We start from the raw sequence: 55221 nt of genomic DNA, 5'->3' as shown, positions 1-55221 counted from the left end.
AGGGCGATCGGCGCGTGGCTTGTCGGTCTTGGGTGGGCGGCCGCGCAGGGACAGTTGAGCCGCGACCTGAGCACCGTCCGGCCCGTGGCCGTAACGTCCGTTGCCTTCGTCATTCTGCAGGCGCTCGCACTGCTGCGGTACGGCTCCGCCCTGACCTGGTCAAGCGCCCCGGCGATCGGTTTCGTAACCGTGCTGCTTGCCATTGGAGTAGCGGGCGGATGGGCGCTCGCACTAACCCGTGACCGGGCAGCCCGAGCTAGGTAGAACAGCTGCGCATCACCCCTGGCGAGCCCAGGGGCGACGTGAACCGGGGACGACGAGGGGAGTCGCAGAGACAGCGCGGGACGCTTCAACCGGCAGCGGTTACGCGGACTCCGCCCACTGCCCCTGTCCAGGGCGTATCGCCCGGGCCGGGCAGCACCAGATGAGTGAAGACGTACGCCTCCTGAAGTTCAACGACTCGCGAAGAAGCGCCAGTGCAGTCCAGTGCAATCTCGGTAGGACGGAAGGGAGCGCCCGGATGCTCTTGTCCAACGGCGACCTTCGCTCCGGGAGCACCAACGCAGGCTGCGGTGACGGTGTACTGGCCGGCTGCGGGCACCTTCTCGGTTTTGCCAAAGCCCCGGACGGGGCCGTCCAGTGGCCCCACTTCGAAAAGGAGGGCCCGGCCCGGAGACGCCCGCAGGAGACGGTACAGCTCAGCGTAGTTCTTGGCCTCCTGCTCCAGGATCTGTGGGTCGCTGTAGGGCTTCGGTGCCCCTGTTGCCGGCGCCGAATCAGCTTGTGTCCGCACGGGCCCGGAGGTGGCGGCTGTTGTCTGTACGGGATCAGGGTAGTCATAGACACACGCTGATGTACCTGCGAGCAGGATCAGCGGCCACAGGGCAAACGCCCGCCGGTGCCCTGTGTTCTTCCTCGCCACACTTCCATAGTGGGCAAGCCTTCTGTTCAGTACAACCACCACCCGGCTAATTCGACCGCCGGGGCTTACTTCGACGTGAAGTCAGGGGTCTTTGGACACCGCTTATCTCTTGCAAGCGTGCCCCCTGCCGTCCATCCTTTCTGTAACCGTCATTGAAGCCTTGGTGAGGTGGCCGATGCTGCAGCTTGCCCCTGGCGTACGCCAGTTATCCGGATTCCCGCGCAACCAGATCAACATCTATCTGTTGGGGGACGTGCTTGTGGATGCAGGAACTGTCGCCGCGCGGAACCGCGTCCTTCGACAGGTCAAGGGCCTGGGCCTGCAGGCAAACCTCATTACCCATGCCCACCCGGACCACTTCGGCTCATCACGGGCCATCCGAGCCCGCCTCGGCATACCAATCTGGGCAGGCGCCGCGGACCGAGGGGCGATCCAAACGGGGACCACGGCGGCCGGAGAAGGTCGAGGATCCCGTTTCATGTCCAAAATTCCGCTGGCGCCGGCATGCCCGGTGGACAGGGAACTCAAGGAGGGGGACAGGGTGGCAGGGTTCACGGTCCTTGAAGTGCCGGGACACTCGCCGGGCCACATCGCCTTGTGGCGTGAATCCGACCGGGTACTGCTGTGTGGGGACGTCTTCTTCAACATCCGCCGGCTGTCCAGGCCTCCGAACTTCGTTACGTGGAAGCCTGAACTCAACCGGCAGTCCATGAAACGGCTGGCGGATCTGCGCCCAAGACTCGTTCTGTTCGGCCACGGCGCGCCAGCCGTTTACGGACCAGGGGAACGGATGCCTGTGTGATGACGACAACGCCGATTGCGGATTGCGCGGACTCTTTTCCCCGTTGCTGGCCTAGAAACTGGTCACCAGCTCGCCGAGCACCTCTTCGAGTCTTTGTGGATCTGTCGCGTCATAGTAGTGGGCCCCGCTTGCCCTGGCGATCTCCAGCAAAGTGGGGACATCCGCGTCAGGCCCGTAAGCGAGCGTAAAGACGAGCACCGGCGTCGAGTGGTTCTGGTGGCTTAACTGTTCTGCGAGCCCGCTGAGGTCTCCCGGATGCGTCGTATCGTTTTTGCCGTCGCTCAAGAGCACGATGGTGTTGATGTAGGTGTCCTTGTATTCCCTGGCCTGGTCGCCGGCGAAGCGGCTCACCGCCTCAAAGAGAGGCGTGGCATCGACGGCCTGGAGCTCGTTGAGCTTTGCGATGAGGTGGTCCTTGTTCGTCTTGAACGGGGCAACCGGGCTTACGACGCCGGGCGTCAAAGGGCCGTCCCCCACTTGGGAGAAAGCGGCAAGGCCAATTTCATCCTCACCCACAAAATGGTCCAGTGCTTTCAGAACGGCATCCTTCGCCCGCTGCAGCTTGGTCAGGCCGGGCTCCTGCACCATTGACTCCGAAATATCGAGCAGGAACAAGGCCCTGGCCCGCTTTCGGACCTCGGGGAAACTGCCCTGAAGGCCAGAAAGCACCTCCGACCTTGGCAGCGGCAGTGGCTGAAGCGTCTCCGCGTATCGGCCCACTCCGGCCACCCCGGCATCCAGCTTGCCCTGAATTGTGCGGTACCCGGACGCCTTGACAACCTGCTGGCCCTGCTCAGTCACCGCGAACGCAAGGAAATCCTGGGCCGCCAAGCGCTGCTGGCTATCCACCCATTCACCGTCAAGAATGACAGCCGGGTTGTCAGCCACGTGCACCCCGTCGGAGGGATAGATGGCACGGAGGGGCTCCCGGGGTGGGGGACCGGTTTGCTGGGCCTTTCCGTCCTCGCTGAATACTCCCCGGTTGTAATCCCAAACGGATTTTTCGTCCACAATCACTGCGGAGAGGAACTCTGCGACCTTCCCGGCGTCATCAGCCTCCCTCGCATGCCACAGGAAATGCTCGGGGGTGGCCATGTAGTGGCTGGTGCCCAATTCCACGGCGCGCACCTTTTCCTTCAAGGAAGGAGTATCCAGGTCCATGTCGTCCAAGCCCCCGACACTGCCCCCTGCGGCGCCGTAGGAAGCTGCCAAGGCCATCAAGCCCGACGTCGAGACCAGCGGACTCGCTTTGCCGAACTTGAATTTCCCCCAGTCGCCGTGGCCGAGGCGTTCCCAGACATCTTGATCCTCGGCCATCCGAAAGACTTCCGACCACGACGGCGCTTTGCTGTCCCAACCAAGGGTTTTAGCCATCGTCTCCGGCATGGCCACCACCACAGCACTCCTGGCAAGGCTCACCGCCTCCGACGGGACGGGGCTTCCGGCCGCGTCCAGGGCTGCGAGTTGCAGCCACGCGGAGGAGTCCGGCAGCCACACGGAGGGCTTGTCACCGGCCGGAACGCCGGGAAACAGGGCCGCTGCCTTGCCGGCGGCTACCCCCGACTTTTCCTCGGTAACTGCCGGCGTCACGCACTTGCCGTCCACGCTGCGGGGTTTCGCGGTGTACTCCGCCGCCAGGGCCCGGACCATCCCGGCGTTTTCCAGTGAAGTAAGGATCTTCAAGGGAATGCACGGAGCTGCGCCGGCGACGGCGGCGGGACTGTCCTGTGCCAGCGGTTCTCCTGCTGCTGGTGGGCTGCCATTACCGCCGGAAGTCCCACCTTCGCCTGAAGAGGCGGGGAAGATCAATGCCCGCAGCACAAATGCGCCGCCAACGATGAGAAGTGCCACCGTGGCCGCAGCAGCCATCCAGATCCAGCGCGGATAAGTCGGGTCAGATGCTGCGTGCCGGCGGCCCATGCTGTTTCCTTTGTAATCCGCCGGGTTTTCCCGGTGTGAGTCCAAATATTGAAACTGGCCCGCGGCAGTCACACCGCGGGTGCGCGTAGCCCCCGCCCGGATGCCCCCCACAACTGGATACGCACTTTGAGGATAACCCCGACGGGCGCAAAGGAAGTGCTTGTTTCCAAACCCGTGAGGTCGCGCACCTTATTATGAGCTTGTCATATTAATAGCGTAAAGTTGAGTCAGGCGTAGGGGCCCTCCTCGGCGCCGGGCAACCTCCCCACGTATTTGCAGCCGCCCGTAGGCCTAACTCCCGGTGACCACCGTCCCTTATGGGAAACAGCCTGCACCTACTGCGGCCGGCGACGCCGGCAAGCCCCCAATAACCAGGAGACACCATGACTCTGCAGTCCGAACTGACCGTAAACCAGGAATTCCAGGCGACCATCAGGAACAGTGTGCCCCGGGGAGGAAGCTACGTCAGCCTTCCCACCGACCGCGAAGCCTCACCCCGCCTTGAGGGAAGCTACGTCTCCCGTCCCGGCGCCCTTTCAGGCAGCGCCAACAGAGCCCAGGGCACCTACGTGACGCTCCACTCGGCTCCCTTGGGAAAGACGGAAACCAGCTACACCCGAATCGGCTAGTCCGGCAAAGCACCGGAAAGATTCCCGGCGCTGGCAGGAATCTCCTTGTTGAGAAGTTTCACTTCGCAGGCCCACAATCAAAGGGCCCTCATTTAGTACCGAAGTGAACAGGAGAGGGGGTGGTGGGCATGCCTGCCATCCACGCCACCTCTGGCCAACACTCACGTCTTCGGACGGGAGCCGCCCTGATGACGCTTGCCGGGTTGGCCTTCGTGGCATACGCCGCGGTTTTTCTGGTACTCAACTTCACAGGCGCTTTCCTGGAGTTGGGCATCGGCCCGGATCAGGTGGACAAGGGGAAAGCTGATGTTGAAGCGTTCAGCCCGCAGCTGTCCCACTACATCAGCCACTTGCACATAGCTCTGAGCGGCTTCATAGCCGCAACCGGGCTGGCCCTTGCAGGCCTGTCCTGGTACGGAGTCCGCCGGGGAGAACGATGGGCCCTCACCACAGCCCTTATCGTCTCGGCCGTGGGACTCGCAGTGGCAGTCCCGGCCCACTACCCCTGGGGCTTTGCCACCCTTGGGCACCTGGGCCCGGTGTATCTCGCCGTCCTCCTTTTGGTGGTGGGGGCAGGGGCAGCCTATAAGGGGATGCGAAGCTCACGAGAACCAGCGGACGCCTAAACGTCTTCCTGCCTGCTGTAGGAGGATCCCGAGGCGGTGCGTTGCAGAAGTCCGAAGTCCACCAGATAGCGGCGCAGCAGCACGACGTCGTCCGTATAGCTGAGCAGCCGCTCATTGACCTGCTTCTCAGTCAGGCTCTCGCCCGGCTCCACGGTTTCGCTGGCAATCCAGGCCAAAAGCTCCCGGCGCTCCGACAGGTTGGCCGGATACCTCTCGATCCTGCCCAGCCGCATGAAGCGTGCCAACCCGGTCTGCGCCTGCCGCCGCGGCTGCTGAGCCAAAAGGTCCCGGAAGATCGACTCAGGCGCAACCAGTTCGCCGTCGGCATTCCGCTCAACCAGCCCGGATTCAACGAGCGCTGCGAGCGCCCTGTTTCGCCGTTGGTCCTTAAGGCCGGCAAGCACCTCGGGGAGCTTAGCGCCGAGCACAATTTGCGCGTGGGCAGTCCGGGCGTCTGGGTTGGCAAGAGTAGCCACCACCCGCCGCCAGTGCGGTCCGCCGTATCTTGCCCCCTTCGTCACCGCATTTTCCTCAGCTCAGGTCCTTCAAAATGGAGCGCGCTTCAAGAATCCGCCGCGCATCCTCCTGGGCTGCCAAGGCAAGCGCACTCACCACCTCGCCCCTCATGTGGCCGGAGGCGGCAATGATTTCGCGGAGTTCTGACACTGTGCGCGGCGACACCACGGCGCGGTGGATCATGGCATGGCAATTGGGGCACAGCGGTACGAGGTCAGCCACCGGGTCAAGCTGGTACCCGCCCTCGAGCAACGCCGGGGGCGCTATGTGGTGCACGTCGATGAAACCGGTGCCAAGGTCGCCGTAGGCAGCCTCGAAGGAGAAACCGCACGCCGCGCAGGCTGTTCCGTGGAATGCCAGGCACATCCGGCGTGCGTCAGGGTCCTGCTCGTAGCGGCTCACCTCCACAGTGTTCACAGCGTCTGGCGGGTAAGTTCCGGGAACCAGCTGAGGGGGCTCTTTTACCGCTGGCCCGTAGTCCCGCCACAACCGGCGAAGGTCACGGTCCGCTCCGGGCGGAACGGCGAGGACTGCCTGAGGCATGGCGTCCCTCCACAAGTCTTCGGGGAGGGCTGCAGTGAGGACCTCAGGCCGTATTTGCTCACCAAACGGGAGGAGTGCATCGAAAGCGACCGTGACGTACCAGTCTGTCGCGGCAGGCTCATCCAACTGCCTGGCCTCGGACGCTTCGGACATAACGACGCCATGCCCTATGAGGCCGGTGCCGGCGTCGCTGCTGCCCTGCAGCAGGAGCCAGGCCTCGGCTCCCACGGGAATGTCCGAGTGGCAGCCAACGCTCCAGCATTCCAGGACCTTTCCGGACCGCGCGACCTTCTCGACGACGGCACGGTAGTTCCAACGGTTCCGCTTACTGGGGTCCCACCCCAGAATTACTGCAGCCACCAGTCACCTGTTCCAGACACGCCCGGGTTGCGGCCCCATGGATTATCCGCGGAACCTAGATGGGTTCCTTGGCGAGCGCCTTGGTCTTGGCCGGCGTTTCGCGTCCGAGGCGTTCATCGAGGGTGACGCGCAGCCTGGCTGCTGCCACCTGAACGCGATGCTCGGCAGGGGTGGTTTTCCGTTGCGCCGGTTTGGCGGAAGTGCCGGTTCGGGGAGTATGGACGAAGCGGTGTTCAGATGATGCAGCGCTCATGGTCCAGCCTCCTTGATCTTGCCCTCATCAGTTGTTCCATTCTCGCTTATGTTGCCACCTGAGTCCACGAACATGAACTCCTGGTCCAGGCGGTCCTCCTGCCCGTTGTCATCGCTGGTGTCCTCACCTGCGACGTTTTTCCAGGCGATGTCGAATAACTCGAGTTCCTCGGTACGTGCCAGGTCGCTGCGTGCCAGGACTTCCAGGGTTGCCAGCCCCAAAGCCTTTGTACCTTCGTCCTCGTCCAGTGCCCGGTCCAGCGCCCACTGCGTTCGGCGCCACCATTCAGCACGGCTGTCCGCTTCTGTCTTCTGCTGCAGCGCCTGGGCATCCGCTTCCCGCTTTTGGTCCAACGAGGTCTTGTCTGCTGCCGTGCGTTGCTTGAGTGTGCGCCAGTTGATGTAGAAGGCGAGCAGGGCTGCGACGAGGACAGCCAACGGACCTAAACCGGCGAGGATAACCCACCAGTCGGCTGGCCCCGAGTGGACCACGACATCAAGCGGGCTGGGGGACGGGGCGGGAGTCACCCGGTCAGCCTATGCTGCCGCGGGGGTCGCGCCGGGGAGGAGCGCGGCCGGAAGACCCCTCGTTGGCCGCCGAGGCAGCCTTTCGCAGGCTCCTGCTAGTTGCCGGATACCTGCGACAGGACTTCGGCTGCACCTTGTGCAACCGTGACGACATCGAGGCCGCTGTCCCGCACAGCTTTCATGTCTGCGTCCAGAACTGCAGTGTCCGTGGTGTAGACGCTGCCGCCTATGTTCCCGCCCACCCCGTGATAGGACAGGATCAGCCAGGCGTTGTTCGCTTTGGCGGAGTCGATCCAGCCCTGCACGGTTTCCGTGGTCGTCGTCGCCTCAACGAACTTCACCCTCAGGTTGTAGGGGTTGTAGTTGGTGCGGGTGTTGAAGCCGGAGTCTTCCGTCCCGTCGTCATCAAAGGCGCGGTGATTGGTATACAGGTGGCGGATTGCTGCCAGGGTCGAGTCGAGTCGCTGTATTCGGCATAGGGGAAGCGAAACTGGTGGCCGCTGACGGGCGAACATCTGCCGCAACGCGGCCTCCCGTGGCACTGCTTGTCGATACCGGCAATCCCCCTAATCTTCCTGTTGAAGCCCCTGTTTCCGGCCCGGAATACCCATGAGGTGTCAGCGCCGGGAGACGAGCACAGGACCCTGCGCGTGGTGAAGTACCGCGTGGGCGATGGAACCGATGGTTTCCCTGACGAGCCCGCGGCCTTGTGTACCAACAACCACGATTGAGGCGCCCCGGGAGGCATCGAGGATGGCATGGGGGATGGAGGTGTCAGTGAGCAGCACTTCCTGGATGTCTGCCGCGGGGGCGAGGGTGCGTGCGGCCTGGGCGGCGGACCGCAGGGCTGCCTCGGGGGCGGCTCCTGCTTCCGTGCCGGCGTGGAAGCGCTGGTAGCCGCCGGGGATGTGCCGGACATGAACGACGGCGAGTCTCGCCCTGGTTGCCGACGCCACGGTGCAGGCATCTTCCAGCGCAACCGGTGAACCTGCTTCATCAACAGCAACCACTACCGGACCATCCGGGCGGAGGTCTGGGCGGATGACAGCGACGGGACAGGAGGCCGTGGCAGCCAGCTCCAGGCTGACTGACCCTACGATCAGGCCCAGGAAGCCGCCGAGGCCCCGGCTTCCCACCACCACCATTTCCTGGCGCGCGGATATACCGGCGAGTTCCTGGGCGGGAAGGCCATGCAGCAGGGTGCAGTCAACCGCCAGCCCCGGCTCGGCAGCGTTGGCAAGGCTGAGTCCTTCCTCGAGGATGGCCTCGGCGGAGCGTTCCAGCCCGCTGTCTGAGACACCGGGAACAGGACCGAGGTGCCTGGTCAGCAGTGGCCATATGGAGCAATGCACCACATGCAGCACCCGGCCCCGAAGGCGTGCCTGCCGCGCTGCCCAGCGGACAGCGTCTGCGGCGGGGGTCGAACCGTCGTAGCCGGCAACTATGGCCCGTGCCTCCTGCATGGCTCCTTCGTGCTCCTAATGGTTGCTGCCTTTGGTTTGCAGGGCTTCCCCCAGTATCCACCCGCTGTCCTTCCCAGCGACAGCAAGTGCCTGACTTCGTGGCTGTTATCGCCGCCAGGCAGGCTGTTTCTTCTTCCTCGCCCGGCGGCAGGAGAGTACGCTTATATGACCGTTTAGAAGCATGCGGCCACCATCGCTCGCTGGGTGTGGATGCCCCGGCAGTCCGGAGCCTGCCCCGTGGCCGTTCACATTCTTCCTGGCACTCCCGCCGTCAAGTTCACTTTCCCCGCCCGGCGACTCCTGCAGGGCCGTCCAAGGCGTCTTTTCTGCCGGCAACCTCCGCCGGCAAATTCACCCCCAACAATTGAGAGGAGTTTCAATGGATCCTGGAGCAGCATTGGCGCTGATTGCGGGATACATTGCAGCCGCATTTGGTGTTTTTCTTCTGTACTCGCCGGTGCTCCTGCTTGCGGTGGGTCTGTTGCTGGCCGCAGGCGTCCTGCAGCTGCTGGCCTGGCCCTTCCTCATTCTGGTCCGGAAACTGCGCCGCAAGCCCGAACCGCCACAGGACGCATCGTGGCTCCTGCACTGATCCGGAATCTGCCGGGGGATAGGGGCGTCGAGGGGCCGGCTGCGCCCTGACCCCAACAGCAGCACGAGCACCGGGAGCGCCATGCCAGCGGAAACCAACCAGAGGGTCATGGATTTTTTCGACCGCTATGCCTCCGCCCTGCTTGCCCGCGACGAAGTGGCGATGGGCCGGCTCTACGCCGTTCCCTCGCTGATCGTTTTTCCCGGGCACTTGCTCGCCGTCACGGAGCAGCGGCAGACAGAGGAGTTTTTCGCCTCCTCGTGGATGCAGTACGAGGGTGTCAATGACGTCGACAAGCAGGTGGAGGTGCTGGCCGAGACGCCAGGCAGTGCCTGGGCCGCTGTCACCTGGTCCTACCAGGGCCACGCCCGCGAACGGTTCTGCTACCAGCTGGTGGACGGCGCCGGGGGCTATCAGGTGGCAGTGCTGACCCTGATGGCACTCGACCAGGAGCAGCCCGGGAGTCAGGCGCAGTAGGGGCCGCAGCTGGCGGCCGCCAGGCTGATACCGGGGCGGACAGTTCACACTGCCGTCCGTTCGTCAGTATGCTTACTATTACCCGTACGCTGCTGAACAGAGAGGCATCACCATGACGGAACAGAACCTGCCTGACGACGAACTTGAAATTGTCGAAGAGAACGACGTGCTCCTCGACGAGACCCCGGGCGCGGCCTCATCCTTTGAACTGGATCCCTTGACCAACGGTGAACCTGACAGCTACCCCGGCGCTGCGGAAAACAACCCGGACCGCTGGCAGGAGGACCCGCTGCTTCAGGATGAGGTTTCCGGCGAGGAGGAAGATTTCCTCAGCGACCAGACCCTGCGGGATGACATGAAAGCAACCCGCGACGGGGCTGGGGACGAATTGCCGGCGAGCACGCCCACCCTTGGCGAGGCGGTGGCCGACGTCGACTTCGGCGAGGACCCCACCGGCCGGGAAGCCGATGCCAGCGACGATCAGGAAAACTTCGGCGGCTCGCCCCTGAGCGAGTTCGATCCCGACGACCTGGAGCGCTGAAACCCGCGGCAGGGCCGGCAAAAGAAACCACGCCCGCTCTGGCCGAAAAACGAAACTGCGCTAAAATAATAAGCAGGCTGATGAATATCGGTTGGCCGGGTCAAGACTGAAGGAGTACCACATGAACTTGGGAAGCATGATCAGGAATGCCGCTGGACGGTTCGCCGGCAGGTCCGGCACCACCGGGACAGTCCGCGGCACCGGAATGAACACAACAGGGCGGACGCCCAACACCACCGGTGCCATGGGCGGCAGGGCCGGAACCGGCGGCATGGCCGGCAAAATCATGGGCATGCTCAAGCGGCGCTGACCCATCACAACGAACCACGAAGCAGGTCCCGGATGATTCCGGAACCTGCTTTTTGGTCTCCCAGCAGACATGCGTGAGCTCATTGTCCTGGGCACCGCCTCCCAGGTACCCACCAGAACCCGCAACCACAACGGCTACCTGCTTCGGTGGGACGGCCAGGGGCTGCTCTTCGACCCCGGCGAGGGAACCCAGCGCCAAATGATCCACGCAGGCGTATCCGCAACACACATCACCCGGATCTGCCTGACGCATGTGCACGGCGACCACTGCTACGGCTTGCCCGGGGTGCTGTCCCGCATGGCGCTGGACGGCGTGGCCCACCCCGTCCATCTCCATTACCCGGCGTCCGGAGAGGACGTGGTCCGGGCGCTCGTGTCCATCAGTTCGCCCGGAATAGACCTAAGGCTTCATCCGCACGGCGGCAACGGGACGGTGGCCGAAGGGCTTGAAGTCCGGGCGCTGAACCACCGCATTGAAACGTACGGCTACCGGCTCCTCGAACCGGACAGCCGCAGCCTGCTCCCGGACCGCCTGGCAGCGGCAGGGATCCACGGGCCGGACATCGGGCGGCTGCAGCGAGAGGGCACGCTGGCGGGGGTCCATCTCGCCGACGTCAGTGTCCCACGGCCCGGCCAGCGCTTCGCCTTCGTCATGGACACCGCTCCCTGTGCGGGGGCTGAGGAGCTGGCCGACGGCGTGGACCTCCTCGTGGCCGAGTCCACCTTCAGCGACGACGACGCCGCGCTCGCCGGCAGGTATCTGCACCTGACTGCGGGGCAGGCGGGGAAGCTTGCAGCCGACGCCGGTGTTGACGCGCTTGTGCTCACGCACTTTTCGGCAAGGTACGACGACGTCAGCGAGTTGGTGGCGCAGGCGGACTTGCGCGCCGCGGGCACAACGGTGATGGCGGCCGAGGACCTGGACCATTTCGCCTTTCCAAAGCGCCGGCGGTGGCATCCCAACCCCGTGCCGGGCAGCGGGGACGGCGTGGGGCTGCTGATTGCCAAACACTTGCAGGGGGTAGAGAGTGAACTATCCGGCATACCGCCCGGGCGCAGCCGCCCAACCTCTCGTGGAGGTCGACAATGAGCAAAACTTCCGAAGAAGTCTTCGACGCTACTCCTGAAGGAAAGGAACCCGAACTCAAACGGGTCCTCGGCCCCAAACTCCTCCTGCTCTTCATCGTGGGCGACATCCTCGGCGCCGGTGTTTACGCCGTCACGGGGACCATGGCCGGAACGGTGGGCGGCATCGTGTGGCTGCCCTTCCTGCTGGCCTTTGTGGTGGCCACACTGACCGCCTTCTCCTATCTGGAACTGGTCACGCAGTACCCCCAGGCCGCCGGGGCTGCCCTCTATACGCACAAAGCATTCGGGATCCACTTCGTAACCTTCCTGGTGGCCTTCGCCGTGGTTTGTTCGGGCATCACCAGCGCCTCCACCTCCGCCAACGTCCTGGCCCAAAACCTCTTCGGCGGGTTCGAGATCAACGGCTGGATGGGACTACCCGGGCAAGGTGTCATCACCGCCGTCGCCATGGCCTTTATGCTGCTCCTGGCCATCATCAACCTGCGCGGCGTGGGGGAAAGCGTCAAGTTCAACGTTGTCCTCACCCTGGTGGAAATGATCGCGCTGTGCATTGTGATCGGCGTCGGCTTCTTCGTGATGTCCCAGGGCACCGGAAACCCCGGCGAGATCCTTGTCTTCAGCGACTACCAGGACAAGGGATTGTTCCTGGCCGTTACGGCCGCCACCTCCATCGCGTTCTTCGCCATGGTGGGCTTCGAGGACTCCGTGAACATGGTGGAGGAAACCAGGAATCCGGAAAAAATCTTCCCGCGCACTATGCTGACCGGGCTGGGAATAGCTGTACTCCTTTACATGCTGGTGGCTGTCTCGGTGGTCAGCGTACTGACGCCAACCGAGCTTGAGAACATTCGGGAAGCCGAAGGAGCCGCGCTTCTTGAGGTGGTCCACAAGGGTTCGCCCGACTTCCCGATAGACAGGATCTTTCCGTTCCTGGCGGTCTTCGCCGTAGCCAACACAGCACTGATCAACATGCTGATGGCCAGCCGCCTCATCTACGGAATGGCACGCCAGCACGTCCTGCCGCGTACCCTCGGAAAGGTCCTGCCGGGCCGCCGTACCCCGTGGGCCGGCATCGTCTTCTCCACCGTCCTGGCGCTGGGACTCATCCTGTACGTCACCAGCGATCCGGAAAGCAACATCGTGGCCAACCTGTCCGGGACCACTGCCTTCCTGCTGCTCTGCGTCTTCACGGTAGTAAACGTTGCCTGCCTTGTACTGCGCCGCAAGCGGGACCCCAACCGCAAGGTGTTCTTCACCTCGCCCGGGCAGTTGCCGCTGGTGGCGGCCCTGCTGTGCGCTTTCCTTGCCGGCCCATGGGTGGGCAGGAACGTCATCCAGTACCAAATTGCCGGCGGTCTGATGGCCATCGGCGTTGTGCTCTGGTTTGTCACATGGCTGATAAACCGGAGAACGAACCACGAGGAAAGGCTTAACACATGACAGCTGCTGCAGAAACAACTGTCGCTTTGGACGGACGCTTTGCCCGGGAACTGCCCGAGCTGGCGGTTCCCTGGCAGGCAGAGGAAGCACCTGATCCAAAGCTGCTGGTTCTCAATGATGCGCTGGCAGGGGATCTGGGACTCGATCCGGAATACCTTCGGTCCGCGGAGGGCGTACGCCTCCTCCTCGGAAACCACGTTCCGGAAGGATCGACGCCGGTGGCCCAGGCCTACGCCGGCCACCAGTTCGGCGGCTACTCGCCCCTGCTCGGCGACGGCCGCGCACTCCTGCTAGGTGAGCTGACGGGCCCGGACGGCCGGCTGCGGGACATCCACCTGAAAGGGTCGGGCCGCACTCCCTTCGCCCGTGCCGGGGACGGGCGGGCCGTCGTCGGACCCATGCTGCGCGAGTACCTCATCAGTGAGGCGATGCACGCACTCGGCATCCCCTCAACGCGCTCCCTTGCCGTCGTGGCCACTGGCCGGCCGGTGCGCAGGGAGACCATGCTTCCAGGGGCGGTACTGACACGGGTGGCCAGCAGCCATCTGCGCGTGGGGAGCTTCCAGTACGCACGGGCCACCGAAAACATGGACCTCCTGCGCCGCCTGGCGGACCATGCGATCAGCCGGCACCACCCCCAGGCCGCAAACGCCGAAAACCCGTACCTGGCGCTCTTCGAAGCAGTGGTGTCCACCCAGGCGGAACTGGTGGCCCAGTGGATGCTGGTGGGATTCGTCCACGGCGTGATGAACACGGACAACATGACCATCTCCGGGGAAACCATCGATTATGGGCCCTGCGCTTTCATGGACGCCTTCAACCCGGCCGCGGTGTACAGCTCCATCGATGTGGGCGGGCGCTACGCCTACGCCAACCAGCCGGTTATCGCGGAATGGAATCTGGCCCGCCTGGCCGAGGCCATGCTGCCACTCTTCCATGAAGACCAGGAACAGGCCGTTGCCCCGGCGGTGGAAGCACTTGGCAAGTTCCGCCGGCAATACAGTGACGCCTGGTTCGCCGGCATGAAAACCAAACTCGGCCTGGCGGAAGCCCCGGCCGGAAGCGCGGAGGCCGAAGAGGCCTCGGAGCTGGTGGACGGGCTGGTGGCCCTGCTGAAGGACGGACCGATCGACTACACGTCCTTTTTCCGCAACCTCTCGCACGCGGCCAGGGGCAACGACCGCCCCGCCCGCGGAATGGTTCTTGACCTGGCGGCCTTCGATGCCTGGGCCGGGCGGTGGCGCGCCTTGCAACCGGACGGGGACCTGATGGACACGGTCAATCCCGCCTACATCCCGCGCAACCATTTGGTGGAGGAAGCGCTCGCCGCAGCAACGGGGGGAGACCTTGATCCCTTTACCCGGCTCCTGGACGTGGTCAGTGCCCCGTTCAGTGAGAGGCCCGGGCTGGAACGCTATGCCGAAGGAGCGCCGGAGGACTTCGGCAGCTACCAGACCTTCTGCGGGACCTGAAAATCTCCACCTGGTGCCGGAACCAGGGGAGACCCGATGAAACAAAACAGGGGCGGCAGCCAGGATTAATCCCGTCTGCCGCCCCTGTTCGGGTGGTGTGACTACGCTACGCGGACGAAGGAAGCGCCGCCGAGCCAGCTGATGGAGTGGACCTCGGTCTTGAAGCCGTCCACGCCGCCGCTGACAACCTGGCCGTTGCCGGCGAAGACGCCAACGTGGCCTGCGGTGATAACCAGGTCACCGGGAGCCGGGGTGGCAACGGTGGTGCCGTACTGGTAGAACTGGCCGGGAGCGAGGTCGCCAACGCTCTTGCCAACTGCGCGGAGTGCCTTCTCCACCATGGCGGTGCAGTCCTGCTGGACGCCCAGCTGGCCGTAGGCGTTGGCCAGAATGGCTGCGCCGGTGCCCGTGCCGGTGGCTGCGGGAGCTGCCGGGGCAGGTGCAGCCGGAGCAGGTACGGCAGCCGTGGAGGCGTAGGACAGGTTCATGCCGGTGTTGGCAGGAGCGGCAGCCTTGGCGGGAGCCGGGGCGGCGGCCGGAGCAACTGCAACGGAGCCGGCACCGGGGATCTGGATCTGGTCGCCGGGGTAGATGATGGCGGTGATCGCCAGGCCGTTGGCAGCCAGGACGTCGTTCAGGGCTACGCCGTGGGCTGCCGCGATGGCACCGAGGGTATCGCCGGAAACAACAGTGTGGACGTTGGCTGCGGCTGCTGCCGGGGCGGCCACTGCAGCAGCCGGTGCTGCGTAAGCCTGGGTGTTAGTGGTCTCGGTGGTGTCCGGACCGGTTACGCCTGCGTGGGCCGGGGCGCCGACACCGAAGGCAATGCCGGATGCTGCTGCAACGGCGAGCGCCGGGCGGCCAAGGGACTTGACTGACACAGCCAAACCCTGGAGCGCGATTGAGCGGGCCGGAGTCGCGCGGTGACGGGCGGTGATGGAATTTTTTGACACGGTTGATCGCCTCTCCCATGCCTGCGGGGTGAGCTGTCGGGTTCGGGTTGGAGATACCCGGCCGGGAGCACATCCGGAAAAAGCGGAGGTGCTATCGACTTAACCCCAAGGCCTCATATGAGGCCGCGGAAACTTGGTTCCCCCGTCCCTGCCAGCTGAAGAGCGTTGGTTCCCGGGTCAGTGGCAGGGCTCGGCATACTGAGGGGAATGTCCCGTCTGGGAGGGACACCTGAAGACCCTAACCCGTGCGGGGCCCCATTGTCACGTTTGGGTAACATACGAGGTGCTTCTACCGCATTCCGCAAACGACTGGAGGGTTGCAGCACCCCAGCCTGACCTTGCGAGATAGGCGCGCCGGAGATGTGGCTCGTGTTCTTTGTCACAGACCTATAACCTCGGCGTGAAACAGGCCGCCCTGGGATTCCGCGGCAGGAGGATATCGGGCTGGAAGGAAGGCTCCGGAATTCGGCCAGGCAACCGGGGCCCAGCGTGGCAGGCACGGCCTGGAACTGCTCCGGTGACGGGGAACAGGCACTGACCCCGCGTAGGCTTTTGCCATGCCTGACTACGAAAGGTTCCGGATCCTGCTGGAGGAGGAGCGGGAGCGCAAAATTGCTCTCCTCCCGGCCCTCCGCGAGGACATCGCCTCGGCAAACTCGGCCCGGCAGGACTCGAATGTGGATGACGAGCATGACCCCGAAGGCGCCACCATCGCCTTCGAGCTGTCCCAGGCTTCGGCCCTGCTGCAGCAGAGCAGTGCCGGGCTCCACCAGGTAGACGCAGCCCTGGCCAGGATCGCCGCCGGCACCTACGGCACCTGCGCCGTCTGCGGTGAAGCCATTGCCGAGGGCAGGCTGGAGGCAAGGCCGTGGACGCCGTTCTGCATCCGGCACGCCGCGGCAGGCCGCCGATGACCAGCGGCAGGGAGCAGGTGGCGGCTGCCGCCGCATTTATTGACCGCACCCTGCAGAATGAGGGCTCCTGGTACCGGGCGGACGACGTCGAGGCCCGGCTCGGCGGTCGGTTGGCCTCCTACGGTTCTTCAGTGGGCGCTGTCCGGGGAACGGTCCGCGACGCCCTGCGCAAGTTCAAGGATTTTGATCACGACGGCGTTATGCAGCTCGCGTCCGCGCTGTGGGGCCAGCCACGGCCCGGCTCAAGGGCCGTATATGAACGCCGCCTCGCCGCCGTCGTCCTGCTGCAGTCCAAAGTGTCACTCCTGCGCCACACGGACCTGACCCGGGTTGAGGGCTTCCTGCGGACTGCCGCGACCCAAGAACTGGCCGGCCCCCTGCTGGCCGATGTTGTGGCGCCGTTTTTGGCACGGCTTGACGGACACGGGCGGCAACGTGCCAATGTCGTCCTCGCCCGCTGGCGGACGGACCCGGACAGCCAGTTGCGCCGCGCAGCGGACTATCTTGAACAGCATTCAGAACCCGAAGCCCCACCACAAGGAGACACCCATGAACGGACCCTTTGACCTTGAACGATTCGTCCACGCCCAGGACAGCGGCGGAACGTACGACCAGGCACTGGCGGAACTGCAGATGGGCAGTAAGTCCGGCCACTGGATGTGGTTCATCTTTCCCCAGCTCGCCGGCCTGGGACAGAGCGACATGTCCCGCCGGTACGCCATCAGCTCCCTCGCTGAAGCCCGGGAGTACCTGGACCATGAGGTGCTGGGCCCGCGGCTGCTCGACTGCGCCCTGGCCCTTACCAACCATGCAGGCCGCACCGCAGAGGACATCCTGGGCGGCATCGATGCCCGGAAGCTGCACTCGTCCATGACGCTGTTCCTGCGCGCGGCACCCGGCGAAACCGTCTTCAAGACCGTCCTGGCCAAGTTTTTTGACGGACAGCCGGACGCCGCGACTGATGAGCTGCTGGCGGGCCAGGACGCGACCTAGAATTTCGAACAAAAGAGCCGACGGCGGTGCCTGCGCTTCCTGCGCAGGGCATCGCCGTCGAACATACCCGGCAGCGCCGGGCTACGGCGAGGGGCTGCCGCCGTTGACGTTCAGCGTTTCCCCGACGACGTAGCTTGACTCCGGCGAGGCCAGGAAGACATACGCCGGGGCGAGCTCGGCCGGCTGGCCTGCACGGCCCAGGGGAGTGGACTGCCCGAACTCCGGCAGTTCCTCCTTGGGCTGGCCGCTGCTGACCTGCAGCGGAGTCCAGATGGGCCCGGGGGCTACGGCATTGACGCGGATGCCCTTGGGCGCGAGCTGCTGGGCCAGTCCCTTGGTGAAGTTGTTGATGCTGGCCTTGGTGGTGGCATAGTCCAACAGCGTGGGTGATGGGTTGTAAGCCTGGATGGAGGTGGTGTTGATGATGGTGGAGCCCGGCGGCATGTGTGGGAGGGCAGCCTTGGTCAGCCAGAACATGGCGTACACGTTCGTCTTCAGGGTGTGGTCGAACTGCTCGTCCGTGATGTCGGTCAGCTCCTCCTGGGCCACCTGCTTCCCGGCGTTGTTCACCAGGATGTCCACTCCGCCCAGCACGGCCACGGCGGTGTCCACCACTTCACGGCAAAGCACCGGGTCCTTCAGGTCGCCGGGCACCTTGACGGCCTTGCGGCCGGCGGCTTCGATGAATCCTGCGATGCGGGCGGCGTCCTCTTCCTCCTCCGGGAGGTAGGACAGGACGACGTCGGCCCCTTCCCGGGCGAAGGCGATGGCTGTGGCTGCACCGATACCGGAGTCCGCGCCAGTCACGATTGCCTTCCTGCCTTCGAGCCGGCCGGTACCGCGGTAGGTTTTCTCACCGAGGTCCGCTTTGGGTTCCAGCTCTGCGTCCAGGCCGGGTTCGGGCTGGTCCTGCTTCGGCGGGGAAATTGTCTCGTAGGCGGTGACCGGATTGCGGAAGGTGTACTGGTCTGTCATGGTGGTCCTCCTGTTGGATCGGAGTGGAACACGAGAAAGCTAAGCATGCTTACCGTTCCAGCCTAGGCAATCAGCCCGTCCCTGCCAACCCGCTCCGTGTTCCTGGCCCAGCCCCCGTTCAGTCCCGCTGAACCTCGACGAGCCTGACCTCCGTGATGCCGCCGGAGTCCACCGCCGCCGTCATGTAGGTGCAGGCAGGCTGGCGGCGCCGGTCTGTAGGTGAGCCGGGATTGAGCAGCCGCAGGCCTCCAGGGGCTGTGGTGTCCCACGGGATGTGGCTGTGCCCGAAGACCAGCACGTCAGCATCCGGGTAGAGCGCCCCGCACCGTGCCTCCCGGCCTTTCGCCGGGCCGGTCTCGTGCACCATGGCGAAGCGGACTCCGTAAAGCGTTGCGGTTGCCGTTTCGGGCAGCCTGGCGCGGAGGCCGGCGCCGTCGTTGTTGCCGTACACGCCGATCAGCCGCCGGCTTCGCCGCTCAAGCTCGTCCAGCAGGTCCACCGTCACCCAGTCGCCCGCGTGGAAAACCACGTCAGCATTCCCGACGGCGGCCCACACCTGCGCGGGGAGCGCCCTGGCGCGTTTGGGCACGTGGGTATCGGCGAGCAGGAGAAGATTCAGCGGCATGGGGAAATCCTGCCATGCTGCCGGTTCGGATTGGCCCTTTCCGGCCCTGTTCCCCGGAGGCAGACAGTCGTAATCTGGGGCTGGAGGTGATAGCCATGGAGGCAGCACAGGGCGACAGGATCATCGTTCACGGAAGGACCGTCGGTGCAACGGACCGGCACGGGGTGATCCTCGAAGTCCGCGGCCAGGGCGGAACCCCGCCATACCTGGTCCGCTTTGACGACGGCCACGAAACCGTCATGTATCCCGGCGGTGATTTCGCCGTCGAACGCGGAAACGGGCAGTAGCGCCGCAGTGTGATGCGCCGCTCCACCTGTCAGACTGGAGCGATGGATCACTTCCCGGCTTCAACACAGTCCTCCACGCCGCCTGTCCGCACCGGCCCCCGCGACCCCGGCGATGCCTGGGTGGAAGGGGAACGGGGCCGGTACTGGGGCAGATTCGGCGCCGCCGGGGTGCTTGCCTACGACCCTGCCAAAGGCGTGCTCCTGCAGCACCGCGCCATCTGGAGCCACAATGGCGGCACCTGGGGACTGCCGGGCGGGGCGCTGCACGAAGGCGAGGACGCCGTAGCGGGCGCCCTGCGTGAGGCGTTTGAGGAAGCAGCGGTGCCGCCGGAGAGCGTCGAGGTGCTCTTTACGTCGTTGCTGGATCTGGGCTACTGGTCCTACACCACCGTGGTGGTGCTGGTGACGGAGCCGTTTGATCCGGTGATCAGCGATCCGGAGAGCATCGAACTGCTGTGGATTCCGTTTGCTGATGTGGAACACCAGGAGCTGCATCCCGGTTTCGCGGCGGCATGGCCGGGCCTCCGGGAACGGCTCGCCTCCGGAACCTAGCCCGGACGCCCGGTCAGTAGTCCGGACCGTATTCGGCGGTCACCAGGATGGGCAGGTGGTCCGAGTTCCCGCGCGGGAGGGTCTCCACGCTGGTGATGTCCAGCCCCAATGAGGTGGCAAAGTCGAAATGGCCCTTGAATACCTTGTAGCGGGTGTACGTGCGCCGGTTGCTCAGCGACAATGCGTAGCCTGAATTTTTCATGTGGACATGCAGGTTCTTGGTGAAGAACGGGTAATTGAAGTCGCCCACCATCAGTGTCATCAAACCTTTGCCCATGGTCAGGAGTTCGGCGTGGGCCGCGTGGATCTGCTTCCGCCGCAGCGAGTTGGAGGCCGTCAGGGGCGCGGCATGGAAGGAACCGATCACCAGTTCATGCTGCGTTTCGTTGTCCATCACCCGGGTGCCGATAAGGCGTTCATGCGCCGGGGCCAGCACCCTGTCATGCATGGACTTCTTCAGCGCAAAGGACTGCGTGTCCAGGGCGGTGAACCGGCTGGTGCGGTAGTAGATGGCGAGCCCGAGCCGGTTCGCCTTGGTGGCGTCCGCGAGGTGAAGCGGGCCCAGGGTCTCCGGAAGGTCGCTGGAATCCACCTCCTGGAGGCAGAGCGCGTCAATATCGTGGTTCCGGGCCAGGGCAAGGAGCTCTCCGCTCGCCTTGTGCTCGCGGAGGTTGTAACTGATGACGCGCATGGAACACCTCTTCCGAGGGTTGCTGACAGGACCAGTTCCTGAGTCTACCCAGAGGACAGGTCCCGGGCTCCAAACATTTCACCGCGTCGGCCAGCGTCTCCAGGAGCGGTTCCGGGGCTAAACGATAGAGTTATTGCCACTTCACTGACATCTCCTGGAAGGGCCAACGTTGTCCGCTGATCTGCCTGAACTGGCCGAGGGAAATTTCTACTACCAATCCCTGGGCGGTGGCCGCTTCCGGTCCACCATCCACGCCCAGGGCGCCTGGAACGTCCACGAGCAGCACATGGCGCCTGCGTCCGGGCTGATGGCTGACAGCCTTGAACGGCACCAGCCGCGCACGGACATGCGGATGGCCCGGCTCAGCTACGAGATTCTGGGCCTGATTCCCGGCGGCAAATTCCGCATTGACACCACCACCCTGCGGCCTGGACGGACCATTGAACTGCTGCAGGCCGAGCTGGTGGCCGCAGGCCGGACGGTCATCCGGGCCACGGCCTGGCGGATGATCACCAGCGACACCTCCGACGTGGCCGCAGTGGAAGACGCCGGCATACCCGGACCCGAGGAGTGCAAGCCCTACGACGGCGCGGCGGTGTGGCCGGGCGGCTACATCCGTTCGCTGGAGATGCGCGTGGCGGAAGGGCACCGGCCGGGCGCCGGCAAGGTATGGCTGCGCACTGACCACCCCCTGACGGACAGCGCTGACAGCGGCGACCTCGCCCGGCTGATGGGGCTGGTGGACACTGCCAACGGCATCGCCGCCCGGGTGCCGCCGGGGAAGGACAGCTACGCGTTCCCCAACCTCGACCTGCAGATCCACATGTACCGCCGCCCGGCGGGGGAATGGTTGGGGCTGGACAACGCCGTCTCTTTTGGCCGGGACGGCATCGGCCTGACGTCAACGGTGCTGCACGACCTCCAGGGCCCTTTCGGCCGGGCAGAGCAGATCCTGACCGTGCGCAGGACCTGACGGACCGGGTTGCGGCGTACCCTAGGCTTGGCTTGTCCGCCGAAAGGCTTGCAATGCGCCTCCGGCGGAAAGAGGCCTATCAGCCTGAGCCGGCCACGGCCAGTCACTGCCGGTGCGGCGGCACCACCAAGGAACTGCACGATATTAAAGGGAGCTTCGCACCATGCACCAGGCCGGACCGGGACACCGCACACTCACAGTGGTGCGGCAGGAGGCATCGCTCGGGGCGGCCCGGGACCTGGAGTTCGGTTTGGAGCTCCTGGCCAAGGCAAGGACCGGCAGCATCGGCCCCACGCTGCGGCTGTACCGTCCTGCCCCCACCGTCGCCTTCGGCCAGCGGGACACCCGGCTGCCCGGCTTCGAGGCAGCCGCCCAAGCCTGCCGCGACAACGGATTTGAGCCGCTGGTCCGCCGCGCAGGAGGGCGCGCGGCCGCATACCACCAAGGAACCCTCGTGGTGGATCACATCGAACCGGACGCCGACGCCATCGCCGGCTCCAAAAGCAGGTTCGGATACTTCGGGAAGCTGTTTGCCGAAACGCTGCAGAGCGTAGGGGTGCGGGCGGCTGTAGGGGAAATCCCCGGTGAGTACTGCCCGGGGGAATACAGTGTGCACGGCTCGGGTCCCGCCGGCGGCCCGCCGGTGAAGCTGGTGGGCACGGCACAGCGGGTGGTCTCCGGCGGCTGGCTGTTCAGCTCGGTCATTGTGGTGGAGAACTCCGCCCCCATCCGCAAGGTCCTCACCGACAGCTATGCAGCCCTGGGGCTGCAGTGGGACCCCGCTACGGCGGGAGCCGTCAACGACCTTGTGCCCGGGGTGGACGTCGCCGCCGTGGAGGAAGCACTGCTGGCCGCCTATGCCGGCCACGCCACCCTGGGCACCGCTGCCTTCAGCAGCCTGGGGGCCTGACTAGGCCGCGAGGCGGGACTTGACCTCGGCAGCGGAAGGATTGGTGGCCGCGGTGCCGTCCGGGAACAGGACGGTGGGCACCGTACGGTTGCCGCCGTTGAGCTGCTCCACAAGTTCGGCGGTGCCTTCCACTTCCTCGATGTTGATCTCGGTGTAGCCGATGCCCTGCGAGTCCAGCTGCTTCTTCAACCGGTTGCAGTAGCCGCACCAGGTGGTGGAAAACATGGTGATCGTGCCGGATTCGGGAGTGAAGTCCATAAGTTTCTCCTATGAGTCGAGGTTTCCTTCCCGACAACGGTAGTGGAAAGCCGCGTATTCCCGGCTTCGTGCGCCTCCAGCGTCCCTGGATGACAGCTTCTGCCGCCGATGGCATGCTGGAGCCATGTGTGGACGCTATGTGATGGCACGTGCTGTGGGGGACCTCCTGGCAGAGTTTGACGCTGAACTTGAGGATGAGGTGAGCATCCCGCCGTCGTGGAATGTTGCGCCGACTGACGATGTGCCCATCGTCCTGGAGCGCTTGATTGATGAGGGTGCGGAGCCCAGGCAGGTGCGTCAGCTTCACGTGGCCCGGTGGGGGCTGGTTCCGTCGTGGGCCAAGGACCCGGGCATCGGCTCGCGGATGATCAACGCCCGAAGCGAATCGGTACTGGAAAAGCCGGCGTTCCGCAAGGCTGTCCAATCACGCAGGTGTGCGGTGCCCGCAGATGGCTACTACGAATGGAAGCAGGGCTCCGGGAAAGCGAAGCAGCCCTACTACGTGCACCCGGGTGAAGGCCGGGGCCTGGTTTTTGCCGGGCTCTATGAATGGTGGAAGGATCCCGGCCGGCCTGCGGGAGAACCGGGCGGGTGGATGCTTTCCACGTCCATCTTGACCGCCGACACCCCGCCCCCCGGCACTGAAGCCACCGTTTTCGGCAAGCTGACCGCGCTGCATGACCGCGTCCCGTTGCCGATGGACAAGGCCACCATGCAGGCCTGGCTGGACCCGCAGGCCGATGACGCGGCGGCGCTGGTTGACCTGGTCCGGTCCGGGGTCAAGGACGTGGCATCGGACTGGCGCGTTGAATCAGTGGGCAAAGAGGTGGGTAATGTCCGCAATAACGGCCCGGAGTTGATCCGCCCGGTGGAAGCCCTGTTCTAGGCCTAACCAATTTTCAGGCCCTGGCCTGCAGGTCCCCGGACCGCTGAGCGGAGGGCTAAAGGGTAACCGATCTGGCGTCGTCCACTGCCCATGCGGGGTTATACGCCACCTCCCAGCGGAAGCCGTCCGGGTCCGCGAAATAGCCGCTGTAGCCGCCCCACGGCTGGGTGATGGGTTCAGCAATGATGGCGGCTCCCGCTGCGGCCGCCTCATCCATGACCCGGTCCACATCCTGAGTGCTTGGCAGGTTGTGGCTGAGCGTGATGCAGGGGACGGGGCCGGGTTCGGAGACCCCGGCATCGGCCTGCATCTGGCGAACGTCCCACAGTGACAGCACCAGGCCGTGGTTCACCTGGATGAACACCACATCCCCCGTAAACTCACGGTGGACCGGCCAGCCAAGGCCCTCAACATAGAAGGTGCGGGATACCGGAACGCTGCGGACGCCTAGTGAAATGAAGTCGACTCTGGGCTGCATGGTTCGATACTGTCAGAGGATGGCAACAATTCAAGGGAATGATCGGGACGCCCTGGCCGATAAGGAACAGCTCGCTGCCGTCCGGGTTGCCGTTGACGAAGTGGATGACCAGATAGTTGCCCTTATTGCCCGCCGTGAGCGGCTGATCCGGATTGCCGGAACCCTCAAGGGTGACGACGCCGAGGTCCGTGCCCCGGGCCGGGTGGAGCGGGTCATCGAGCACGTCCGCTCCGCAGCTGCCAAGAAAGACATTGACCCGGACATCGTGGAATCCACCTACCGTGCCATGATCTCGGGCTTTATCGAACTCGAACTCCGGGTCCACAAAGAGAACAGCTGAGCCGTTTCAGCCCAGCTGTTTACAGGTTCTCCTCCACCGGAACATTGGACTGGAACTCCCTGCCGTCCGCTTCGCTGAAGCCGGTGATGACGTGCCCCTGGCCGAGCCCGTTGATGGCAGCGAGCGGGAAATGCCCGGTGATGGTGTTGCCGGAGTGTGTGACGCCCGAAAGATCGTAGTTCTCTTCCGTGCTCTGTTCGTGATTGAACGAGAAAAAGGCGATCGCCTCCCCGTTCATGAATTCAATACCCAAACGCCGTTGGGATGAGTAGTCCGGACTGGCTGCCATAAGCCCCACCACGTAGGCGCCGGACCCGGGGATATTGCCGTCGATGTCGAAAGTAGCCACGAGGGTGGAGTCCTGGGCCTTGATGCTGACCTGTTTGAGGAGTGCGTCATGGGTGCTCATGGCACAATCCTGCTCCCTGCGAATCAGTCCGTCCACCCCCGCCTAGGATTTGTGCCGCCGCTGGCTTAGACTTGAAATATTCGAACACATATTCGAATGTGTTCGAGTTTCTTGCTCTGGCCGGGAGGTGCCCATGGGGATGTTCAGTGAATCCGTGGATGTTGCCTGCAACCAGGATGGCCAGCCGGTGAGCCTGCAATGGGCAGGGCGGTCCTATTCAGTCTGCGCCGAGCCGGTCCGATGGTACGAGCGCCGGCAGTGGTGGGCTGAAGAAAGCCGTGCACCGCTGGGCACCGGGCCCGGACTGGTTGACCATGAAATCTGGCGGGTTCAGGTGCTTCCCTCAGGTCCAGCTTCCGCTGCGGGCAATGGTCAGGATGAACCGCTCACTCTTGATCTGACCCGCCACATCCGCAGCGGCCGGTGGCGGCTGCTGCGGATCCATGACGCCCTTCGCCCACGAACAGCATGAGCTTCACGCACCTCCACGTCTCTACTGCCTTCAGTGCCCACTATGGCGTGTCCTGGCCTGAGGAGCTGGCCCAGGCCGCCGCTGCTGACGGGGCAACCGCGCTCGCCTGCACTGACCGTGATGGGCTCTACGGAACAATCAAGCACCTCAAAGCCTGCATGGACGCCGGCATTGATCCCATAGTCGGTGTGGACCTGGCGGTGTATGACGACGACGGCGATCACCGCACCCAGCTGGCAGGCCGCGTGGTGGTGCTCGCGCGCGGCAACAACAACGGTGCAGGGTACCGTGCACTGTGCCGGCTGGTGTCCGATGCCCACGCCCGCACTTCGGGCAAGTCCGGGGGAACCGTGCCCGTGGCTGTAACCAGGGCGGAACTTGCTTCCCGTACCCTGGACCCGCAAACCCTCAAACCCGTGCTGATGGTCCTGATCGGGCCGGATTCCGACGTCGGGCGTGCCATGGGAGGCCGCCGGTACCTGCGGCCCCGGACGCTCTTCAAGCAATGGCTTGATGCCATGCCCCCGGCAACAGTGGTCACCGAAATCGTCTCCCAGCTCAGCGCCCCGGGAGCACCTCTAAGTACGTCGCATGCCGTCCGCATGCTCAAGCTCGCGGAAGAGCATCACGTTCCGGCCATCCTCAGCAACGCTGTGAGGTACTGCGCGGAGGACGGCGCTGCCACGGCCGATGTCCTTGACTCAGCCCGGACCCTGAAATCGCTGCCGGAGCTGGCCCAGGAACCAATGCTGCAACCCAACGGCCAGGGCTGGCTGAAATCCGCCGGCCAGATGCTGAATTTGGGCAGGGAAATTATCTCCGCCGCCGGATACGGTGCAGCAGACCTCAAGCAGCTGATCGCACAAACCGAGGCGCTCGCCGATCTCTGCAGGATGGACCCCGAAACCGATATGGGCTGGAAGCAGCCCGTCGTGCCGGAAGCCTCCGTAATCGGGATCAGCCAGGATCCGCACCTTGAACTGGTGCAACGCTGCGAGGCGGGAATCGGAAGGCGGTTCCCGGGGCTTTCGGGCAGCAGTGAGAAGCAGATGCACCACCGGCTCGGGCACGAACTCGGCATTATCCAGAACCTGGGGTTTTCTTCCTACTTCCTTACCGTTGCCGAAGTATCCCGCATGATCCAGGACATGGGGGTCAGGGCAGCAGCCCGCGGATCAGGTGCCTCAAGCCTGGTCAATTACCTGATCGACGTCAGCCAGGTCAATCCACTGCAGCATGACCTGATCTTCGAACGCTTCCTCTCCCGGGACCGGGCCACCCTGCCGGACATTGACATCGACGTCGAAAGCGCCGAACGCCATAACGTCTACCGCCGGATCTTCGAACGCTTCGGTTCCGAGCGGGTCACGCTGATGAGCATGCAGAACGGATACCGGGCAAGAGGGGCAGTCCGGGACGCGGGCATGGCCCTGGGTATGGATGATGGCGATGTGGGGGACATCGCCAAACAGATGTGGCGGTTCTCCGCCCGGAAATTCCGGGAGGCGCTGCAGGAAAAACCTGAACTGCGGGAGTTTGCAGGCCGCGTGGAACAGCGCGATGCCCACGGAAACCAGCAGCTGGACCTGCTGGTGGACCTGACGGAACGCCTGGACCGGTTGCCGCGGCATATTTCGATGCATCCCTGTGGGGTGATCCTGGGGGACGCCACCTTGCTGGACCGCACCCCGGTACAGCCCAGCGGACTGGGACTGCCCATGAGCCAGTTCGACAAACACGATATGGACCCCATGGGCATGCTCAAGCTCGATGTCCTGGGAGTCAGGATGCAAAGTGCCATGGCGTTTGCGGTCCGGGAAGTCATCCGGATCCACCCTTCAAAGAAGGAAGTAGTGGAAGCCGGTAAGCATGGTTCCGGGCAGGACGGATCAGGCCCGGACTACATAGCTGAAAACGGGCACATCGACCTCAACGCCATTCCCCTCGATGATGAGGCAACTTTTGAACTCATCAGGAGTACTCATACCCTGGGCTGCTTCCAGATTGAGTCACCAGGGCAGCGCGAGCTGATCGGCAAGTTGGCGCCGCGGGAGTTCAACGACCTCATCATCGACATTTCCCTGTTCCGGCCCGGGCCCATGAAATCCGACATGGTCCGGCCCTTCCTTGAGCACCGGCATGGATTCGCACCCGAGGTATACCCCCACCCAGACCTGAAGCCCGTCCTTGCGGAAACCCACGGGGTGACGGTTTTCCATGAACAGATCCTGAAAACCTTCAATGTGATGACCGGCTGCGGCCTGGCCAGGGCTGACGAATTCCGGCGTGCCCTGGGCAACGAGGTCCAGGAACTGGCTGTTGAGAAGTTCTTCCGCCGGGAAGCCCGGAAAAAGGGTTATTCCCCGGAAGTAGTGGACAACGTCTGGGGGACCCTGAAGGCCTTTGGCAGCTTCGGTTTCTGCAAAGCCCACGGAGCTGCCTTCGCCGTACCCACCTACCAGTCCGCCTGGCTGAAGACCCATCACCCCGAAGCCTTCCTGGCCGGACTGTGGGAACACGATCCCGGCATGTACCCCAAACGGTTGCTGGTGGCCGAAGCCAGAAGGATGGGAATCCCCATCCTTCCCCTGGACATCAACCGCAGCAAGGGGGAATACCGGGTGGAACGGGTTCGGCAGGGACCCGATGCAGGAAAATTGGGAATCAGGCTGAGCCTGAACGGAATCTATGGGCTGTCCGCCACCGAACTGAAAAGGATCGTGGCAGGCCAGCCCTATGACTCACTCGCAGACCTCCGCGCGCGCTCGCGGCTCAGCAAACCCAGCATCAAACGCCTGGCACAGCTGGGAGCTTTTGATTCCCTGCACCGTGAGGCCGGCGGCACTGCCAACCGGGCAGACCTCGTTCAGCACCTGCAACAGCTCCAGAGCACGGCGGGCGGGCGGAAAGGCGTCGAGGTCCTCGAGGGGCAGCTGTCCCTTCCCCTGGGCGATGTTGAACTGCGCAACCTCAAGCCGGGACTTCCGGAACCCACCCTCATTGAAAATGTCCGGGCAGAACTGGACCTCCTGGCTGTTGACGTCAGCAGCCACCTCATAAACAGCCACCGGCCCATGCTGGACAGGTTGGGGGTAACCACCGCGGACAAGCTCCTGGGCCTGCGCAACGGGACCGAAGTGCTGGTGGCCGGAGTGCGCGTGGCCACCCAGACACCCCCCATGCGCGGCGGCAGGAGGGTAGTGTTCATCAGCATCGATGACGGCACTGGATGCATCGATTCGGTCTTCTTCCATGAGGCCCAGGAGAAAGCCGGCCTGCTCCTTTTCGGGACCCGAATGCTGCTGATCCGCGGCACCACCCGGAGGACAGGACCACGGGGAATCAGCATCAGCGCAAGCATGGCCTGGGACCTCAGCCAGACCGGGACCCTGCCCTTCCCGGATTCGGAGGCCTTGGCTCCGGTCGGCCCACATCCCCTGGATGGAATCAGCAGGAGCCTGGCCATCACGGGATTTAACGGCTGATCCTGCCGTGCGCCGCGTTGGTCGGCCCTCTGCTGACCCGATAGCATTGACGGTGGCTGGCTGTGGTCCCCGTATGCCACAAGCTATGAAGCCCTTAACTTTGAATAGGAGACACCCGTGTCAGATGCCCAGCAGATCACCCTTCTCGTCGATGGCGAAGAGACCAAGGTGACTACCGGGACAACCGGTGCGGAACTCTTCTTTGAGCGCCGTGATGTTGTTGTAGCCCGTGTCAATGGCGAGCTGAAGGACCTGGACCAGGAACTTCCGGAAGGCGCCGACGTCGAAGGCGTCACCATCGATTCCCCCGACGGCCTCAACGTGCTCCGGCACTCCACCGCCCACGTCATGGCCCAGGCCGTCCAGCAGCTGCGCCCGGACGCCAAACTGGGCATCGGCCCCTACATCACCGACGGTTTCTACTTCGACTTTGACGTGGCCGAGCCCTTCACCCCCGAGGACCTCAAAACCCTCGAAAAGATGATGCTCAAAATCGTCAACCAGAACCAGAAATTCGTCCGGCGGGTGGTGTCCGAGGACGAGGCCCGCGAAGCCATGAGAAACGAGCCCTACAAGCTCGAACTCCTGGGCAAGAAAAACGAGGCCGCCGAAGCCGGCGAAGGCGTAAACGTCGAGGTGGGCGCCGGCGACATCACCATCTATAACAACGTTGAGCGCAAGGAAGGGACCACCGTCTGGTGCGATCTCTGCCGCGGCCCCCACCTGCCCAACACCAAAATGATTTCCAACGCTTTTGCCCTGACCCGTTCCTCTTCCGCCTACTGGCTGGGAAACCAGAAGAACCAGCAGCTGCAGCGGATCTATGGCACTGCATGGCCCACCAAGGAGGCCCTCAAGGCCTACCAGGAACGCCTCGCCGAAGCCGAGCGCCGTGACCACCGCAAGCTCGGCGTCGAACTGGACCTGTTCTCCTTCCCTGACGAGCTCGGTTCAGGCCTGCCGGTGTTCCACCCCAAGGGCGGCATCATCCGCAAGGAGATGGAGGACTACTCCCGGCAGCGCCACGTCGAGGCCGGCTACGAGTTCGTCTACACGCCGCACATCACCAAGGGCCACCTGTACGAGGTCTCCGGCCACCTCGACTGGTACAAGGAAGGCATGTTCCCCGCCATGCGGGTTGATGAGGAACTCAACGCCGACGGCACCATCCGCAAGCCGGCACAGGACTACTACCTGAAGCCGATGAACTGCCCCATGCACAACCTCATCTTCCGTTCGCGCGGACGTTCCTACCGCGAGCTGCCCCTGCGCCTGTTCGAATTCGGTTCCGTTTACCGGTACGAGAAGTCCGGTGTGGTGCACGGCCTCACCCGGGTCCGCGGCATGACCCAGGACGACGCCCACATCTACTGCACCCGCGAGCAGATGAAGGACGAACTCACCAAGACGTTGAACTTCGTCCTTGGCCTCCTCAAGGACTACGGGCTGAACGATTTTTACCTTGAGCTCTCCACCAAGGATCCTGAAAAATACGTAGGTGATGACGCCACCTGGGAGGAAGCCACCCGCACCCTCGCCGAAGTCGCCCAGGAATCAGGGCTGGAGCTTGTTCCGGATCCGGGCGGAGCGGCGTTCTACGGCCCCAAAATTTCCGTGCAGGCGAAGGACGCTCTGGGCCGGACCTGGCAGATGTCCACCATCCAGCTGGACTTCAACCTGCCTGAGCGTTTCGAATTGGAATTCCAGGCCGCTGACGGCACCCGCCAGCGGCCGGTGATGATCCACCGGGCACTGTTCGGCTCGATCGAACGCTTCATGGGCGTGCTCACCGAGCACTACGCCGGCGCCTTCCCCGCCTGGCTCGCTCCCGTCCAGGTGGTGGGTATCCCGGTGGCGGAGGCGTTCAACGAGTACATGTTCGACGTCGTCGACCAACTCAAGGCCGCCGGTATCCGGGCCGAAGTGGACACCACCTCGGACAGGTTCCCCAAGAAGATCCGCACCGCCAGCAAGGACAAGATCCCGTTTGTCCTCATCGCCGGCGGCGACGACGCCGAGGCAGGCGCCGTATCCTTCCGCTTCCGCGACGGAAGCCAGGACAACGGCGTGCCAGTCGCAGAGGCAATCAAGCGGATCACGGAAGCCGTCCGTAACCGGACCAGCTAGCGGAACGGAACAGCACCGTGCAGGAGAACACAGGCGCAGGATATCCGGACGATGCCGGCGTTACCGACGACTTTGACCTCGCCGGTGTCCCGGACGCTTTCCAGCGCCTGTGGACTCCGCACCGCATGGCCTACATCAAAGGCGGCCAGCACCAGTTCAAGAACGAAAACGACTGCCCCTTCTGTGTCGGGCCCGGCCGGACCGACGAGGATGCGCTGATCGTCCACCGGGGGAAGACCTGCTACGTAGTGCTGAACCTGTTTCCGTACAACCCTGGACATCTCCTGGTCTGCCCCTACCGCCATATCCCCGACTACACCGACCTGACGCTCGAGGAGACGGCGGAGTTCGCCGAACTGACCCAGACGGCCATGCGGGTCCTGCGGAAAGTATCAAACCCCGGCGGGTTCAACCTCGGCATGAACCAGGGCGTGGTGGGCGGCGCCGGCATCGCCGCGCATCTGCACCAGCACATCGTTCCGCGCTGGGGCGGTGACGGGAACTTCTTCCCCATCATCGCCCAGACCAAGGCGATCACGCAGACCCTGGACGAGGTCCGCCAACAGGTCGCTGACGCCTGGCCCGGGGAGACGGATGCTGAATAAGCACGCCCGCAAGTTCTTCACCGCCCTGTTCACCCCCCTTGCCCGCTGGCTCCTTCGAATCGGTGTCTCAGCGGATGCGGTGACCATTACCGGCACGGCCGGGGTGGTGGTGGGAGCCCTCGTCTTCTACCCGATGGGGCAGCTTTGGTGGGGGACACTGTTCATCACCGCGTTTATCTTCTCCGACGTCCTGGACGGCATCATGGCAAGGATGCAGGAGGTGGGCAGCCGATGGGGCAACTTCCTCGACTCCACCCTGGACCGGATTGCAGACGGCGCGCTCTTCGCCGGCGTGGCCGTGTGGTTCTTCACCGGTGGTGCTAACGTTCCCATCGCCATGGCAGCCACCGTCTGCCTCGTCCTGGGCATGGTAATCTCCTACGCCAGGGCCAAGGCGGAGTCCCTGGGTTTCACCGCCAACATTGGCATAGCAGAACGGGCCGAACGGCTCGTGTCAGTGCTGGTCGTCACTGGATTTACCGGCCTCGGGCTGCCGCAGGTGGTGCTGCTCGCAACGCTCGTACTCCTGGCCCTTGCCAGCTTCATCACGGTGGCCCAGCGCATGGTGGCCGTACGCCGCCAGGCCCTGGCGGAACCAACCCCTGCCGATTAGCACACCAATTAAGCCGCCCGGGCGCGGTGAGACTAGTATTGGTACTGCCCGGTCAATGGATCCGGCAACCCGGAGTCTGCAGATATGGCACCTTCCTGCCGCCCTGCATACCCGGCGAATGTCATCTATCTACCCATAGGGGTTTTTGTGTCTACACCTGATGTAAGCAGCGAGGCCGGTTCGTCCGCGAACAGCGTCACGGGCAGCAACCGCGTGAAGCGGGGCATGGCTGAGATGCTCAAGGGCGGCGTCATCATGGACGTCGTTAACGTCGAACAGGCCCGCATCGCCGAGGACGCCGGTGCCGTTGCTGTGATGGCGCTGGAACGCGTTCCGGCCGATATCCGCGCCCAGGGCGGCGTGTCACGCATGTCCGATCCGGACATGATCGACCAGATCATCGACGCCGTGTCCATCCCGGTCATGGCCAAGGCCCGGATCGGCCACTTCGTCGAAGCGCAGGTCCTGCAGTCCCTCGGCGTGGACTACATCGACGAGTCCGAGGTCCTCACCCCGGCCGACTACGTCAACCACATCGACAAGTGGAACTTCAAGGTTCCCTTCGTCTGCGGCGCGACCAACCTTGGTGAGGCGCTGCGCCGCATCAACGAGGGCGCGGCGATGATCCGGTCCAAGGGCGAGGCCGGCACCGGTGACGTTTCCAACGCCACCGGGCACATGCGCCAGATCCGTTCCGAAATCGCCAAGCTCGCAGCCCTGCCCGAGGACGAGCTGTACGTGGCGGCCAAGGAACTGCAGGCCCCGTACGACCTGGTCAAGGAAGTTGCCGCTGCCGGCAGGCTGCCCGTGGTCCTGTTCACCGCCGGCGGCATCGCCACCCCGTCCGATGCTGCCATGATGATGCAGCTCGGCGCTGACGGCGTGTTCGTCGGTTCCGGTATCTTCAAGTCCGGCAACCCCGCCCAGCGCGCCGCCGCCGTCGTGAAGGCCACCACCTTCTTCGATGACCCCGACGTCATCGCCAAGGCCTCCCGCGGCCTCGGCGAAGCCATGGTGGGCATCAACGTCGACGAGATCCCCCAGCCCCACCGCCTCGCCGAGCGCGGCTGGTAAATCGCTCGTCCAGGGGCTGGCGCCTGTGGGGCGCCGGACGGCGCCATCCTCTGCGCGCTATTCCCCGCGCTTCCCTGGCAGCTTTTGTAGCTGGCTGGGGCGCGGGGGCCCTTTTACGCGCGCTGCCGGATAACTCCGTCCGTCTCTAAGCGGTCGCCTTATGTTTTATGTACGACGCCGGTTCCTCGCCTTTTTCAGGTGGGGGACCGGCGTCGTTCCTTTTGCAGGGGAGTAGTGCTTTACTCGAGGCCGCGGCGCTTTAGGAGGGGTTCCAGTTCGGCTTCGCGGCCGCGGAGGGTTTTGAAGGACTCGAGGGGGTCGCGGCTGTTTCCACGGGACAGCAGCTCCTGCCGGAAGCGTTCGCCGTTGGGCCGGGTGAGGCCTCCATGTTCGGTAAACCAGTCCACCGTCTCGGCGTCCAGCACTTCGCTCCAGATGTACGAATAGTAGCCGGCCGCGTAACCGGCTCCCGCGAAGACGTGCTGGAAGTACCCGGTGCGGTAGCGCGGCGGCACCAGGGCATGGGCGATTCCCGCAGCTGCCAGAGCCTTGTTCTCGAAAGCCACGACGTCCTCAGGCACCTCGCTGCTGCCGAGGACATGCCAGGCCAGGTCCAGCAGCGCCGCCCCCAGGTACTCCGTAGTGGCGAACCCTTCACCCCAGAGCCGTGATTCATCCAGTCTGTCCACAATCTCCTGCGGAAGCGGCGTCCCGGTTTTGTAGTGCTTCGCATAGTTGGCCAGCACCTCCGGCCACATAATCCACATCTCGTTCACCTGGGACGGGTACTCCACAAAGTCCCGCGGAACCGACGTTCCGGAAAACCGCGGATACGTGACATCGGAGAACAACCCGTGCAGGGCATGTCCGAACTCGTGGAAGGTGGTTCGCAGTTCATCCAGAGTCAGCAGCGCAGGTTCGCCGGCGGGCGGCTTGGAGATGTTGAGGTTGTTGATAACGACGGGCATGGTCCCCAGCAACGCCGACTGTTCCACTAGGGAATTCATCCATGCGCCACCCCGTTTGGTCCCCCGGGTGTAGTAGTCGCCGAGGAACAGCCCAAGGGCCCTTCCGTCCTCGTTTCGGACTTCCCAGACGCGCACATCGGGGTGGTAGCCGGAAAGGTCCTTCCGCTCGTGGAAGGTGATGCCGTAGAGCGACGTGGCAGCGAAGAAAACCCCGTCGGTGAGAACACGGTCCAGCTCAAAGTATGGCCGGAGGGCCTGCTCGTCTACCTCGTACTTTTCCCTGCGGACCTTCGCGGAGTAGAACGCCCAGTCCCAGGCTTCCAAGGGGTGCCCGGCTGCCTCAGCGAGAGCCGCTGCCTCACGATCTGCGTTGCGGACCGCCGCCGGCGCCATCCGGTTCAGCATGGACTGGACCGCTTCGAAATCAGGTGCGGTCTGGCGGTCCACCACGAGTTCAGCGTAGTTGGCAAAACCCAGCAGGGCCGCTTTTTCAGCGCGCAGGGCCGCCATGGACCGGGCGAGGTCGAGCACGTCCAGGCTCCCGCCGCTGCTGCCGCGGGCCACGGACGCCTCATACAACCGGCGCCGGATCTCCCGGTTTTCCAGTGCGGCCAGGGCGGGCTGGTTACTCGGCTGGATCAGCGCCAGGAGGAACTTCCCGTCGTGCCCGGCCGCGCGGGCTGCTTCCGCGGCAGCGGACACGTCATCGTCCGGCAACCCCGCCAGGTCCGCGGGATCCTCAAGCAGGAGTGCCGCGGATTTCATGCCTTCCTTGACCCGCTGGCCGAACTCTGTGCCCAACCTGGACAGTTCGGCGTTGAGCTGGCGGAGCCGCTCCTGTCCGGGGTGATCCAGCTGGATACCGGACTGCCGGAATTCCTTCAGATACTCCTCCACGAGACGGCCCGCCTCCGGATCAAGCCCGGCCGTCCCGATGGCCGCGAAGCGTTCGTACAGTGCCTTGTTCAAAAACACCTCGTCCTGGTGTGCTGAGAACAGCGGCGCAAGCCGGGTTTCGAGTTCCCGGATCTCCTCGGAAGCATCGGCAGAGACGAGGGTAAAAAAGGCGGCGGCAACCCTCTGCAGCAACTGGCCTGAGCGCTCCATTGCCACCGCAGTGTTATCGAAAGTGGCAGGATCACGGCTCTCCGTAATGGCTTGGATTTCCGCCAAATGCTCCGCGAACCCCGCCTCTGCCGCTTCAGCGTAATGGGAAGGTTCGATGTCGGCGAACGGCGGCAGAGCGAACGGCAGTTTGCTGGGAGAGAGCAGAGGGTTTGTCATGCCGCAAATCTTCCACACCGGCCACGCCATCTCAACGACCCCAAATGCTCGTGGCGGCCCGGGACTTTATCTAAACTGACCGCTATGGGGATCAGTTGGCGCAGCGCTGCGCCGCGAACCGGCGCCACCATCGGCACCTTGCTCGCAGCTGCCCTGCTGGCCGGCTGCGGCCTGGTCGCTGAACAGGACGGGCAGGGGCCGCGGCCTGCGGAGACTGCTACGCGGGGCGGGGGTTCCGGCGCCGGTCCGGCCCCTGCGGCCACTTCAACCCCAACACCCGTACCCGCACCCGCCCCCACCCCGGGCAAAGGCCCGCCCTGCCCTGCGGTCCGCTGTGCCACCCTCCTTGTTACCGGGGACATGCTCGTCCACGCCCAACTGTGGCAGCAGGCAGAGCAGGACGCCGCAGCAGCCGGGAAGCCTGGTCTGGATTTTAGGCCCCTCCTGCAGGGCCAACACCGGTACATCAACAACAGCGACCTTGCCATCTGCCATCTGGAGACGCCGGTGGCGCTACCTGACGGTCCGTTCTCCGCGTATCCGTCGTTCAACGTCCCGCCCCAGATCATCGCCGCGGCCAAGGACGTGGGTTACCAGGGGTGCACCACGGCCAGCAACCACACCATCGACCGCGGCACGGACGGGCTGCTGCGAACCCTGGACGCCTTGGATGCTGCCGGGCTGCAGCACACGGGCTCCTACCGGACCGAGCACGAATCGCACAGCATCCTCATCATGCAAACGCCGGCCGCAAAGATAGCCCTCATCCAGGCCACCTACGGGCTCAACGGCCTGCTCCCCGACCACCCCTGGCAGGTGGACATGCTGGAACCGGCAAAGATGATCGCCAAGGCTGACAAGGCGAGGGCCCTGGGAGCGGACATCGTGGTGGCAGCGATGCACGCCGGCGATGAGTATTCCAGTGAACCGAACACCCAGCAGCAGGAAGCGGCGCATGCGCTGGTGGACAGCGGACAGTTCAACCTGGTCTACGGGCACCACTCGCACGCCGTGCAGCCCATCGAAAACTACAAGGGCACCTGGATCGTGTACGGCCTCGGCAACGGCGTCACAGAATTGTCTCCCTGGTACCTGGTCAACAACGAAGGGCTCCTGGTAAGGGTGCAGTTCGGCCAGGACCAATCCGGACAATGGTCCGCGACGGATCTGGGCTGGGTGCCGTCCGTGATTGTCCGCGACCCTTACCGCTGGTGCTCGGCAGCAGCCGACGCGCCGCAGGGTCCATGTGCCGGCCCGGAAGCGGATGCGGCGACCCGGCACCGGACCGGGACCGTGGTGGAAGCACGCGGTGCTGCAGCGGCGGGCGCCCATGAGCTCCTCATCACGCGCGAACCGTAAACCGGCCCCGAAAAGGGAGTGCCGCCGTCGGCAGCCGGACCCTCGAACTCTCAGCGGGGCCGGCGCGCCGCGTGTTCCCTGGCGAGTTCCGCGTAACGGTCGTTCGGCTGGCCGGGATCAAAGGACCCGAACTTCCGCTCCGCTGCCGTTTTGATCAGGAAGTCGGCAATGGCCGGGTTCTTCGGCAGCAGCGACCCGTGCAGGTAGCTGGCTACGATGTTTCGGTAGCGGGCACCTTCATGGCCGTCGCTGCTGTTGTTTCCGGTGCCCTTGGCCACGGTGCCGAGGGGGCGGACGCCGTTGCCCAGGGTGGTTTGCCCGCTGTGGTTTTCGTAACCCAGCACTTCGCCGAACTCGGGGGTAGCCACCTTGACGTTGCCGATCAGGCGCTCGTCCGTGCCATGGGTTTCGACGTCGAGGACGCCGATGCCCGGAATGACCGCTCCGGTCCGGGTTTTGAAAAAACGTCCGAAGAGCTGGTAAAGGCCGCAGATGACCAGCATGGGGGCGCCGTCCTCGGCCAGGTCCTTCAACACCTCCGCGCGCGCCTGCAGATCGTCCTGGATCACCAGCTGCCCGCTGTCCTGGCCGCCGCCGCCCACGATAATGTCCACGTCTTCCGGGAAGGGGTCGCCCACGTTGTATTCGAGCAGCTCCGGTGTGTAGCCGTGCCACCGGATGCGCTGCTTGAGGACCAGGGCGTTCCCCCAGTCGCCGTAGATGTTCATGTCGCGCGGGTAGAGCTGCACCACCCGGAGGGTGCCCTTGCTCTCCGCGCTCTCCGCTGTATCCGCGCCTGCCTGGCTCACGAGACAACCTCCACGGTGGTGATTTTGGACAGCTCGCGCCGGATGGCCAGCATGGCGGTGTATGTGCAGAAGATGCGCTTCGGCTTGCCCTGGGCTTCCCTGATGAAGGCAGCAAGGGCGGGCGCAATCTCGGTCTCCACGCCGCCGATCGGCACCTCGTCGTACTGCAGGCGCAGTGCCATGTCGTAGGCGCGGGAGCCGGTCAGCTGGTCCACTCCGCCTGCGCGCAGCGAGTCGAACTCAACATCCCAGAGCCAGGACATGTCGCGGCCGTCAGCGTAGTTGTCGTTGATGGCGATCATGGTGGCGTAGCCGCCGGCGGGAAAGGACTTCAGTCCGAGCCGGAACCCGCTGGGATTCTTGACCAGGACCAGGTCCAGGGGCTGGCCGTCCACGGTGAGGCTTTCGCCGCGTCCGAAGGCGGGCGCAACCTGGGCGAGTGCCGCCAGCAGTGTGCCGTGGTCGGCGGTGGCTGCGCCGCCGCCGCAAATGCTCCGCGCGAGGGTCAGCGCGGCGGCCGCATTGAAGATGTTGTACACGCCGCGCAGCTTCATCCCGGTGGTGACCGTGACGCCGTCGTACTCAAATTCGGCAGTGTCCGCACCTACTTTGCGGAGTACGACGTCGGCCGCCGGCTTGTCCGGAAGGTCCGCCGGGGCGGGACTTCCGGGAGCGGCGCGCATGTCGTCATCGTTCGGGAAGGTGCCCAGCAGCGAATCATCCAGGCCGAAGTACTTGACCTCCTGCCCGGTAAGGGTCTCCGCAATCCTCGCTACGCGGGGGTCCTCACGGTTCAGCACCACAGTTCCGGTGGTCTTGGCTGCGATGTGCTGGAGCAGTTGCGCTGTCTTGTCGATCTCGCCGAACCGGTCCAGCTGGTCGCGGAGGACATTCAGGAGCAGGCAGTAACGGGGCGGCACACTGTTGACGAAGTGCACGGCGTGGGCCTCGTCGAGTTCCAGGACAGCGACATCGGCGTCGAGCCGGCCGCGCCAGTCCACCTCGCCCAGCAGCGCCGCAGCCACACCGCGGGTGAAGTTGCTGCCGGTGCGGTTGGTGAAAACCTTCAGCCCCTGGCTCTCGAGCAGCTCCACCACCATCTTGGTGGTGGTGGTTTTGCCGTTGGTGCCGCTGACCACGGCGACGCCGTGGGGGAGCGTGGTGAGCGTCCGCCGCATAAAGCCCGGATCGATTTTTTCGACCACCAGTCCGGGGAAGGCAGACCCGCCGCCCCGCAGCCGGGACACCCGGCGGACCAGCTTGCCGAGCGGAACACTGAAATAGAGCATTAGTCGAATATATCCCAGCAACGGCATGGAACCGGCGTCGGGGCGGGGCATGCCAGGCAGGCCAAAGAGGCCGCGGCCCGTATGCTGGATGGATGACAAATCCCCCTTCAGCGGCTGCCGCGCGCCTGGGTGCCGGCCTGCGCATAGGCGTGCTGGCACTCCAAGGAGACTTCCGCGAGCACCTTCGTGCTGTTGAAGAAACCGGAGCCGAGGGCGTTGGCGTCCGCCGCCCGAAGGAATTGGACGGCCTGGACGGCCTGGTTATTCCCGGCGGCGAATCCACCGCCATCGACAAACTCGCGCGTGCCTTCGACCTGGCCGGACCCATCCAGGACAGCATCGCCGGCGGTTTGCCTGTATACGGCTCCTGCGCCGGCATGATTCTGCTCGCCACGGACATCGCCGACCCCGCCACCGACCTTTCCGGGGCACCACAGCAGACGTTTGGCGGGCTGGACATCACGGTGCGGCGCAACGCGTTCGGCCGGCAGCGGGAATCCTTCGAAACGGACCTGGACTTTAAGGGACTGGACTTCAGCGCCACCGATGCCGGCGTTCCTCCCGTCCACGCCGTCTTCATCCGTGGCCCCTGGGTGGAACGCGTAGGCCCGGAGGTGGAAATCCTGGCCCAGGTGGAACCCGCGGATCCGGAGCACGCGTCCCACGCCGTCCCGCTGCCGGGGACGGCTAGAATTGTTGCAGTGCGTTCCGGCCACCTGCTGGCCACCTCCTTCCACCCGGAAGTGACTGGGGAAAAACGCGTACACGAACTTTTTATCCGCATGATCAGAGGAGAAGCGTAGAAGCATGTCAGGCCACTCCAAATGGGCAACGACGAAGCACAAGAAGGCCATCCTCGATAGCCGCCGTGCAAAGTCGTTCGCCAAACTGATCAAGAACATCGAAGTCGCTGCCCGCATGGGCGGCCCGGACCTTTCCGGCAACCCGGGCCTCGAACTGGCCGTGACCAAAGCCAAGAAGACTTCTGTTCCGGCTGACAACATTGACCGCGCCATCAAGCGCGGCGCCGGGCTCACCGGTGAAGTGGTCGACTACACCGAGATCATGTACGAATGCCGCGGCCCGCAGGGTTCGGCGCTGCTCATCGAATGCCTGACGGACAACAAGAACCGCGCCGCCTCGGAAGTCCGCCTGGCCATTTCCCGCAACGGCGGCACCATCGCCGACCCCGGCTCGGTCAGCTACCTCTTCAGCCGCAAGGGCGTGGTGTCCCTGCCGAAGAAGGACCTCACCGAGGATGACGTCCTCATGGCTGTCCTCGACGCCGGTGCCGAGGAAGTCAAGGACAACGGCGACTCGTTCGAGATCCACTCCGATCCTAAGGACCTCCAGGCCGTCCGGGATGCCCTCAAGGAGGCAGGGATCGAGTACGACACGGACGAGGCCGAATTCGTTCCGTCCATGGAAGTGCCCCTGGACCTTGAAGCCGCCAGGAAGTTCATGAAGCTCGTTGACGCCCTGGAGGACCTCGACGACGTCCAGAACGTCTACAGCAACGCCGACCTCAGCGACGAAGTCCAGGCTGCCCTGGAATCCGAGTGACGCCCGGCCTTGCCCCCTGAATCCGTCCCGCCTCGCAAGACCGGGATGCCCGCTGAAGCCGGGTGCACGTGACACTGCGTGTACTGGGCGTTGACCCCGGACTGACCCGCTGCGGCATCGGCGTGGTGGACGTGGAACGGAACAGGCGCGCCACCATGGTGGCCGTTGGTGTGGTGGGAACCTCTCCCGAGGAGACCCTCGATCAGCGGCTCCTGGTGATCGCCCTGGCCATCGACGAGTGGCTGGACCGCTACGAACCCCAGGTCCTCGCCGTCGAGCGGGTCTTTTCCCAGCTCAACGTCAGCACGGTGATGGGCGTCGCCCAGGCGTCGGGGGTAGTAATTGCCGCGGCGGCGCGGCGCGGGATCCCGGTGGCGCTGCACACGCCGTCGGAAGTCAAGGCTGCCGTCACCGGCAGCGGCAATTCCAACAAGGATGCGGTGACCAAGCTGGTCACCAAGATCCTTCGGCTGGACGCACCGCCCCGCCCGGCCGACGCTGCGGACGCGCTGGCACTGGCCATCACGCACGCGTGGCGTGCCGGCAGCGGTGCCGCCGTTGCCACCACCGGGCCGGGCAGTTCCTCGCTGACGCCGGCGCAAAGGGCGTGGGCAGAAGCCGAGGCCAAGGTGCGGCGCGCACGCTGATTGTCCTGGCCGCTTGCTAGGGTATTCGTAGATATGTTCGGATAGCCGGTCCAGCCTCTCCCATGGGCAGCCCGGCGGTACACCAGGAGCCAGCCCCTTGATCAGTTTCCTTCGCGGAACCGTAGCGCACGTGGGGCTGTCCACGGCCGTCATCGACCTCAACGGCGCGGGCATGAGCGTTAATGCCACGCCCCAGACCCTCAGCCGGCTCCGCACGGGCGAGGAGGGCCAGTTGTTCACTTCCCTGATCGTCCGGGAGGATTCGCTCACCCTCTTCGGCTTCGCGTCCGACGACGAGCGCGAAGTTTTTGATGTCCTGCTCAGTGTCAGCGGGGTGGGCCCGAGGCTGGCACTGGCGGTCCTCGCCGTGCATGATCCGGAGGCAATCCGGGTTGCGGCACACACAGGCGACAGTAAAACTTTTACGAAAGTCCCGGGCATCGGCCCCAAAGTGGCCGGCCGGATCGTTTTGGAGCTCGCGGGGAAGCTGGTTCCGCACGGCACGGCCGGTTCGGCCGGTGCCCCCACCGCTGCCGAGGCCGCCTGGAAGCCGCAGGTGGTCGCGGCCATGACCAGCCTCGGCTGGTCCGAGAAAGACGCTTCGGCAAGTATCGACAAGGCACTGGCCGATGACCCCGAGGTGTCCTTCCGCGGCAACGTGCCGGAGATCCTGCGGACCACCCTTCGCTGGCTGGGCCAGGACGGTGCTCGCGCCGGCAACCGCGTAGGCAGCCGTGGCTGAAGCGTCAGTGGTGGCCGCCGGGGAGGAACCCGAGGAGCGGGCCATTGAGGCCGCGCTCCGGCCCAAAAACCTCCACGACTTCGTGGGCCAGCACCGGGTCCGCAAGCAACTGTCCCTGGTGCTGCAGGCTTCCCGCATGCGGGGGAGAAGCGCGGACCATGTGCTCTTTTCCGGCCCTCCGGGCCTCGGGAAGACCACGCTGGCCATGATTGTGGCCTCCGAGATGAACGCCCCGCTGCGGATCAGCAGCGGCCCCGCCATTCAGCACGCCGGAGACCTCGCGGCCATTCTCTCCTCCCTGTCCGAGGGCGAAGTCCTGTTCCTGGACGAAATCCACCGCATGTCCAGGCCGGCAGAAGAAATGCTCTACATGGCCATGGAGGACTTCCGGGTGGACATCGTGGTGGGCAAGGGAGCCGGCGCCACGGCCATTCCCCTCGAACTTCCGCCGTTCACGCTGGTGGGCGCGACCACCCGGGCAGGCCTGCTGCCCGGGCCGCTCCGGGACCGCTTCGGCTTTACCGGGCACCTGGAGTTCTACTCCGTTGCCGAACTTGAGCTGGTCCTGCGGCGCTCGGCCGGGCTGCTGGACCTTAAGGTGAACTCTGCCGGGTTCAGCGAAATCGCCGGACGTTCGCGCGGCACGCCCCGCATTGCCAACCGGCTCCTGCGGCGGGTCCGTGACTGGGCCCTGGTTCATGGCATCGAACAGATTGACGCGCGGGCGGCATCCGCAGCACTGGATATGTATGAAGTGGACAAGAAAGGCCTGGACCGGCTGGACCGCTCGGTCCTGGAGGCGCTGATCACCAAGTTCGGCGGCGGCCCCGTCGGTCTCTCCACCCTCGCGATCGCCGTCGGGGAAGAAACCGAAACGGTGGAAACCGTGGCAGAACCGTTCCTGGTCCGCGAGGGTCTCCTGGGCCGCACACCCCGGGGCCGGATCGCCATGGCCCCGGCCTGGACCCACCTCGGCTACGCCGTCCCCGCAGGCGTCTTCGGGCAGGAGCCACTGGACCTGTTTGATACGGCGGGTGAGGACGCCGGCCCCGGCGAAGACTGGGCCCCGCAAGGCGAATAACAGGCTCCGTTCAGTTTTTCCCTTTAGACTGGTATGACGCTCGGCACGTTCGGGTCTTTGTTCCCGCAGGCAGCACTACCAGCAGCCCGTGGACGGATGGCGCTTCGCGCCAGACCACACGTTCAAAGCGGACGGCGCTGTCAATCAGCTCTACGCAAGTACAGAATGGAACTTCCCCGTGTTCGGACATATCACTGCCCAGACCACCACTACGCAGCCCGGCGGCGGCATTGACATCATGTCGATCCTGCTGTTCGCCATGCTCGGCGTCTTCATCTTCATGATGTTCCGCCGGAACAAGAAGACCCAGCAGCAGCAGGCGGCGCTCCAGTCGCAGTTCGCGCCGGGGGTTGAGGTAATGACCAGCTTCGGGCTGTTCGGCCGTATTGTCGCCATCGACGATGAAGAGAACAAGGTCACCCTGGAACTCTCCCCGGGCAACCTCGCCACCGTACACCGCCAGGCCGTTACAAAGATCGTGGAGCCGGCAGCAGCGCCGGACACCGTTGCCCCCGCCGTGCCGGATGACGCTTCATCCCTCACCGCCCAGGAGACCGGCAGTTCCGCTGTTACCGCTGAAACCCCGGACGAGACCCCCAAGCGCCTCAGCGATGAGGGCAAAAAGGACAGCTAGTCCCGCTGGTTTTGTAAAACACCTCTACGGCTGCGGAAGGCCGCCGGTGCCGGCAACAGGCAGGCACCGGCGGTTCCTCCGTGAATAAGAGAAAGATCAACAATGGCACGAACTGGTTCTAGGAAACCAGGCCTCAGGGTCCTGGTCTGGCTCGGCGTAATCCTCGCCGTGCTGACTGCTGTCCTGGCAGGCGGCACTATGGCCGGCCAGGCGAGCTGGGCGCCCAAGCTGGCGCTGGACCTCGAAGGCGGCACACAGATGATCCTGGCGCCGAAGGTGGAGGGCGGTTCGGACATCAATGAAGAACAGCTCAACCAGGCTGTGGCGATCATCCGCCAGCGCGTGGACGGTTCCGGCGTCGCTGAAGCCGAAATCAGCACCCAGTCGGGGCGCAACGTGGTGGTCAGCCTTCCGGGCACCCCGTCTACCCAGACGCGCGACCTGATCCAGGCCTCCGCCGACATGAACTTCCGCCCTGTCCTTCTCAACGGCGCCGGTGCACCCGTCCCGGAGGAGTCGCGGGCCCCCGAGGACCAGCTCCCCAAGCCGACGGCGGAACCTGCCAACAGCAGCGACACGAACTGGATCACTCCGGAGATTTACCGGCAGTTCGAAGCCCTCGACTGCGACAACCCGTCCCAGGACGAGCAGGAACGCTCCGATCCGGCCAAGCCGTTGGTGACGTGTGAGCCTGCTTCCGGCACAAACCCCGCCATCAAGTACATCCTTGGTCCGGTAGAGGTCAAGGGCAGCAACATCGTCACGTCCTCCTTCCAGCTCCAGCAGGGCGCCCAGGGTGCCGTCACGAACGAGTGGGCCGTCAACATCCAGTTCGACGACGAAGGCACAGCGAAGTTCAAAGAGGTCACCGAACGCCTGAACCAGTTCTACGTGGCTGCCGGCGGCGACTCGGGCAACGACCCCAAGGCCCAGTTCGCCATTGTGCTCGATGACCAGGTCATCTCAGCTCCCCGTTCGCTCGCTGTCATCACCGACGGCCGGCCCCAGATTACCGGCGGCTTCACGGAACAGAGCGCCAAAGCCCTGTCGGACCAGCTTCGGTTCGGCGCACTGCCCATCAGCTTCGAAATCCAGAGTGAGCAGCAGATCTCTGCAACCCTCGGCGGCGAACAGCTCCGCATGGGCCTCCTCGCCGGTGTAATCGGCTTGCTCCTGGTGGTGGTGTACTCCCTCTTCCAGTACCGGGCCCTGGGATTCGTGACCATCGCCTCCCTGGTGGTTGCCGGCATCCTGACCTACCTTGCCATCGCCATCCTGGGCTGGACCGAAAACTACCGGCTGTCCCTGGCCGGCGTCGCGGGCATCATCGTCGCCATCGGCCAGACTGCAGACTCCTTCATCGTCTACTTCGAGCGCATCCGCGATGAGCTCCGTGAAGGCCGCGGCCTGGTCTCCGCCGTCGAAAACGGCTGGAAGCGGGCTAAGCGGACCGTCCTTGCCTCGAAGGCCGTCAACCTCCTTGCCGCCCTGGTCCTGTACTTCGTGGCTGTGGGCAACGTCCGCGGGTTCGCATTCACGCTGGGCCTCACCGCCATCGCCGACCTCATTGTGGTGTTTATGTTCACCCACCCCACGCTGCAGCTGCTGGCGCGCACGAAGTTCTTCGGCGAGGGACACCGCTTCTCGGGCCTTGACCCCAAGCGCCTCGGCGCCGTGCCGCTTTACCGCGGCGCAGGCCGGATCCGTACCCCGGAAGACAAGCCTGCCCAGGTTGTCCGCGCCAAGAATTCCGGTGCCGCAGCCGAAGCGGAACGCCGGATGACCATTGCCGAACGCCGCATGGCGCAGAAGCAGGAGCAGCTCGCAGGCTCCTCGAAGTCTGCAGCGAAGGAGAACAAGTAATGCCAAGCTTCGCGAATTTCGGCAACGAGCTCTACACGGGCAAGCGCTCCTACAACTTTGTGGGCGCGAAAAAGATCTGGTTCATCATTGCGGCGGTTGCCGTTGCCCTGTCCATCCTTATTCCGCTTGCCAAGGGCGGTTTCAACCTGGGTATCGAGTTCCGCGGCGGATCTGAGTTCACGGTTTCGAACGTGAGGACCACTGACGCCGCCGTAGGTGAAAAGGCCGTCACCGACGTGGTGGAAGGCAGCGTTCCCCGCGTAGCAAACGTGGCCGGAACCACCATGCGGATCCAGACCGACAAACTCACCGATGACGAGACCCTCCGCATCAAGGAAGGCCTGACTTCGGCCTATGGCGTCACGGACAACGAAGTGACATCAACGTTCGTGGGTCCCACGTGGGGTGCTGACGTCACCAAGCAGGCCCTGATCGGCCTGGTGATCTTTGTGCTCCTGGCTGCGGTGCTGATGGCGCTGTACTTCCGCACCTGGAAGATGTCCCTCTCGGCTATCGCCGGCATGGCCGTCACGATGTTCGTTACCGCCGGTGTTTATGCCCTCAGCGATTTCGAAGTCACTCCGTCCGCCATCATCGGGTTCCTGACCGTCCTGAGCTACTCGCTTTATGACACAGTGGTGGTCTTCGACAAAATCCGCGAGAACACCGCAGACCTGGATGCATCCACCCGGCGTACCTTCGCTGAGGAAGTCAACCTGGCCGTGAACCAAACCCTGGTCCGCTCGATCAACACCATGATGGTGGCGATCCTGCCCGTTGGCGCCATCCTGTTCATCGGCGCCGGACTGCTGGGCGCCGGAACACTGCGTGATCTCTCCCTCGCGCTGTTCGTCGGCATCCTGATCGGAACCGCAGCCACGATCTTCGTGGCAGCTCCCATGTATGCCTGGCTGCGGCAGAACGAGCCCGACCTGGCCAGGCAGGCAAAGCGCGTGGAGCACCGTCGGGCCGAGGCCTCTTCCAGGTCCGGATCGACGGTTGTGGAGCCGGCCCAGACCTGAGCCGCTTCCCGCCGGCCGGGCAGTGTCAGAATGCTGACGCTGCCCGGCCGTCCTGTTTAACCGGCGGCCCGTTTAAAAAGTCTGCGGGCGGGGGAATAGACTGAAGTAATTAAACGGTGGTGAGGGGTGCTTCATTGGAAGAACGTTCGGCGTCCGTGCCAACGGCACAGGGAGATAAAAGTCCTGCCGGACTGCAGACCGGCGCGGCCGCTTCCGCGCGTTCAGGTTCGCTGGTCCCGGTGGATAACTCCGGCTCACGCCCCACTTTCCCCGGCCGGCGGGAACGTACCCGCTCCAGGCTCGCGCGGCTGACCGGACGTGGTGCCGCAAATTATTCTCCGATCCTTGAGCCGCTGCTGCGGACGGTCAGGGCCAACAATCCCAAAGAGGATTTTGACCTGATCCAGCGTGCTTTCGACGTGGCGGAACAGAGCCACCGGGGGCAGAAGCGCAAGAGCGGCGATCCCTACATCACCCATCCGGTGGCAGTTGCCACCATCCTCGCCGAACTGGGACTGAGCGGGACCACTTTGGCGGCGGCCCTCCTGCACGATACGGTCGAGGACACCGCCTACACGCTTGCGGACCTGAAGCGGGACTTCGGTCCCGAAGTGGCCATGCTTGTGGATGGCGTGACCAAACTGGACAAGGTCAGCTTCGGCGAGGCAGCCCAGTCCGAGACCGTGCGCAAGATGGTCGTGGCCATGGCCAAGGACATCCGGGTGCTGATGATCAAACTGGCAGACCGCCTTCACAACGCCCGCACGTGGCGTTTCGTCTCTGCGGAATCCTCCGCCCGCAAGGCGCGCGAGACCCTGGAAATTTTCGCCCCGCTGGCGCACCGGCTGGGTATGAACACCATCAAGTGGGAACTTGAGGATCTCTCCTTCGCGGCCCTTTACCCCAAGGTGTACGAAGAGATCGTTCGCATGGTGGGGGACCGGACGCCCGAGCGGGAAAAGAGCCTAAGCGTCATCCGCGACCAGATCACCGAGGATCTCCGGGACGCCAAGATCAAGGCGACCATCACCGGCCGGCCCAAGCACTACTACTCGATTTACCAAAAGATGGTTGTCCGCGACAAAGACTTCGACGACATCAATGACCTCATGGGTGTCCGGGTCCTGGTGGATTCCGTGCGGGACTGTTACGCGGCCCTCGGAACCATGCACTCGCGCTGGAACCCCTTGCCGGGCAGGTTCAAGGACTACATCGCGATGCCCAAGTTCAACATGTACCAGTCGCTGCACACCACGGTGATCGGCCCGGGCGGGAAGCCGGTGGAGATCCAGATCCGGACCCACGAGATGCACCGACGCGCGGAGTACGGTGTGGCTGCGCACTGGAAGTACAAGGACCAGCCCAACCGGACTGCGGTCGGTCCGGGCAGCCCCCGCGACGGTGACATGGGATGGCTGCGGTCCCTGGTGGACTGGCAGCAGGAAACTTCCGATCCCGGCGAGTTCCTGGATTCGCTGCGGTTCGAAATTAACGCCCGTGAGGTGTTTGTTTTCACGCCCAAGGGTGAAGTCATGGCTTTGCCGGCAGGGTCCACCCCGGTGGACTTTGCGTACGCGGTTCACACAGAGGTGGGACACCGGACCATCGGCGCACGCGTCAATGGGAAACTGGTGCCGCTCAACAGCGAGCTGAACCACGGCGACTGGGTGGAAATCTTCACCTCGAAGGCCGAAGGGGCAGGACCCAGCCAGGACTGGCAGCACTTCGTCAAGAGCGCCAGGGCGCGCAACAAGATCCGCCAGTGGTTCAGCAAGGAACGCCGCGAAGAGGCGATCGACCGCGGCAAGGAACTCCTGACCCGGGCCATGCGGAAGCAGAACCTTCCGCTGCAGCGCCTGATGACGCATGAGGCCCTGGCCGCAGTGGCAGCGGAGTTCAAGTACGTTGACATTTCCGGCCTCTATGCCGGTGTAGGGGACGGACACACCTCCGCCCAGTCCGTCATGGAGAAGCTCGTCGAAAGCCTCGGCGGGAATGAAAGCACTGACGACGACATCACCGAAGTCAGCGTGCCCACCCAGGTCACCAAGGCCCGGTTCTCCGATTCCGGTGTTGTGGTCCGCGGAGTCGGTGACGTTTGGGTGAAGCTTGCCCGCTGCTGCACCCCGGTGCCCCCTGATCCCATCCTCGGTTTTGTGACCAGGGGCTCGGGCGTGTCCGTGCACCGGACCGACTGCACCAACATCTCGGACCTGAAGGATCAGCCGGACAGGATTGTGGACGTGGACTGGGCCCCGACGCAGTCCAGCGTGTTCCTGGTGGAGATCCAGGTGGAGGCGCTGGACCGCAAGTCCCTGCTTTCCGACGTCACGCGCGTGCTGTCCGAAAACCACGTCAACATCCTTGCCGCCAGCGTGCACACCTCCACGGACAGGGTAGCCATTTCAAAGTTCGCCTTTGAGATGGGCGACCCCAAGTACCTGCACCACGTCCTCAGCGCCGTCCGCCGCATCGACGGGGTCTTCGACGTCTACCGCACCACCGGAAACAAACGCCGGAGCTAAGCGGGCCAGCTTCTCCAACGCGGCCTTCTTGTAGGGGACGCGGGGGCTGGCCTCAATGGCAAGAACCAGCAGGCGCAGGCGCACGTCATTCTGCGGGCGGGCCAGCAGCCCTTCCAGGGTGGGGATGGCGCGTTCGGCTTCGACGTGCAGGGCAACGTCCAGGGCAGTCCGCAACGGGCTGGACACCATCAGGCCGCCCATGCTCACGACGTCGAAGGGGCCCAGCTTCACCTCATGCAGGGTGCAGCCCCTGGTGTTCCGCAAACTCGAAACCCGCCTTTTGGCGTCCACCAGAAGGGCCAGCCGGTCCGGTTCGCCCGCGCAGCCGTAGATCCATGCAGCTGTCATACGCCCTGCAACCACGCGCTGGCGCACAGCCGCGGGCACGACCCCCGCTGCTGCCCGGGCACGCAGCTGCGGAGTAGCTGTGGCTCCGGGGACGGTATAGCCGTGCTGGTGGAAACGTTCCAGCAGCCCGTCCGAGGCCAGGGACTGCAGCTCGGGGGAAGTGAAAGGCATGCCAGGGGCGTACAGCTCCGGAAAGCGGGGTGCTGTTTCGCCTCCCTGGTGGTCCGTGCCACGGGCGGCGGAGGGAGGAGGTGGGGGATTCGCCATTGGCCCATCCTGCCGTTCCCGCCATTAACAGGCACAGGCCCGGCTCCGGATATGTGGATAACCGGAGCCGGGCCTGTCAGAGCCGGAAGCCTGCGTGAGGCAGGCGACTGACCTAGGAGAGTTCGCTGGCCGAGCGCTGGATCTGGTCAAGCCAGGCCTGGCGCGCCTCCAGAGCTTCCTGCGCGGCCTTGATCTTGCGCTGATCGCCCGTCTTTTCAGCCTTGGCGAGATCGTCCTGCAGGCCCGCTATCGCGGATTCCAGCTGGGAGAGGGCGCTGTTGGTGCGGGCCTTCCGCTCGGGGTTTGAACGCTGCCACTGCTCTTCCTCGGCGTGGCGCACTGCATCCTCAACCTTCCGCAGTCCAGCCTCGACACGGCCCATGTCTGCGCGCGGAACCTTGCCGGCTTCTTCCCAGCGGTCGCGGACGGACTGAAGAGCCTTTTTAGCGGCTGCTAAATCCTTGACCGGGAGGATCGCGTTGGCCTCGGCGAGGAGGGCTTCCTTGACGGTGAGGTTGGCCGCGTACTCCTGGTCGATCTCGTCGTTGGCGGCCTGGCGGTTGGTGAAGAAGACGTCCTGGGCGGCGCGGAACCGTGCCCACAGGGCGTCGTCGTCCTTGCGGCTCGCCCGCGGGGAGGCCTTCCACTGGTCCATCAGGCGGCGGTACTCGCCGGCGGCAAAACCCCAGTCAGTCGAGGAGGACAGCGCTTCCGCTTCGGCGATCAGCTTCTCCTTGGCGGACTTGGCAGCGGAGTTGTTGCTGTCCAGCTGCGAGAAGTAGGCGCGGCGGTGGCGGTCAAAAACGGTGCGTGCTGCACGGAACCGCTTCCAGAGGGCGTCCTCGTTGCTGCGGCCCAGGCGGACTCCGCTCTTCTGGGCAGTTTTCCAGCTCTCGAAGAGCTCGTTCATCCTGGAGCTTGAGGTCTTCCACTGGGTCTGGGCCGGATCCTGGCCGGAAATCTGCTCGGCTTCGGCCACAATGGCTTCACGGGCGGCAAGCTCGGAGGCGCGGACGGCGTCGTGCTCGGCCTTTTCCGCCTTTTCCAGTTCAGCGATCTGGGTGGAGAGTTTGTCCAGGCGCGCCTCGGCGGACCGGAGGTCGCCGACCATGTTCCGTTCCGCCAGTTGCTCGCGGAGGTGCGTGACAGTCTTCTGCATGTCGGTGCTCGGGGCCTTGGAGCTGACGCGCTGCTCGAGCAGCACAATCTGGGCCACGACGTCGTCGTATTTCCGGGCGAAGTACGCCAGAGCTTCTTCGTCGCTGACGTCCGGGTACTGGCCCACCGGGTGCTCGCCGCCGTCGATATTCAGGAATACGTGCCCGTCGCCCTCAACGCGTCCCCATTTCGAGGCTTCGGCCAAGGACGTGGAGGGAACGGTGGCAACAGGTGCAGCAGCAGGTGCGGCGGCGGGTTTCGGCCGGGAGGCGAAAGCGGCAGGGGAGGGCGCGGGGCGGGGCGCAGGTGCCGGGGCGCTGCCCGCGGAGGGCTGGTCCGGGGTGCCACTTTCGGGGGCGTTCTCCCCGGGAGCTTCCGCTGCCGGGGTGGTGGCTGCAACAGAAACTTCCCCACCGGCGGTGGGTGCCGCCGTCTCGGTTACATCTGTTGCTGTTTCGTCGGATTTCTGACTGTCTGTCACCGCTAAAAGTCTTTCGCTTGAAGGAAAATGCTCAGGTCCTGCACCGCAGCTCCATGGCCGGGCTTCCTACTTCAGAGAGAACGAGTCTATCGTGACTGGTTCAACCGGTGCGCCGTCCGTGTCGCTGCTGCCCGGCGTAATTCCGGCAGCAGCTATGTTCGACACCGCGTCAAGGCCGGATGTTACCCTCCCCACCACCGTGTAGCCGCCGGAAGTGTCAGCCGGGATCACGGTGTCCTTGTAGACGATGAAGAATTGTTTCCCGTTTCCAAAGGCGTTGTTGCCGGTACGGGCGACGGCGACAGTTCCGGCCGGATAAGTGTTGTCAGCGGGGGTGTTTTCCAGGGGTCCCCAGGTGTAGGCAGGATCGCCTTGGCCCCCGGGGCCTGAGGCGCCGCACTGCAGCAAGCCGAAGGTCTCACCCGTGGTGAGGCGGTGGCACGTCTTTCCGTTGTAGTAGCCCTCGTCGCTGAGGGACTTGAAGACGGCGGCGGCCTGCGGGGCCTTGGTCCCGTCAAGCTCTACAGCGAGGGACGTTCCGTTGAGGACCAGATCACCGGTGAAGGTCTTGCCCGCAGCGGTATCGGCAGCGGGGATATTCGGGCCGTTGGTTGCCTGTGCAGCCGGGCTTGCAGGAGCCGAGGGGGACGGGCTGGTCAGTCCCGCCTCTGCGGCAGCGAACTCCTCCTCGGTGGGGTTTCCGGCAAAAGCGGTGAGTTGGAGTACGACGGCGAGCACCACGGCGGCGGTTCCGGCACCAGCGGCAATGAGGTTGTCGCGCCTGCGCCGCTTCTCCTGGTCCCGCCGCAGCTCGCGCTTTGCTTCCATTTGCTGGATGCGGCGCTTTGCTTCGCGGGCGCTGCGTGAACTGGCCGGCAAGGGTCCTCCTTATTGTCGGGCTGCTGCACAGCCGTGGTGTGGGCTCCGGCGCGCAGTGGTCTGACGGCCGAGCCTTGCCGGTCCGTCCATTAGAGATGCTGGCGGATGATGCATAAACTGACTGCCGCACATAGTTTATGCATGACTGGCTGGACTGCCGCCGTTCCTGGCCTGTTCGCCGGCGCCGGGCAAGTCCCAGGCACAACACCTACGAGGAGAACATCCACCATGGCACGCACCGCTTCCCTGTCCGGATTCCCCGAGTGGCTTCCCGAGGAGCGGCTGGTGGAGCTGCATGTTCTGGACACGCTGCGCCGGGTATTCGAGCTGCATGGATTCGGTTCCATCGAGACCCGGGCAGTGGAAACAGTGGGCCAGTTACTGCGCAAGGGCGAAATCGACAAGGAAGTCTACGGCCTGAGCCGGCTTCAGGAGGACGAGAGCGAAAACCCTGTCAAGGGAGGGAAAGCGGATCCGCACGCACTTGCCCTGCACTTTGACCTCACGGTCCCGTTCGCCCGCTACGTGGTGGAAAACGCCGGATACCTTGCCTTCCCCTTCCGCCGCTACCAGATCCAGAAGGTGTGGCGCGGTGAGCGGCCGCAGGAAGGGCGCGCACGTGAGTTTACGCAGGCGGACATTGATGTGGTGGGGGACGGTGACCTGCCGTTCCGTTACGACGTTGAAATCGCGCTGGTTATTGCCGAGGTCTTGAGCGCCCTGCCCATCCCGGATTTCCGCCTGCGGATCAATAACCGCAAGCTTGCCGAGGGTTTTTACCGGGGCATCGGTCTCGAGGATACGGCCGGCGTCCTGCGGAGCATTGACAAACTCGAAAAGATCGGCGCGGACAAGGTGGCCGGGTTGCTGAAGGAGGAACTGGGGGCCACGGACGAACAGGCCCGAAAGGCCCTGCAGCTGGCTGCCATCCGGACTGAGGACACTTCCTTCGTGGAACAGGTCCACGCGCTGGGCATCAGCAATGAGCTGCTGAACGAGGGTCTCAACGAGCTGGAACAGGTCATCGAGGCCGCTGTCCAGCGTGCTCCGGGCAAGGTGGTTGCCGACCTCAGCATCGCCCGCGGCCTGGATTATTACACCGGCACCGTGGTGGAAACCGTTCTGGTGGGGCACGAGCAGCTCGGCTCCATCTGCTCCGGCGGGCGTTACGACGCACTGGCTTCGAAGGGCAACCGGAAGTTCCCGGGGGTGGGCCTGTCCATCGGCGTCACCCGGCTGGTGTCCCGCATTCTCAGCCAGGACCTGGCCAAGGCTTCACGCTCCGTTCCCACGGTCGTGCTGGTTGCGCTTACCTCTGATGACAGCTGGAGTGCGGCGCAGGACGTGGCCGCCCAACTCCGCGGCCGGGGAATTGCCACTGAGGTGGCGGCGAAGGCGGAGAAATTCGGCAAGCAGATCAAGTTCGCCGACCGCCGCGGGATTCCCTTCGTCTGGTTCACCGACGAGGACGGCACGCACCAGGTCAAGGACATCCGCACCGGTGAACAGGTCATCGCCTATCCGGAAACCTGGATGCCGCCCGTGGAGGACCTGGCGGTACAGGTAGCGGCAACCGCACAGGTGGCATCAGCAGCCTCCGTATAGCTGCTGCTACCGCCGGAACCGCAGCACGAGCCACCGCCCCGCCACCCCTGCCGCGAGGACCCCCGCCATGGTCAGCACGGAGGCCGCCGGAAGAGTGAAAGCCAGCAGCAGGCACGCCACGAAGCCGACGGCATTCAGCCACTTTGGCGCGTACCCCGGGTGCGGGCTAAGGGTGAAGGCGGACGCGTTGGCCACGGCGTAGTACACCAGCACGCCGAAGCTTGAGAAGCCCACCACCGTCAGAACGTCGGTGGTCAGCAGGAGCAGGATTACGACGGCGGCCACAGCGACCTCTGCAACGTATGGAACGGTGTGCTTGCCGCCCACCCGGGCCAGGGGCCGGGGGAGGTCACCTTCACGGGCCATCGCCAACGTGGTTCTGCCAACGCCCGTGATGAGCGCAAGGAGCGCGCCCAGGCACGCAGCTGCCGCGCCTGCCTGCACTGCCGGCGCGCCGCCTGCGAGCTGTGACTGCATGACGGCTTCCAGCAGCGGGGTCTTCGTGGCGGCCAATTGACCGCCGGGAAGATGGTTGAGCAGCAACAACGCCAGCGTCAGGTAAATGGCGAAGGCGGCAGCCAGCGCGGCCAGGACCGCCCGGGGGATGGAACGGGAAGGGTCCTTGACTTCCTCGCCCAGTGTGGCGATGCGGGCGTAGCCGGCGAAGGCGAAAAACAGCAGGCCCGCGGCGGGCAGTACGCCGGCCGGCCCGCCGGGAGACGCGTCGGCCAATCCCGCGGCTGGATGCGGCCCAATGATGGCGGCGACGGCGACGAACACCAGGGTGGCCAGCACTACGCACAGCAGGATCCTGGTCAGCAGTGCCGTCCTCGTGATGCCCAACAGGTTGACCACGGTCAATGCCCCCACCGCCGCGATGGCCACCGGTACTGCGTAACTGCCGGCGGCATAGGTGCCGAACGTCAACGCCATCGCCGCGCACGAGGCGGTTTTCCCGGTGACAAAACCCCAGCCTGCCAGGAAGCCCGGCCACTCGCCAAGCTGTTCCCGGCCGTAAACGTACGTTCCGCCGCTGGTGGGATATTTCGCGGCCAGCGCGGCAGAGGCGACGGCGTTGCAGTATGCCACCACCCCGGCAATGACCACCGAAAGTACCAGGAAGTTTCCGGCCAGCGCGGCGGCCGGTGCGAAGACTACGAACACGCCTGCGCCCAGCATGGAGCCAAGGCCGATGGTGGTGGCATCGAAGGTGCCGAGCCTTCGTTGGAGTTGCTGGTGCGCGCTCATGCGGTGACAGTTCCTTTGCAGCGGGTAAACTCGAACGGAATCGTTCCCCGAACGATCCTATTAAACTTCGTGTTTATCTTCCCGCTGTTACCCCGCAGAAAGGCGTGCTGTGCTGCGCACACATGACCTCGGATCCCTTCGCTCCGAGCACATTGGACAAACCGTAACCCTCGCTGGCTGGGTGGGCCGCCGTCGTGATCACGGTGGTGTGGCCTTTGTTGACCTCCGCGATGCTTCCGGCGTGGCACAGGTTGTGGTGCGCGAGGAAGAAGTCTTCCACGGCCTGCGCAACGAGTATGTCCTGCAGATCACCGGCACCGTTGCCAAGCGGCCGGAGGGCAATGAGAA

60 protein-coding genes and 1 riboswitch (2 of these 61 cut by a window edge) are annotated in these 55221 nt (G+C 64.6%); of the genes, 38 read left to right on the top strand and 22 right to left on the bottom strand.

The window, feature by feature from the left end; all coding sequences use genetic code 11:
• Positions 1-264 carry the end of a hypothetical protein gene (locus tag AC5RTE_RS02670; protein ID WP_494039855.1) on the top strand. It extends 597 nt beyond the left edge of the window, so the window shows 264 of its 861 coding nt (coding positions 598-861); its start codon lies beyond the left edge, outside the window; the stop codon is at positions 262-264.
• Positions 265-349: 85 nt separating this feature from the next.
• Here AC5RTE_RS02670 and AC5RTE_RS02665 read toward each other — a convergent pair whose 3' ends face one another.
• Positions 350-922, bottom strand: coding sequence for a hypothetical protein (locus AC5RTE_RS02665; RefSeq protein WP_494039854.1), 573 nt, complete (start codon positions 920-922; stop codon positions 350-352).
• Between the two features lie 175 nt (positions 923-1097).
• Here AC5RTE_RS02665 and AC5RTE_RS02660 point away from each other — a divergent pair, with 175 nt between their 5' ends.
• Positions 1098-1724 carry an MBL fold metallo-hydrolase gene (locus AC5RTE_RS02660; RefSeq protein ID WP_494039853.1) on the top strand — a complete coding sequence of 209 codons (627 nt, stop codon included), beginning with the start codon at positions 1098-1100 and terminating at the stop codon, positions 1722-1724.
• A gap of 51 nt (positions 1725-1775) precedes the next feature.
• Here AC5RTE_RS02660 and AC5RTE_RS02655 read toward each other — a convergent pair whose 3' ends face one another.
• Positions 1776-3644, bottom strand: a complete 1869-nt coding sequence (locus tag AC5RTE_RS02655; RefSeq protein WP_494039852.1) for a vWA domain-containing protein — start codon at positions 3642-3644, stop codon at positions 1776-1778.
• A gap of 383 nt (positions 3645-4027) precedes the next feature.
• Here AC5RTE_RS02655 and AC5RTE_RS02650 point away from each other — a divergent pair, with 383 nt between their 5' ends.
• On the top strand, positions 4028-4273 hold the full coding sequence (locus AC5RTE_RS02650) for a hypothetical protein (protein WP_494039851.1): 246 nt from the start codon (positions 4028-4030) through the stop codon (positions 4271-4273).
• 128 nt (positions 4274-4401) lie between these two features.
• A complete protein-coding gene (locus AC5RTE_RS02645; protein ID WP_494039850.1) occupies positions 4402-4899 on the top strand; it encodes a hypothetical protein in 498 nt (165 codons plus the stop codon).
• Here the strand turns inward: AC5RTE_RS02645 and AC5RTE_RS02640 are convergent.
• From AC5RTE_RS02640 to AC5RTE_RS02615, 6 genes are all read right to left on the bottom strand, one after another.
• Positions 4896-5420 (bottom strand): DUF2087 domain-containing protein, encoded by a 525-nt coding sequence (locus tag AC5RTE_RS02640; RefSeq protein ID WP_494039849.1) that lies wholly within the window; start codon positions 5418-5420, stop codon positions 4896-4898. The two genes, AC5RTE_RS02645 and AC5RTE_RS02640, sit on opposite strands and share 4 nt — an antisense overlap.
• 10 nt (positions 5421-5430) lie before the next feature.
• Positions 5431-6318, bottom strand: coding sequence for an HNH endonuclease (locus AC5RTE_RS02635; protein WP_494039848.1), 888 nt, complete (start codon positions 6316-6318; stop codon positions 5431-5433).
• A 55-nt stretch (positions 6319-6373) separates the two neighbouring features.
• Entirely contained in the window at positions 6374-6571 is a 198-nt protein-coding gene (locus AC5RTE_RS02630) for a hypothetical protein (RefSeq protein ID WP_494039847.1), read from the bottom strand.
• Positions 6568-7098 carry a hypothetical protein gene (locus AC5RTE_RS02625; protein ID WP_494039846.1) on the bottom strand — a complete coding sequence of 177 codons (531 nt, stop codon included), beginning with the start codon at positions 7096-7098 and terminating at the stop codon, positions 6568-6570. The genes AC5RTE_RS02630 and AC5RTE_RS02625 overlap by 4 nt, the downstream gene beginning before the upstream one ends.
• A gap of 95 nt (positions 7099-7193) precedes the next feature.
• Positions 7194-7640: a polysaccharide deacetylase family protein gene (locus AC5RTE_RS02620; protein WP_494039845.1), complete on the bottom strand. Its 447-nt coding sequence runs from the start codon at positions 7638-7640 to the stop codon at positions 7194-7196.
• Between the two features lie 75 nt (positions 7641-7715).
• Complete coding sequence (locus tag AC5RTE_RS02615) at positions 7716-8561, bottom strand: universal stress protein (protein WP_494039844.1); 846 nt, start codon at positions 8559-8561, stop codon at positions 7716-7718.
• Positions 8562-8940: 379 nt separating this feature from the next.
• Between AC5RTE_RS02615 and AC5RTE_RS02610 the strand changes: the two genes are divergently transcribed.
• From AC5RTE_RS02610 to AC5RTE_RS02580, 7 genes are all read left to right on the top strand, one after another.
• Entirely contained in the window at positions 8941-9153 is a 213-nt protein-coding gene (locus AC5RTE_RS02610) for a hypothetical protein (protein ID WP_494039843.1), read from the top strand.
• A 108-nt stretch (positions 9154-9261) separates the two neighbouring features.
• Positions 9262-9630 carry a hypothetical protein gene (locus tag AC5RTE_RS02605; protein ID WP_494039842.1) on the top strand — a complete coding sequence of 123 codons (369 nt, stop codon included), beginning with the start codon at positions 9262-9264 and terminating at the stop codon, positions 9628-9630.
• A gap of 112 nt (positions 9631-9742) precedes the next feature.
• Positions 9743-10171 carry a hypothetical protein gene (locus AC5RTE_RS02600; protein WP_494039841.1) on the top strand — a complete coding sequence of 143 codons (429 nt, stop codon included), beginning with the start codon at positions 9743-9745 and terminating at the stop codon, positions 10169-10171.
• A 121-nt stretch (positions 10172-10292) separates the two neighbouring features.
• Positions 10293-10481: a hypothetical protein gene (locus AC5RTE_RS02595; protein WP_494039840.1), complete on the top strand. Its 189-nt coding sequence runs from the start codon at positions 10293-10295 to the stop codon at positions 10479-10481.
• 69 nt (positions 10482-10550) lie between these two features.
• Positions 10551-11570: a ribonuclease Z gene (locus AC5RTE_RS02590; RefSeq protein WP_494039839.1), complete on the top strand. Its 1020-nt coding sequence runs from the start codon at positions 10551-10553 to the stop codon at positions 11568-11570.
• Positions 11567-13009 carry an APC family permease gene (locus AC5RTE_RS02585; RefSeq protein ID WP_494039838.1) on the top strand — a complete coding sequence of 481 codons (1443 nt, stop codon included), beginning with the start codon at positions 11567-11569 and terminating at the stop codon, positions 13007-13009. Before AC5RTE_RS02590 ends, AC5RTE_RS02585 begins: the two co-directional genes overlap by 4 nt.
• On the top strand, positions 13006-14481 hold the full coding sequence (locus AC5RTE_RS02580; protein WP_494039837.1) for a protein adenylyltransferase SelO: 1476 nt from the start codon (positions 13006-13008) through the stop codon (positions 14479-14481). Before AC5RTE_RS02585 ends, AC5RTE_RS02580 begins: the two co-directional genes overlap by 4 nt.
• Positions 14482-14582: 101 nt before the next feature.
• Here AC5RTE_RS02580 and AC5RTE_RS02575 read toward each other — a convergent pair whose 3' ends face one another.
• Positions 14583-15434, bottom strand: a complete 852-nt coding sequence (locus AC5RTE_RS02575) for a LysM peptidoglycan-binding domain-containing protein (RefSeq protein WP_494039836.1) — start codon at positions 15432-15434, stop codon at positions 14583-14585.
• Between the two features lie 3 nt (positions 15435-15437).
• Positions 15438-15609: riboswitch (cyclic di-AMP (ydaO/yuaA leader) on the bottom strand.
• 382 nt (positions 15610-15991) lie between these two features.
• Here AC5RTE_RS02575 and AC5RTE_RS02570 point away from each other — a divergent pair.
• The 3 genes from AC5RTE_RS02570 to AC5RTE_RS02560 are packed head-to-tail and all read left to right on the top strand — an operon-like array spanning position 15992 to position 17341.
• Positions 15992-16348: a TraR/DksA family transcriptional regulator gene (locus AC5RTE_RS02570; RefSeq protein ID WP_494039835.1), complete on the top strand. Its 357-nt coding sequence runs from the start codon at positions 15992-15994 to the stop codon at positions 16346-16348.
• Positions 16345-16914, top strand: coding sequence for a DNA alkylation repair protein (locus tag AC5RTE_RS02565; protein ID WP_494040140.1), 570 nt, complete (start codon positions 16345-16347; stop codon positions 16912-16914). Before AC5RTE_RS02570 ends, AC5RTE_RS02565 begins: the two co-directional genes overlap by 4 nt.
• Positions 16898-17341 (top strand): DUF1810 domain-containing protein, encoded by a 444-nt coding sequence (locus tag AC5RTE_RS02560; RefSeq protein WP_494039834.1) that lies wholly within the window; start codon positions 16898-16900, stop codon positions 17339-17341. The genes AC5RTE_RS02565 and AC5RTE_RS02560 overlap by 17 nt, the downstream gene beginning before the upstream one ends.
• A gap of 81 nt (positions 17342-17422) precedes the next feature.
• On the opposite strand, the gene AC5RTE_RS02555 is transcribed toward AC5RTE_RS02560, so the two are convergent.
• Positions 17423-18316, bottom strand: a complete 894-nt coding sequence (locus AC5RTE_RS02555) for a glucose 1-dehydrogenase (protein WP_494039833.1) — start codon at positions 18314-18316, stop codon at positions 17423-17425.
• A gap of 118 nt (positions 18317-18434) precedes the next feature.
• Positions 18435-18941, bottom strand: coding sequence for a metallophosphoesterase family protein (locus tag AC5RTE_RS02550; protein WP_494039832.1), 507 nt, complete (start codon positions 18939-18941; stop codon positions 18435-18437).
• Between the two features lie 95 nt (positions 18942-19036).
• On the opposite strand from AC5RTE_RS02550, the gene AC5RTE_RS02545 reads away from it, so the two are divergent.
• Both AC5RTE_RS02545 and AC5RTE_RS02540 read left to right on the top strand, forming a co-directional pair.
• Positions 19037-19228: a DUF1918 domain-containing protein gene (locus AC5RTE_RS02545; RefSeq protein WP_494039831.1), complete on the top strand. Its 192-nt coding sequence runs from the start codon at positions 19037-19039 to the stop codon at positions 19226-19228.
• 42 nt (positions 19229-19270) lie between these two features.
• On the top strand, positions 19271-19780 hold the full coding sequence (locus AC5RTE_RS02540; protein WP_494039830.1) for an NUDIX domain-containing protein: 510 nt from the start codon (positions 19271-19273) through the stop codon (positions 19778-19780).
• 13 nt (positions 19781-19793) lie between these two features.
• On the opposite strand, the gene AC5RTE_RS02535 is transcribed toward AC5RTE_RS02540, so the two are convergent.
• Complete coding sequence (locus tag AC5RTE_RS02535) at positions 19794-20471, bottom strand: endonuclease/exonuclease/phosphatase family protein (RefSeq protein WP_494039829.1); 678 nt, start codon at positions 20469-20471, stop codon at positions 19794-19796.
• A 169-nt stretch (positions 20472-20640) separates the two neighbouring features.
• Between AC5RTE_RS02535 and AC5RTE_RS02530 the strand changes: the two genes are divergently transcribed.
• Both AC5RTE_RS02530 and AC5RTE_RS02525 read left to right on the top strand, forming a co-directional pair.
• Positions 20641-21444, top strand: a complete 804-nt coding sequence (locus AC5RTE_RS02530; protein ID WP_494039828.1) for a thioesterase family protein — start codon at positions 20641-20643, stop codon at positions 21442-21444.
• Between the two features lie 163 nt (positions 21445-21607).
• Positions 21608-22354, top strand: coding sequence for a lipoate--protein ligase family protein (locus tag AC5RTE_RS02525; protein ID WP_494039827.1), 747 nt, complete (start codon positions 21608-21610; stop codon positions 22352-22354).
• Here the strand turns inward: AC5RTE_RS02525 and AC5RTE_RS02520 are convergent, their stop codons facing one another.
• On the bottom strand, positions 22355-22612 hold the full coding sequence (locus tag AC5RTE_RS02520) for a mycoredoxin (protein ID WP_494039826.1): 258 nt from the start codon (positions 22610-22612) through the stop codon (positions 22355-22357). It abuts the gene before it with no gap.
• Between the two features lie 124 nt (positions 22613-22736).
• Here AC5RTE_RS02520 and AC5RTE_RS02515 point away from each other — a divergent pair, with 124 nt between their 5' ends.
• A complete protein-coding gene (locus AC5RTE_RS02515; protein WP_494039825.1) occupies positions 22737-23498 on the top strand; it encodes an SOS response-associated peptidase in 762 nt (253 codons plus the stop codon).
• 55 nt (positions 23499-23553) lie between these two features.
• On the opposite strand, the gene AC5RTE_RS02510 is transcribed toward AC5RTE_RS02515, so the two are convergent.
• Complete coding sequence (locus AC5RTE_RS02510; protein WP_494039824.1) at positions 23554-23976, bottom strand: VOC family protein; 423 nt, start codon at positions 23974-23976, stop codon at positions 23554-23556.
• Positions 23977-23995: 19 nt separating this feature from the next.
• Here AC5RTE_RS02510 and AC5RTE_RS02505 point away from each other — a divergent pair, with 19 nt between their 5' ends.
• Positions 23996-24316: a chorismate mutase gene (locus AC5RTE_RS02505; RefSeq protein WP_494039823.1), complete on the top strand. Its 321-nt coding sequence runs from the start codon at positions 23996-23998 to the stop codon at positions 24314-24316.
• A gap of 19 nt (positions 24317-24335) precedes the next feature.
• On the opposite strand, the gene AC5RTE_RS02500 is transcribed toward AC5RTE_RS02505, so the two are convergent.
• Positions 24336-24725 carry a hypothetical protein gene (locus AC5RTE_RS02500; RefSeq protein WP_494039822.1) on the bottom strand — a complete coding sequence of 130 codons (390 nt, stop codon included), beginning with the start codon at positions 24723-24725 and terminating at the stop codon, positions 24336-24338.
• Positions 24726-24858: 133 nt separating this feature from the next.
• Between AC5RTE_RS02500 and AC5RTE_RS02495 the strand changes: the two genes are divergently transcribed.
• The 6 genes from AC5RTE_RS02495 to pdxS all read left to right on the top strand — a co-directional run bounded on the left by AC5RTE_RS02495 (position 24859) and on the right by pdxS (position 33101).
• Positions 24859-25197, top strand: coding sequence for a DUF6504 family protein (locus AC5RTE_RS02495; protein ID WP_494039821.1), 339 nt, complete (start codon positions 24859-24861; stop codon positions 25195-25197).
• Positions 25194-28682, top strand: coding sequence for a DNA polymerase III subunit alpha (locus AC5RTE_RS02490; RefSeq protein ID WP_494039820.1), 3489 nt, complete (start codon positions 25194-25196; stop codon positions 28680-28682). Before AC5RTE_RS02495 ends, AC5RTE_RS02490 begins: the two co-directional genes overlap by 4 nt.
• Positions 28683-28799: 117 nt before the next feature.
• Positions 28800-30809: a threonine--tRNA ligase gene (gene thrS / locus AC5RTE_RS02485; protein WP_494039819.1), complete on the top strand. Its 2010-nt coding sequence runs from the start codon at positions 28800-28802 to the stop codon at positions 30807-30809.
• A gap of 17 nt (positions 30810-30826) precedes the next feature.
• Positions 30827-31414, top strand: a complete 588-nt coding sequence (locus tag AC5RTE_RS02480; RefSeq protein WP_494039818.1) for an HIT family protein — start codon at positions 30827-30829, stop codon at positions 31412-31414.
• Entirely contained in the window at positions 31404-32027 is a 624-nt protein-coding gene (gene pgsA, locus AC5RTE_RS02475) for a phosphatidylinositol phosphate synthase (protein WP_494039817.1), read from the top strand. The genes AC5RTE_RS02480 and pgsA overlap by 11 nt, the downstream gene beginning before the upstream one ends.
• Positions 32028-32174: 147 nt before the next feature.
• Positions 32175-33101, top strand: a complete 927-nt coding sequence (gene pdxS / locus AC5RTE_RS02470) for a pyridoxal 5'-phosphate synthase lyase subunit PdxS (RefSeq protein ID WP_494039816.1) — start codon at positions 32175-32177, stop codon at positions 33099-33101.
• Between the two features lie 239 nt (positions 33102-33340).
• Here pdxS and AC5RTE_RS02465 read toward each other — a convergent pair whose 3' ends face one another.
• Positions 33341-35353 (bottom strand): M3 family metallopeptidase, encoded by a 2013-nt coding sequence (locus tag AC5RTE_RS02465; RefSeq protein ID WP_494039815.1) that lies wholly within the window; start codon positions 35351-35353, stop codon positions 33341-33343.
• Positions 35354-35437: 84 nt separating this feature from the next.
• On the opposite strand from AC5RTE_RS02465, the gene AC5RTE_RS02460 reads away from it, so the two are divergent.
• Positions 35438-36712 carry a CapA family protein gene (locus AC5RTE_RS02460; protein WP_494039814.1) on the top strand — a complete coding sequence of 425 codons (1275 nt, stop codon included), beginning with the start codon at positions 35438-35440 and terminating at the stop codon, positions 36710-36712.
• Between the two features lie 50 nt (positions 36713-36762).
• Here the strand turns inward: AC5RTE_RS02460 and AC5RTE_RS02455 are convergent, their stop codons facing one another.
• The gene (locus AC5RTE_RS02455; protein ID WP_494039813.1) at positions 36763-37521 is read right to left on the bottom strand and encodes a type 1 glutamine amidotransferase; all 759 of its coding nucleotides are present in this window, start codon (positions 37519-37521) and stop codon (positions 36763-36765) included.
• A complete protein-coding gene (locus AC5RTE_RS02450) occupies positions 37518-38810 on the bottom strand; it encodes a MurT ligase domain-containing protein (RefSeq protein ID WP_494039812.1) in 1293 nt (430 codons plus the stop codon). Before AC5RTE_RS02450 ends, AC5RTE_RS02455 begins: the two co-directional genes overlap by 4 nt.
• Positions 38811-38902: 92 nt before the next feature.
• On the opposite strand from AC5RTE_RS02450, the gene pdxT reads away from it, so the two are divergent.
• The 9 genes from pdxT to AC5RTE_RS02405 all read left to right on the top strand — a co-directional run bounded on the left by pdxT (position 38903) and on the right by AC5RTE_RS02405 (position 48887).
• Positions 38903-39613 carry a pyridoxal 5'-phosphate synthase glutaminase subunit PdxT gene (gene pdxT, locus AC5RTE_RS02445; protein ID WP_494039811.1) on the top strand — a complete coding sequence of 237 codons (711 nt, stop codon included), beginning with the start codon at positions 38903-38905 and terminating at the stop codon, positions 39611-39613.
• 4 nt (positions 39614-39617) lie between these two features.
• Positions 39618-40373: a YebC/PmpR family DNA-binding transcriptional regulator gene (locus tag AC5RTE_RS02440; RefSeq protein ID WP_494039810.1), complete on the top strand. Its 756-nt coding sequence runs from the start codon at positions 39618-39620 to the stop codon at positions 40371-40373.
• Positions 40374-40441: 68 nt separating this feature from the next.
• Positions 40442-41020 carry a crossover junction endodeoxyribonuclease RuvC gene (gene ruvC, locus AC5RTE_RS02435; protein ID WP_104044563.1) on the top strand — a complete coding sequence of 193 codons (579 nt, stop codon included), beginning with the start codon at positions 40442-40444 and terminating at the stop codon, positions 41018-41020.
• Positions 41021-41117: 97 nt separating this feature from the next.
• Entirely contained in the window at positions 41118-41762 is a 645-nt protein-coding gene (gene ruvA, locus AC5RTE_RS02430; RefSeq protein WP_494039809.1) for a Holliday junction branch migration protein RuvA, read from the top strand.
• Positions 41755-42843 carry a Holliday junction branch migration DNA helicase RuvB gene (gene ruvB, locus AC5RTE_RS02425; protein ID WP_494039808.1) on the top strand — a complete coding sequence of 363 codons (1089 nt, stop codon included), beginning with the start codon at positions 41755-41757 and terminating at the stop codon, positions 42841-42843. Before ruvA ends, ruvB begins: the two co-directional genes overlap by 8 nt.
• Positions 42844-43081: 238 nt before the next feature.
• A complete protein-coding gene (gene yajC / locus AC5RTE_RS02420; protein WP_494040139.1) occupies positions 43082-43477 on the top strand; it encodes a preprotein translocase subunit YajC in 396 nt (131 codons plus the stop codon).
• Positions 43478-43579: 102 nt separating this feature from the next.
• Positions 43580-45340 (top strand): protein translocase subunit SecD, encoded by a 1761-nt coding sequence (gene secD, locus AC5RTE_RS02415; protein ID WP_494039807.1) that lies wholly within the window; start codon positions 43580-43582, stop codon positions 45338-45340.
• Positions 45340-46362 carry a protein translocase subunit SecF gene (secF, locus tag AC5RTE_RS02410; RefSeq protein WP_494039806.1) on the top strand — a complete coding sequence of 341 codons (1023 nt, stop codon included), beginning with the start codon at positions 45340-45342 and terminating at the stop codon, positions 46360-46362. Before secD ends, secF begins: the two co-directional genes overlap by 1 nt.
• Before the next feature lie 134 nt (positions 46363-46496).
• The gene (locus tag AC5RTE_RS02405; protein ID WP_494039805.1) at positions 46497-48887 is read left to right on the top strand and encodes a RelA/SpoT family protein; all 2391 of its coding nucleotides are present in this window, start codon (positions 46497-46499) and stop codon (positions 48885-48887) included.
• On the opposite strand, the gene AC5RTE_RS02400 is transcribed toward AC5RTE_RS02405, so the two are convergent.
• The 3 genes from AC5RTE_RS02400 to AC5RTE_RS02390 all read right to left on the bottom strand — a co-directional run bounded on the left by AC5RTE_RS02400 (position 48768) and on the right by AC5RTE_RS02390 (position 52020).
• Positions 48768-49502: a hypothetical protein gene (locus tag AC5RTE_RS02400; protein ID WP_494039804.1), complete on the bottom strand. Its 735-nt coding sequence runs from the start codon at positions 49500-49502 to the stop codon at positions 48768-48770. The two genes, AC5RTE_RS02405 and AC5RTE_RS02400, sit on opposite strands and share 120 nt — an antisense overlap.
• 112 nt (positions 49503-49614) lie before the next feature.
• Entirely contained in the window at positions 49615-51141 is a 1527-nt protein-coding gene (locus tag AC5RTE_RS02395) for a DUF349 domain-containing protein (protein ID WP_494039803.1), read from the bottom strand.
• Between the two features lie 66 nt (positions 51142-51207).
• Entirely contained in the window at positions 51208-52020 is an 813-nt protein-coding gene (locus AC5RTE_RS02390; RefSeq protein WP_494039802.1) for a peptidylprolyl isomerase, read from the bottom strand.
• Positions 52021-52248: 228 nt separating this feature from the next.
• On the opposite strand from AC5RTE_RS02390, the gene hisS reads away from it, so the two are divergent.
• The gene (gene hisS / locus AC5RTE_RS02385) at positions 52249-53625 is read left to right on the top strand and encodes a histidine--tRNA ligase (RefSeq protein ID WP_494039801.1); all 1377 of its coding nucleotides are present in this window, start codon (positions 52249-52251) and stop codon (positions 53623-53625) included.
• 6 nt (positions 53626-53631) lie between these two features.
• Here the strand turns inward: hisS and AC5RTE_RS02380 are convergent, their stop codons facing one another.
• A complete protein-coding gene (locus AC5RTE_RS02380; RefSeq protein WP_494039800.1) occupies positions 53632-54873 on the bottom strand; it encodes an APC family permease in 1242 nt (413 codons plus the stop codon).
• 109 nt (positions 54874-54982) lie between these two features.
• Between AC5RTE_RS02380 and aspS the strand changes: the two genes are divergently transcribed.
• Positions 54983-55221, top strand: the 5' portion of a protein-coding gene (gene aspS, locus AC5RTE_RS02375) for an aspartate--tRNA ligase (protein WP_494039799.1). 1540 nt of this gene lie beyond the right edge of the window; the window shows 239 of its 1779 coding nt (coding positions 1-239); the start codon lies at positions 54983-54985; its stop codon lies off the right edge, out of view.

The organism is Arthrobacter sp. K41 (assembly GCF_059089645.1).
This window is presented reverse-complemented; position numbering and strand designations above follow the sequence as displayed.

What these genes read in the sequence shown, in the direction of transcription:
- AC5RTE_RS02660 (WP_494039853.1), top strand. Translation starts at nt 1,098, where the DNA reads ATGCTGCAGCTTGCCCCTGGCGTACGCCAGTTATCCGGATTCCCGCGC.
- AC5RTE_RS02655 (WP_494039852.1), bottom strand. Translation starts at nt 3,644, where the DNA reads ATGGGCCGCCGGCACGCAGCATCTGACCCGACTTATCCGCGCTGGATC.
- AC5RTE_RS02650 (WP_494039851.1), top strand. Translation starts at nt 4,028, where the DNA reads ATGACTCTGCAGTCCGAACTGACCGTAAACCAGGAATTCCAGGCGACC.
- AC5RTE_RS02645 (WP_494039850.1), top strand. Translation starts at nt 4,402, where the DNA reads ATGCCTGCCATCCACGCCACCTCTGGCCAACACTCACGTCTTCGGACG.
- AC5RTE_RS02630 (WP_494039847.1), bottom strand. Translation starts at nt 6,571, where the DNA reads ATGAGCGCTGCATCATCTGAACACCGCTTCGTCCATACTCCCCGAACC.
- AC5RTE_RS02615 (WP_494039844.1), bottom strand. Translation starts at nt 8,561, where the DNA reads ATGCAGGAGGCACGGGCCATAGTTGCCGGCTACGACGGTTCGACCCCC.
- AC5RTE_RS02610 (WP_494039843.1), top strand. Translation starts at nt 8,941, where the DNA reads ATGGATCCTGGAGCAGCATTGGCGCTGATTGCGGGATACATTGCAGCC.
- AC5RTE_RS02605 (WP_494039842.1), top strand. Translation starts at nt 9,262, where the DNA reads ATGGATTTTTTCGACCGCTATGCCTCCGCCCTGCTTGCCCGCGACGAA.
- AC5RTE_RS02600 (WP_494039841.1), top strand. Translation starts at nt 9,743, where the DNA reads ATGACGGAACAGAACCTGCCTGACGACGAACTTGAAATTGTCGAAGAG.
- AC5RTE_RS02595 (WP_494039840.1), top strand. Translation starts at nt 10,293, where the DNA reads ATGAACTTGGGAAGCATGATCAGGAATGCCGCTGGACGGTTCGCCGGC.
- AC5RTE_RS02590 (WP_494039839.1), top strand. Translation starts at nt 10,551, where the DNA reads ATGCGTGAGCTCATTGTCCTGGGCACCGCCTCCCAGGTACCCACCAGA.
- AC5RTE_RS02585 (WP_494039838.1), top strand. Translation starts at nt 11,567, where the DNA reads ATGAGCAAAACTTCCGAAGAAGTCTTCGACGCTACTCCTGAAGGAAAG.
- AC5RTE_RS02580 (WP_494039837.1), top strand. Translation starts at nt 13,006, where the DNA reads ATGACAGCTGCTGCAGAAACAACTGTCGCTTTGGACGGACGCTTTGCC.
- AC5RTE_RS02570 (WP_494039835.1), top strand. Translation starts at nt 15,992, where the DNA reads ATGCCTGACTACGAAAGGTTCCGGATCCTGCTGGAGGAGGAGCGGGAG.
- AC5RTE_RS02565 (WP_494040140.1), top strand. Translation starts at nt 16,345, where the DNA reads ATGACCAGCGGCAGGGAGCAGGTGGCGGCTGCCGCCGCATTTATTGAC.
- AC5RTE_RS02560 (WP_494039834.1), top strand. Translation starts at nt 16,898, where the DNA reads ATGAACGGACCCTTTGACCTTGAACGATTCGTCCACGCCCAGGACAGC.
- AC5RTE_RS02555 (WP_494039833.1), bottom strand. Translation starts at nt 18,316, where the DNA reads ATGACAGACCAGTACACCTTCCGCAATCCGGTCACCGCCTACGAGACA.
- AC5RTE_RS02550 (WP_494039832.1), bottom strand. Translation starts at nt 18,941, where the DNA reads ATGCCGCTGAATCTTCTCCTGCTCGCCGATACCCACGTGCCCAAACGC.
- AC5RTE_RS02545 (WP_494039831.1), top strand. Translation starts at nt 19,037, where the DNA reads ATGGAGGCAGCACAGGGCGACAGGATCATCGTTCACGGAAGGACCGTC.
- AC5RTE_RS02540 (WP_494039830.1), top strand. Translation starts at nt 19,271, where the DNA reads ATGGATCACTTCCCGGCTTCAACACAGTCCTCCACGCCGCCTGTCCGC.
- AC5RTE_RS02535 (WP_494039829.1), bottom strand. Translation starts at nt 20,471, where the DNA reads ATGCGCGTCATCAGTTACAACCTCCGCGAGCACAAGGCGAGCGGAGAG.
- AC5RTE_RS02525 (WP_494039827.1), top strand. Translation starts at nt 21,608, where the DNA reads ATGCACCAGGCCGGACCGGGACACCGCACACTCACAGTGGTGCGGCAG.
- AC5RTE_RS02520 (WP_494039826.1), bottom strand. Translation starts at nt 22,612, where the DNA reads ATGGACTTCACTCCCGAATCCGGCACGATCACCATGTTTTCCACCACC.
- AC5RTE_RS02515 (WP_494039825.1), top strand. Translation starts at nt 22,737, where the DNA reads ATGTGTGGACGCTATGTGATGGCACGTGCTGTGGGGGACCTCCTGGCA.
- AC5RTE_RS02510 (WP_494039824.1), bottom strand. Translation starts at nt 23,976, where the DNA reads ATGCAGCCCAGAGTCGACTTCATTTCACTAGGCGTCCGCAGCGTTCCG.
- AC5RTE_RS02505 (WP_494039823.1), top strand. Translation starts at nt 23,996, where the DNA reads ATGGCAACAATTCAAGGGAATGATCGGGACGCCCTGGCCGATAAGGAA.
- AC5RTE_RS02500 (WP_494039822.1), bottom strand. Translation starts at nt 24,725, where the DNA reads ATGAGCACCCATGACGCACTCCTCAAACAGGTCAGCATCAAGGCCCAG.
- AC5RTE_RS02495 (WP_494039821.1), top strand. Translation starts at nt 24,859, where the DNA reads ATGGGGATGTTCAGTGAATCCGTGGATGTTGCCTGCAACCAGGATGGC.
- AC5RTE_RS02490 (WP_494039820.1), top strand. Translation starts at nt 25,194, where the DNA reads ATGAGCTTCACGCACCTCCACGTCTCTACTGCCTTCAGTGCCCACTAT.
- pgsA (WP_494039817.1), top strand. Translation starts at nt 31,404, where the DNA reads ATGCTGAATAAGCACGCCCGCAAGTTCTTCACCGCCCTGTTCACCCCC.
- AC5RTE_RS02465 (WP_494039815.1), bottom strand. Translation starts at nt 35,353, where the DNA reads ATGACAAACCCTCTGCTCTCTCCCAGCAAACTGCCGTTCGCTCTGCCG.
- AC5RTE_RS02460 (WP_494039814.1), top strand. Translation starts at nt 35,438, where the DNA reads ATGGGGATCAGTTGGCGCAGCGCTGCGCCGCGAACCGGCGCCACCATC.
- AC5RTE_RS02450 (WP_494039812.1), bottom strand. Translation starts at nt 38,810, where the DNA reads ATGCTCTATTTCAGTGTTCCGCTCGGCAAGCTGGTCCGCCGGGTGTCC.
- pdxT (WP_494039811.1), top strand. Translation starts at nt 38,903, where the DNA reads ATGACAAATCCCCCTTCAGCGGCTGCCGCGCGCCTGGGTGCCGGCCTG.
- AC5RTE_RS02440 (WP_494039810.1), top strand. Translation starts at nt 39,618, where the DNA reads ATGTCAGGCCACTCCAAATGGGCAACGACGAAGCACAAGAAGGCCATC.
- yajC (WP_494040139.1), top strand. Translation starts at nt 43,082, where the DNA reads ATGTCGATCCTGCTGTTCGCCATGCTCGGCGTCTTCATCTTCATGATG.
- secD (WP_494039807.1), top strand. Translation starts at nt 43,580, where the DNA reads ATGGCACGAACTGGTTCTAGGAAACCAGGCCTCAGGGTCCTGGTCTGG.
- secF (WP_494039806.1), top strand. Translation starts at nt 45,340, where the DNA reads ATGCCAAGCTTCGCGAATTTCGGCAACGAGCTCTACACGGGCAAGCGC.
- AC5RTE_RS02400 (WP_494039804.1), bottom strand. Translation starts at nt 49,502, where the DNA reads ATGGCGAATCCCCCACCTCCTCCCTCCGCCGCCCGTGGCACGGACCAC.
- hisS (WP_494039801.1), top strand. Translation starts at nt 52,249, where the DNA reads ATGGCACGCACCGCTTCCCTGTCCGGATTCCCCGAGTGGCTTCCCGAG.
- AC5RTE_RS02380 (WP_494039800.1), bottom strand. Translation starts at nt 54,873, where the DNA reads ATGAGCGCGCACCAGCAACTCCAACGAAGGCTCGGCACCTTCGATGCC.